Source organism: Streptomyces sp. NBC_00569 (assembly GCF_036345255.1).
GTDB lineage: Bacteria > Actinomycetota > Actinomycetes > Streptomycetales > Streptomycetaceae > Streptomyces.
Genome location: NZ_CP107783.1, coordinates 6,810,325 through 6,866,627, shown reverse-complemented (window position 1 = coordinate 6,866,627; position 56,303 = coordinate 6,810,325). Strand labels below are relative to the sequence as shown.

Below are 56,303 nucleotides of genomic sequence, written 5' to 3'. Positions count from 1 at the left end.
GATTTCGATGCAGGTGCGCAGCGCGGTGCCCGACCGCATCTGCTCGAGGGCTTCGTTGATCTCCCCGAGCTGCACGCGGTGCGTGATGAGGCTCTCCAGGTCGATGCGGCCGGCCCGCCACAGGGCGATGGCCCGCTCGTAGGACGTCAGGACGTCGCCGCCGCCGTACATGGACGGCAGGATCTTCTTCTCGTCGAAGAACAGCTCGAACATGTTGAGCTGGAGGAAGTCGTCGAGGGCGCCCGCGCCGACGATGCACAGGGTGCCGCCGCGCCGCGTCGTCTCGTAGGCGGTGCGGGCCGTGGCGGACTTGCCGACGACCTCGAAGACGTAGTCGAAGCCCTCGCCCGCGGTGATGCGCTGCTTGGCGTCGCCGAGGGCGTCGGGGGCGACGGCCTCGGTGGCGCCGAACCTGAGCGCGGCCTCGCGGCGTGAGGCGACGGGGTCGACGGCGACGATCTGCGCGGCGCCCTTGAGCCGGGCGCCCTGGATCGCGGAGATGCCGACGCCGCCGCAGCCGATGACTGCGACGGACGAACCGGCCGCCACGTCCGCGGTGTTGATGGCGGCGCCGAGCCCGGTGGTGACGCCGCAGCCGATGAGGGCCGCGATGTCGAAGGGCACGTCGTCGGGGATGGGCACGGCGCAGCCCGCGTCGACGACGACCTCCTCGGTGAAGGTGCCGGTACCGGCGAAGCCGAAGACGTCACCGCCGGGGCGCTTGAAGTTGGGGGTGCCGGCGTTCATGAACCCGGCGAGGCAGAGCTGGGTCTGGCCGCGTTTGCACGCCGGACAGGCGCCGCAGGCCGGGAGCCAGCAGACGAGGACGCGGTCGCCCGGCTTGACGTTCGTGACGCCGTCGCCGACGTCGAGGATCTCGCCGGCGCCCTCGTGGCCGGGGATGAAGGGGGCGGGCTGCGGCAGCACGCCGTTCATGGCGGACACGTCGGAGTGGCACAGTCCGGTGGCCCTGACCCGGATCTTCACCTTGCCGGGGCCGAAGCCCACCGCCTCGACGTCGTCGAGTACCTCGAGTTTGTCCTGGCCTATCTCGTGCAGTACGGCTGCGCGCATGGCGTGCGGCTCCTCTCCCGAAGGGTCCCGATGGGGTCAGGCGTGTTCGACGATGGTGTCGGCGAGTACGGGTGCCTCGTCCCGCTCGACGGCGGTGACGGTGACCTGGATCCGGCCCTCGGAGCGCCACATCCGGATCCGCAGCGTCTCGCCCGGGAAGACGACTCCGGTGAACCGCGTCGCGTAGGACCGCACGCGGGACACGTCGCCGTCGAGCAGCGTGTCGACGACCGCTTTGAGCGTCATGCCGTAGGAGCACAGGCCGTGCAGGATGGGCCTGTCGAAGCCGGCGAGCTTGGCGAACTCAGGGTCGGCGTGCAGGGGGTTCCAGTCGCCGGAGAGCCGGTACAGGAGTGCCTGGTCCTCGCGGACGGGGCGGTCGACGGTGCGGTCCGGTTCGCCGGTGGGTGCTTCGAGTCGGGTGGTGGGTCCGCGGTCGCCGCCGAAGCCGCCCTCGCCGCGGACGAAGATCTGCGCGTCGCTGGTCCACAGGGGGCCGTCCGCGTCGGCGACCTCGGTGCGCAGGACGAGGATGGCGGCCTTGCCCTTGTCGTGGACGGCGGCGACCCGCGAGGTGGAGGTCGCGCTGCCCTTGACCGGGATGGGCCGGTGCAGTTCGACGCTCTGCCCGCCGTGCAGGACGTGGGCGAGGTTGACGTCGATGCCGGGGGCGGAGAGGCCGCCGACGACGCCCATTCCGGCGCCGGCGACGGTGGCGAAGCTGGGCAGGACGTGCAGCCGGGACTCGAGGGTGTAGCGCAGCTCGTCGGGGTCGGTGGCGGGGGTGCCCGCGCCGAGGCCGAGGTGGTAGAGCTGGATGTCCTTGTGGTCCCAGGTGATCTCGGCGGACCGGGGTTCGGCGGCTACGGCCTTGGCGGCGTCGATCGGCATCAGACAGAGACTCCTTGTGCGGGAAAGACCTCGGTGCGGCCGTCCGCACCGTCGGTCGCACCGAGGTCGTTGCTGGGCCGGAGGAACTCTGGTGGAACGCCACGCGCCCGTTCTAGAACGCGTTCCAGTCCGGCGATCCCATGTATAGCCAAGACCACGGCAGTTGGGAAGACTCCTGACGCTATGTCAGATCCGGGGTGCGTGCGGCCGGGCGGGCGGCCGTGACATTTGTACTGCCCGGCTCCGTACAACCGGCATCTGCCGTGCCGGACTCCCGGCCCGTAGCGTCCCTGTCATGACGAAGACAGACGGGACACCGGTGGCCGTGTCCTTCACGGGGGCGGTCAAGACATTCGGCGCGGTGCGCGCCGTCGACGGGGTCGATCTGGAGATACGGCGCGGCGAGACCGTCGCCCTGCTCGGCCGCAACGGCGCGGGCAAGTCCTCCACGATCGCCCTCCTGCTCGGCCTGGACACCCCGGACGAGGGGACGGTCTCCCTCTTCGGAGGCACGCCGGAGCAGGCGGTGCGCGCCGGTCAGGTCGGCGCGATGCTCCAGGAGGGCCGAGCGGTCCCCCGGGTCACGGTCCGTGAGCTGGTCTCCTTCGTGGCGGGCCGCTATCCGGCGCCGATGCCCGTCGCCGACGCGCTCGCGCTGGCCGGCATCGAGGAGCTCGCGCAGCGGCGCGTCGACAAGCTGTCCGGCGGCCAGACCCAGCGGGTCCGGTTCGCCGTGGCCCTGGCCGGGAACCCGGCCCTGCTCGTGCTCGACGAGCCGACGGCCGCCCTCGACGTGGAGGCACGGCACGCCTTCTGGACGTCGATGCGGGCCTACGCGCGGCGCGGCCACACGGTGCTCTTCTCCACGCACTACCTGGAGGAGGCCGACGCCCACGCCGACCGGATCGTCGTCATCGACCACGGCAAGGTCGTCGCGGTGGGCTCCGGCGAGGAGCTGAAGCGGGCCGCGGGCGGCAGCCTCGTCTCGTTCGACCTGGCCGGGCGCGGCACGGAGGGCCTGTTGCTGCTGCCCGGCGTGACGGCCGTGGAGGTCCGGGGAGACCGGGCCAGGCTGCGTACGGACGACTCGGACGCGACGGTGATCGCGCTGGCCGCACTGGACGCGATCCGGGGCCTCGAGGTCGCGCCGGCCTCGCTCGACGACGCGTTCATGGCGCTGACCAGCGGTTCGGACGGCCGTCCCGGCAGCGGCTCCGACGACCGCACCGGCAGCGGTTCCGACACGGATCTGGAGACGGTTCGATGATCGACTACCTGAGGCTCGAAGTGCGCAGGACCCTGCGCGACACCATGTTCGTGATCTTCGGTGTCGGGATGCCGGTGATGATGTACGTGCTGTTCACCAACCTCGGCGAGAACGACCCCGAGTGGAAGACGATCTCCATGGTCGGCATGGCCGCGTACGGCGCGGTGGGCTCGGCCCTCAGCACCGGCGGCGGGGTCGCCGAGGACAAGACGATCGGGTGGCTGCGGCAGCTGCGGGTCACCCCGATGACGCCGCGCCAGGTGGTGGCGGGCCGGGCCCTGACGGGATCCGTGACGGTACTTCCGTCGATCGCGGCGGTGCTCGTCGCGGGCGGCCTGGTCAACGGGGTGCGGCTGGACGTATGGCAGTGGGCCGCCGTCGCGCTGCTGCTGTGGCTCGGCTCGATCCCCTTCACCCTGCTCGGTCTCGGCAACGGCTACCGGCTGACCGCGCAGACCACGGGGGTCGCGAACATGGTGTGCAACCTGGGGCTCTCCGTCCTCGGCGGCCTGTGGTTCCCGATCGCGCTCTTCCCCGGGTGGCTGCAGTCCGTGTCGTCGTACACACCGACGAACCGGTTCGCGCAGCTCGGTACGGCCGTGGCCGACGGGCACGCGCCGTCGGCCGCCGCGGTCACGGTGCTCGCCGCCTGGCTGCTGGCCTTCGGTTCGTACGCTGTGGTGTCGTACCGCAGGGCCGCGCGGACCATCTGAACGGGGAGCTGGGGAGCCATGTCCTGGAAGCACCGAGTCACCTGCCGGATCGTGGAGCTGCGGGACGCCCGCCAGGAGTGGAAGGCGGACCGGGACGTGTGGAAGGCGGAGTGGCGGGCCGGGGGCAAGGGCGCGAAGAACAGCGGGGCGGCTGACCAGGGCGGGCCCATGGGCCCGCCGCCGAACGGATTCGCGCTGCTGCCCTGGCTCCTGATGGGGCTCGGCGCCTTCTCGAACCTCCTCCAGGGCAAGACGGCCAACCCCTGGATCGGCGGCATCGGCCTGTTCGTCTTCAACAGCCTCTACATCTCGGTCGTGTTCCAGGCCTTCGACAAGAAGCGGCGCGAGGCCCGCTACACGCTCCTGGCGCTGATCGCGATGGGCCTGCTCACCTGCGGGCTGGCCATCGCCTACGGCGGCAGCTGGCTGATGTTCTTCCCGCTGCTCGGCCTCGCGGTGGGCGCGGTCGTGCGGGGCCGCCGCCTCGGCCAGGTCGCCCTCGGCCTGAGCGCGCTCGCCGGGACCATCGGCGGCCTCAAGGAGGGCTGGGACGCGCTCAACATCGCGTACGGCACGTTCCTGTCCACGATGGTGACCGCCGCGATCCTCTCCCTGGCCGAGGCGGTACGTGAACTGCGCGCCGCGCGAGAGGAGTTGGCGCACCGTGCGGTGGAGCAGGAGCGGCTGCGGTTCTCCCGCGACCTGCACGACCTGCTCGGGCACACGCTGTCCGTGATCGTGGTGAAGTCGGAGGCGGCCCGCCGGCTCGCCCGCCGCGACCTCGACGCGGCGCTCACGCAGGTGTCGGACATCGAGTCCGTCGGCCGGCAGGCGCTGACCGAGATCCGCGAGGCGGTCACCGGATACCGCGAGGGCAGTCTCACCACCGAGCTCGACCGCGCCCGCTCGGCGCTCACGGCGGCCGGGATCGAGCCTGTCGTACGCCAGTCGGGCCCGCCGCTCGCCGCGCAGACGGAGGCGCTGCTCGGCTGGGTGGTGCGGGAGGCCGTCACGAACGCGGTGCGCCACAGCGGGGCGGCGCGCTGCGAGATCTCCGTGGACGGCAACCCGGAGCGCGTACGGCTCAGGGTCCACGACAACGGGCGCGGCGCCGCGGCCGAGCCGCCCGAGCCGGGCGTCGGCGGTACCGGCCTGCGGGGCCTGACCGAGCGGCTCGGCGCGGCGGGCGGCTCCCTGGAGGCGGGGCCGGCCACGCGCGGCTTCACGGTGACGGCCGAACTCCCGGTCCTGCCGGGCGAAGTGGAGCCGGACGCGGTGCCGGTGCCGGAACGCGCGGGGTGACGGCGCGCGGGTCGCTCTACCCTGGGCCCGTGAACGAGATGCCCCGGGACCACCGGCCCGCGAAGTCCGTACGAGTGCTCCTCGCCGAGGACCAGGGCATGATGCGGGGCGCGCTCGCGCTGCTGCTCGGTCTGGAGGAGGACATCGAGGTCGTCGCTCAGGTCGGGAGGGGAGACGCGATCGTCGGGGCGGCGCTGGAGACACGGCCCGACGTGGCGCTGCTCGACATCGAACTGCCGGGCCGCAGCGGCCTGGAGGCGGCGGCCGACCTGCGTGAGCAGTGCCCGGACTGCCGGGTCCTGATCCTGACGACCTTCGGCAGGCCGGGCTATCTGCGCCGGGCGATGGAGGCGGGCGCGGCCGGATTCCTGGTCAAGGACGGGCCGGTGGAGGATCTCGCGGAGGCGGTCCGGCGGGTCCTGCGCGGCGAGACGGTCATCGACCCGGCGCTCGCGGCGGCCGCGCTCAGCGCGGGCCCGAACCCGCTGACGACCCGCGAGTGCGACGTCCTGAAGGCGTCCGTGGACGGGGCCACGGTCTCCGACATCGCGGGCAAGCTGCACCTGTCGGAGTCGACGGTGCGCAACTATCTGTCCTCGGCCATCGGCAAGACAGGGACCCGTAACCGCATGGAGGCGATGCGGGAGGCGCGCCAGCAGGGGTGGCTGTGACGGCCTCCCGGCCCCTCAACTCACCGTCTGCCGGCTTTCCTTCGCGCGCGGCATCCACGTCACCAGCAGGACCACCGCCACCAGGAGGATCCCCGCGCCCCAGCGGAACGCGGCCGCGTACCCGTCGGTGAGGTCCTGGGCGCCGGTTCCCCCGCCGGAGCGGCCGGCCGCCACGGTCGACAGGATCGCGAGCCCCAGCGAACCGCCCAGCGTCCGCGAGGTGTTGACGAGTCCGGACACCAGACCGGCGTCCCCGGGCGCGGCCCCCGATGTGGCGAGCGAGGCCAGCGGCGTCATCGCGAGCCCGGCGCCCGCCATCATCACCATGCCCGGCAGCATGATCGCGGTGACGTAACCGCCGTGCGAACTCATCGTCGACTGCCAGGTGAACCCGGCGGTCGTGACGAGCACGCCGGACACCGCGACGGCCCGGGCGCCCGCGCGGCGCATCAGGCGCGGGGCGATCTTGGATCCGGCGACGACGGCGAGCGAGCTGGGCACGAGGGCCAGGCCGGCCTCGATCGGGGTGTAGCCGAGGACGTTCTGCGCGTACAGGGTCATGAAGAACCACATCGCGAAGCTGCCCATGCCGCACACGAACATCGCCGCGTTGGCCGCCGCGACCGCGCGGACCCGGAACAGGCCGAGCGGCATCAGCGGCAGCCGCGTGCGCGCCTCGACGGCGAGGAACGTCACGATCAGCGCCAGGGCGACGCCGAGCGGTATCAGGGTCGCGGCGGCGCCCCAGCCCTCGGCCTCGGTCTGCACGACGCCGTAGGCGAGGGTCGCGGTGCCCGCCGTGACGAGGACGGCGCCCGGCAGGTCGAGGCGCCGCTCGCCGCCCGCCTTCGACTCCTGGATCCAGCGGGCGGCGGCCGTGAACACCAGAGCGCCCAGGGGGACGTTGATCAGCAGCACCCAGCGCCAGTCGAGGCCCTCGGTGAGCACGCCGCCGACGAGGCCGCCGGCCGCGCCGCCGCCCGCCCCGACGGCGGTCCAGGTCGCGATGGCCCGGGCGCGGGCGGCGCCCTCCGGGACGGCGGACGTCAGGATGGTGAGCGTCGACGGCGCGAGGACCGCGGCGCCGAGCCCTTGGACGGCGCGGGCGGCGAGGAGCTGCCAGCCCTCCTGCGCGAGGCCGCCCGCGAGGGAGGCGAGCGTGAAGAGCCCGAGCCCCACGAGGAACATCCGCTTGCGCCCGAAGAGGTCGCCGGCCCGCCCGCCGAGCAGCATGAACCCGGCGAACGCGATCGAGTAGGCGTTGACCACCCATTGCAGCCCGGTGGCGCTGAGCCCCAGGTCCGCTCGCATGGACGGCAGGGCGACGTTGACGACGGAGACGTCGAGGACGACGAGGAACTGTCCGGCGCAGGCGGCGGCCACGACGAGCCAGGTGGGCGGCGCGGCCTTGCGGGCGGTCGTGGTGTCGACAGGGGCTTCAAGCATGAGTGTCATGGTCGCAGGCCACTGTCGGTCCGTACATCAGGATTTCGGCGCACCCGGCGCTGGTCCGCGGGGACTAGGACCCGTCCCCATGGGCCTAGGACCTGCGCAGCATCGTCACGACGGCGGCGCCGCCCAGACCGATGTTGTGGGCGAGTCCGACGCGGGCGTCCCGGACCTGTCGCGCACCGGCCTCGCCCCTCAACTGCCAGGTGAGTTCCGCCGCTTGGGCGATGCCGGTGGCGCCGAGCGGGTGGCCCTTGGAGATGAGACCGCCCGACGGGTTCACGACCCAGCGTCCGCCGTACGTCGTCCCGCCCTCCTCGACGAGCTTGCCGGAGGCGCCCGGCGCGCACATGCCGAGCGCTTCGTAGGTGAGGAGTTCGTTGACGGAGAAGCAGTCGTGCAGCTCGATCACGTCGACGTCCTCGATGCCGAGCCCGGACGCCTCGTAGACGCGGGTGGCGGCGGCGCGTGACATGGGCTGTCCGACGACGTCGATGCAGGAGCCGGAGGCGAAGGACTCCCCCGTGTCGGTCGTCATGGCCTGGGCGGCGATCTCGACGGCCTTGTCGCCGAGGTCGTGGAGTTCGACGAACCGCTCCGACACGACGACGGCCGCCGCCGCGCCGTCGGAGGTGGGTGAGCACTGGAGCTTGGTGAGCGGCGCGTGGATGGTCTTCGCGGCGAGGATCTCGTCGACGGTGTACGGGTCCTGGAACTGGGCGTACGGGTTGTTCACGGAGTGCCGGTGGTTCTTGGCCCCCACGGCGGCGAGCTGGGCCTCGGTCGTGCCGTACTTCTCCATGTGCTCGCGGGCCGCGTCGCCGAAGATCTGGGCGGTGGGCGGGGACATCTCGAAGCCGTGCTTCGCGGCCATGACGCCGTAGTGCCGGGCGACCGGTGACGTCTTGAAGTCTCCCCCGTCGGCTCCCCCGCCGAGCGCGCCGCGCTGCATCTTCTCGAAGCCGAGCGCCAGTACGCAGTCGTTGATGCCGCCCTCGACGAACTGCCGGGCGAGCATCAGCGCGCTCGACCCCGTCGCGCAGTTGTTGTTGACGTTGTAGACGGGTACGCCGGTCAGGCCGAGTTCGTAGACCGCGCGCTGCCCGGCGGTCGAGGCCTGGAAGCAGTAGCCGACGGGGACCTGCTCCACGTCCTCGTAGGAGACGCCGGCGTCGTCGAGGGCCTTGGTCCCGGCCTCCTTCGCCATGTCCCAGTACTGCCAGTCGCGGCTCTCGGGCTTCTCGAACCTGGTCATTCCGACGCCGACTATGTACGCCTTGCCCATGGAAACGGCCTCCTGCCAGTATCTGACGAGTCGTCAGATACTGGCAGGAGCGGGCCGCCGAGGGAAGGGCTTCCCCGGGCTTGTGCGACAGGCTCAGCGGAAGGCGGCGTGACCCGTGAGCGCCTGACCGAGGGCGAGGGTGTGCATCTCGGTCGTGCCCTCGTACGTGAGCACGGACTCCAGGTTGTTGGCGTGGCGGATCACCGGGTACTCCAGCGAGATGCCGTTGGCGCCGAGGATCGTGCGGGCGGTGCGGCAGATCTCGATGGCCTCACGGACGTTGTTCAGCTTGCCGAAGCTGATCTGCGCCGGGTGGACACCGGCGGGCGAGTCCTTCAGATCGGCCAGGCGCAGCGCCGTCAGCGTCGCCTTGTGCAGTTCGAGCGCCATGTCGACCAGCTTCTGCTGGGTGAGCTGGAACGCGGCGATCGGCTTGCCGAACTGCTCGCGCTGGCCCGCGTAGTCGGCGGCCGCCTGCCAGGCCGAGCGCGCGGCGCCCGTGACGCCCCACACGATGCCGTAGCGCGCCTCGTTCAGGCAGGTCAGCGGCGCGCCCACGCCCCGCGCCTCGGGCAGCCGGGCGGACGCGGGCAGGCGTACGCCGTCGAGGACCAGCTCGCTGGTCACGCTCGCCCGCAGCGACATCTTGTGCTTGATCAGCGGCGCCGAGAAGCCGGGGGTGTCGGTGGGCACGACGAAGCCGCGCACGCCGTCCTCGGTCTGCGCCCACACGACGGCGACGGCCGCGACCGAGCCGTTCGTGATCCACATCTTGCGGCCGTCGAGGATCCAGTCGTCGCCGTCACGCCGCGCGCGCGTCGTCATGGACGCCGGGTCGGAGCCGTGGTCGGGCTCGGTCAGGCCGAAGCAGCCGATGGCCTCGCCCGCGGCCATGCGCGGCAGCCACTCCTGCTTCTGCTCCTCGGAGCCGAAGCGGTGGATCGCGAACATGGCCAGCGAACCCTGCACGGACACGAAGGAGCGCAGACCGGAGTCCGTCGCCTCCAGCTCGCGGCATGCGATGCCGTACGCGCGGGCCGACATGCCGGCGCACCCGTAGCCCTCCAGATGCATGCCGAGCAGGCCCATCTTGCCGAATTCGCGGGCGAGTTCGGGCAGTGCGGGCAGCTCCCCGCTCTCGAACCACTCGGCGATGTGCGGCTCGACCTTGTCGTCGAGGTACTGGCGGACCGTGTCGCGCACGGCCCGCTCCTCGTCGGTGAGGAGCGCTTCGAGGTTCAGCGGGTCGACGGGGTCGAGGGCGGCGAACGGCATGATCAGGCTCCTTGAGGGTGGTCGAGCAGGCGGTCGATGGCGGACTCGTCGTAGCCGAGTTCGGTGAGTATGTCCCGGCTGTGCAGGCCGAGGGTGGGCGGGGCGGTGCGCACCGCGGGGCGCTCGCCGCGGAAGGTGACGGGGAACGCGACCTGCTGGAGCGGGCCCACCTCCGGGTGGTCGACCTTCTGCACCATGCCGAGCGCCTCGGTCTGCGGGCAGTCGTAGACCTCGTCGAGGGTGCGGATCGGCGCGACCGGGACGCCACGCGGCTTCAGCAGGGCGCACCAGTTGGCCACGGTGTCGTCGACGAGGACGGATTCCAGCTTGGCGTTGAGAGCCGTGCGGTGCGTGACGCGCGCGCGGTTGGTGGCGAACCGCGGGTCGTCGGCCCACTCCGGGTGGCCGAGCGCCTCGCTCAGCTTGCGGAAGAGGCCGTCGCTGCCGACGGCGATCACGAAGTGCCCGTCGGACGCCGGGTAGGCCTGGTACGGGACGAGGCTCGGATGGCCGGAGCCGAGGCGGGTGGGGCGCTCCCCGGTGGCGAAGTAGCCGGTGGCCCAGTTGATGTGCAGGGCGAGCTGGGACTCGTACAGGGAGGTGGTGACGTACTGGCCGTGGCCCGTGCGCTCGCGTTCGACGAGGGCGGCGTTGACGCCGATGAGGCCGAAGAGGGCGGCGCCCAGGTCACCCATCGCGTAGCCGGCCTTCACGGGCGGCCCGTCGGGTTCGCCGGTCAGGGACATCAGGCCGGCCGACGCCTGGGCCACCATGTCGTAGCCGGGCTCGTCGCGCAGGGGGCCCGTGTCGCCGAACGCGGAGATGTGCAGGATGACCAGCCGCGGGTAGCGCTCGCTGAGTTCGCGGTAGTCGAAGGCGCGGGCGAGCGAGCTGCCGGGGCGGAAGTTCTCCACCATCACGTCCGCGTCGGCGAGCATGCGGTGGACGGCCTCCTGTCCCCCGGGGGACTTGAGGTCGAGGGTGACGGAGCGCTTGTTGCGGTTGGCGGCCAGGTAGTAGGTCGCGTCGGGGCCGTTGAAGGGAGGGCCCCAGGCGCGCGTCGGGTCGCCGCCGTCGGGGTGCTCGACCTTGATGACGTCGGCGCCGAGGTCGGCGAGCGACATGGTGACGTAGGGCCCGGCGAGGATCTTGGACAGGTCCACGACCTTCATACCGGCCAGCGGTGCGGCGGGGCGGGGCTGCTCAGGCATGTGCGGCGGGCTCCTTCACAGTGTTCTCCTTCGCCGGGATCTCCTGCGCCGGTGAGGGCGCCACCCGTCCACCCTCGGCCAGTTCGGCCAGGTGGTCCAGTGCGGCGCGGGGCGGGGTGTCCGGGTCGTCGAGGAGCGCGGTGCAGGTGCGGGCGACGAGGAGGGCGCGGCCGTTGCCGGTGGTCTCCGTCTCGTGCGCGGCCTGGTCGTACAGGAGGGTCTCCATGACGGCGCGCGTGAGCTCGTCGGCGTAGCGGCCGATCCTCATCTCCTGTTCGTCCGTGGGGAGTTCGAGGAGTGCGTCACCCTTCTTGCGCAGCAGCTCCCAGCGGCCCCGCGTCTCGGCGCGGTCGCCGTACGTGTCGGCGAGGGTGCGGTGGGCCCCCTGGCGGCGCATGCAGCGCAGCACGTCGAGCGCGATGACGTTCGAGGAGCCCTCCCAGATGGAGCCGAGGTGGGCGTCGCGCACGAGCCGGGGGTTGACCCAGTCCTCGATGTAGCCGTTGCCGCCCCGGATCTCCATCGCCTCGCCGGTGACGGAGCGGGCGCGCTTGCACAGGGTGTGCTTGGCGAGCGGGGTGAGGACGCGGACGAGCTCGCGGGCCGCCCCTCCTTCGCCGTCGGCGGCTCCTTCGTCCGCGGCCGTCAGGCGCGCGGCCGCCTCCAGGACGAGCGCGAGCGCGCCTTCCGTGTCGATGATCATCGGCAGGAGCGTGGCCCGCATCAGGGGCTGCTCGAAGAGCGGCCTGCCGAAGACGTGGCGTACGCGGGTGTGGTCGACGGACTCGCGGACGGCGCGGCGCATCAGGGCGGCGGCGCGCATGGCGTTGGACAGCCGGGAGACGTTGAGCATCTCGGCCATCTGCCGGAATCCGTGGGTGAGCCGGCCGACCGGGGTCGCGTACGCCTCTTCGAGGGTGACCTCGCCGCTCGCGATGGACTTCGAGCCGAGCTTGTCCTTGAGGCGGTCGATGCGGATCGCGTTACGGGTGCCGTCGGGGCGCAGGCGCGGGACGAGGAACATGCCGAGGCCGCGGGTGCCCTCGCCCTGGCCTGGCACGCGGGCGAGGGTGAGGATCACGTCGGCGCCCGGGTTGGACGCGAACCACTTCTTGCCGGTCAGCGTCCAGTGCGCACCCTGGTCGGTGGCGACGGTCTCCGTCAGGCCGACGTCGGTGCCGCCCTGCTTCTCCGTCATGAACATCGCGCCGGTGGCCCGCAGTCCGGGGTCGGTGGAGGAGAGCGCGGCGATCTCGGCCGCGTACCGCTCGGGGTCGAACAGGCGCAGGATCCGGGCGGCCGAGTCCGTCATCGACAGGGGGCAGGCCATGCCGAACTCGGACTGCACATAGAGGTAGGACAGGGCGTACTTGACGGTGTGCGGGACCTTGGACGGCCAGCCGTGGACGCCGGGGCGGTGCGACATCGCGGCGAGCCCGAACTCCTCGTAGGCGATGGCGGCGGCGCGGTCGTGGGCCGGGTGGTACTCGATCTCGTCGACGCGCTCGCCGCCGGGGGCGTACTGGACGAGGCGGGGCGGGTTGGCGTCGGCGAGTGCGGCCTGCCGGTCGAGGTCGCCGGCCGCGAGCGCGCCGAGTTCGGTCAGGAGCGGCTCGACGCGGGCGCGGTCGTCGGCGGACAGGACACGGTCGAGGAAGGGGCGCAGCGCGGGGTCGCGGTCGGCGTAGTTCATCGGGGGATCACTCCGGGTCAGGCGTGGGAGGCGGTGCGGGTGGTGACGGCGGCGGGCTCCTGCGCGGCGGCGGTACGGGCGAGCAGCGGCAGGACACCGACGAGGGTCACGAGGGTGTAGCCGAGGCCGAGCGCGACGACGGGCCAGATCGAGCCGGTGGCGTTGAGCAGGTACTGGGAGACGATCGGCGCGGTCCCGGCGAACAGCGTCGTGCAGAGCTGGTACGAGAGGGACATCCCCGTGTAGCGGACCTCGACGGGGAAGACCCGCGCGAGGATCCCGGCGAGCGCCGCGTAGTACATGGCGTGAGGGAAGGTGGCGAGGCCCATGCCGAGGACGGCCAGCCAGAAGTTCCCCGTCCCGACGAGGACGAACATCAGCGGCAGCACGACGAATTCGGGCAGCAGCATCCACAACACGGCTTTGCGTACGGGCCACTTGCTCGCGAGGACGGCGCCGAAGGGCTGCACGACGACCTGCACGACCAGCGCGAGCGAGATGACGGTCAGGAACGACGTGCGGTCGAAGCCGAGGTCGGAGGTGGCCCAGGACAGGGCGAACGTCGTCTTGACGTAGGTGATCGCGACACCGGCCGTACCGGCGAGCACTCCGAGCAGGACCAGCATCGGCGAGCGGGTCAGGACGTCCTTGATCGGCAGCTTGGACGTCTGCTTGCGCTCCAGGGCCGCGGCCATCTCGGGGGTCTCGGCGAGCCGCAGGCGGATGAACAGGCCGACGGCGACGAGCACGGCCGAGAAGAGGAACGGGACGCGCCAGCCCCAGGACTCGAAGGCGGCGTCCGGGAGCTGGGCGATGCCCAGGAAGGCGAGCGTGGCGAGGAGGTTGCCGACGGGCGAGCCCTGCTGGGCGAACGCCCCGTACAGGAGCTTGCGCTTGGGCGGGGCGTACTCGGTGGCGATGAGGACGGCGCCGCCCCACTCGCCGCCCATCGCGACGCCCTGGATCATGCGCAGCAGCACGAGGAGGACGGGCGCGGCGACGCCGATCTGGGCGTAGCCCGGGAGCAGCCCGACGCAGAAGGTGGCGGCGCCCATCATGGTGAGCGTGGTGACGAGGGCCTTCTTGCGGCCGTAGCGGTCGCCGAAGTGGCCGAAGATCAGGCCGCCGAGGGGGCGGGCCAGGAAGCCGACCCAGAAGGTGGCGAAGGCGGCGAGGGTACCTACGGCCGGCGAGGCCTCGGCGAAGAAGATCTTGCCGAGGACCAGAGCGGATGCGGAGCCGTAGATGTAGAAGTCGAACCACTCGATGGTGGTCCCGACGAAGGCGGTGACACCGGCGCGGCGGGCGTCACGGGCCTGGGTTGCGCTGACCCCGGGGACTGGGGCGTCGTGCTGCATGACGAGCGTCCTCTCGTAGCGGCATCCCGCTGGGGAGGGGACGGGCCGGAGGGGGCGGGGCCACCGAGCGGCCGGGGCCCGTCCACGCTCCGCGCCCGGCGCTCATCGCTCCGTCGCGAGACGTGGATCACTCTGCACCCGCTCATTAGGATGTGTCCAAGACCAATACCGGGCTCCAGTCAGACGTCATCCGTCAAGATGTGAGGCGTCACGCGGCGGCGTCGGGCGCGTCCGGGGGCGTCGGCAGGACTTCCTCCGCCACGCGCAGGACCGCCTGGAGCGGTGCCGAGCGGTTTCCGGTGCGCCAGCCGAGGGCGATGGGGAGCACCGGCACGTCGTCCCCGACCAGCGGGCGGAACACGACGTGTTCCAGATGGATGGCGCGCGCGGACGCCACGACGACGGCGAGCCCGACGCCCGCCCCGACGAGCGCGAGCATGTTGTACGAGTCCGGCGCCTCCTGCGCGATCCGCGGGGCGAACCCGGCGTCGTGGCAGGCCTGCACCATGGCCTCGCGCACCGCCGAGCCGCGGGCGACGGGGAACGTCACGAACGGCTCGTGCGCCAGCTCGGCGAAGTGGACCTCGTCCTGCCGGGCGAGCGGATGACTGTCGGGCAGCGCGAGGACGAGGCGCTCCATGCGCACGACGCGCGCGGTGATCCCGCGCCGCACCGGGAGCGCCACGAACCCCACGTCGAGGGACCCGTCCGCGATCCTCCCGAGCGCCTCACCGGTGTAGGTCTGCCCCTCCAACACCAGCTCGATACCGGGGAGTTCGGAGTTGACGGCGCGGGTGAGCAGAGGCAGCGCGGAGTAGCTGCTGGCTCCGGCGAACCCGACGGTGACCCGCCCCACCTCCCCGAGGTGCGCGGCCTGGACGGTCCTGCGCACCGCCGAGGCCTCGGCGAGCAGATGCCGGGCGGGCCCGAGCAGCGCGTGCCCGGCGGCGGTGAGCCGCACGGTCCGGGTGGTCCGGTCGAACAGCTTGACGCCCAGATCCCGCTCGAGCAGCCTGATCTGCTGGCTGAGCGGCGACTGCGCGATGTGCAGCCGCTCGGCGGCCCGCCCGAAGTGCAGTTCCTCGGCGACGGCGACGAATCCTGAGAGGTGTCTGAGCTCCACGCGGCGACGATACGGCCCAGGGGCGGCCCGGACGCCGGCGAGCCCGGACCCGCGCGAGCCCGGACCTCAGTCGCGAGGCAGCCCCAGGATCCGTTCCGCCACCACGTTCAGCTGCACCTGCGTCGTGCCGCCGGCGATCGTCAGGCACCGCGACATCAGGAACCCGTGGAGGGCACGCTCCCCCGCCCCCTCCCTCAGGGCGCCCTCGGGGCCGAGCAGCTCCAGCGCGAGTTCGGCGACCTTCTGCTGGTGCGGCGTCTGCACCAGTTTTCGTACGGACGCCCCGGGGCCGGGCTCCGCGCCGGCCACCTGTCGCATCGTCGTGCGCAGCCCGATGCAGGCCAGGGCGTGCGCCTCCGTGGCGAGCGCGCCGATCCGCGCCCGGTACGCGCCGTCGAGTGTTCCGGCGCGGGCGATCAGTGCCTCCAGGCCCGTGTCGAAGGTCAACTGGTCGGCCATGTGGACCCGTTCGTTGCCGAGCGTGTTCCGGGCGACGCGCCAGCCGTCGTCCACTTGCCCCACCACGGCGTCCTCGGGCAGGAGCACGTCGTCGAAGTACACCTCGTTGAAGAGCGAGTCCCCGGTGATCTCCTTCAGGGGCCGTACGTCGATGCCCTCGGTCCGCTTCATGTCGACGACGAAATAGGTGAGCCCCTTGTGCTTGGGCGCGTCCGGGTCGGTGCGGGCGAGCAGGATCCCGTGGTCGGCCCACTGGGCGGCGCTCGTCCACACCTTCTGCCCGTTGACGCGCCAGCGCCCGTCCTCGGTGCGCTCGGCCTTCGTCCGCAGCGAGGCCAGGTCGGAGCCGGCGCCGGGTTCGGAGAACAGCTGGCACCACAGGACGTCGCCGCGCAGGGTGGGCAGCAGGTAGCGGTCCCGCTGCTCCGGGGTGCCGTAGGCGAGGAGCGAGGGGACGACCCAGGTCCCGATGCCGAGGTCGCTGACGCGGACGCCCGCGGCGGCGAGCTCCTGCTGTACGGCGAGCTGCTGCACGGGGCCCGCGCCGAGGCCGTACGGCTCGGGCAGGTGAGGCGCCGCGTACCCGGTGGGCGCGAGGGCACGGCGGGCCGCGGCCGGGTCGAGACCATGCAGCCCCTCGACGGCCTCGCGGGCCCGCACCCGGAACGTCTCCGCCTCCGCCGGCAGTTCCAGGCGCAGCTCGCGCCGCGCCCCGCCCTCCGCGAGCCGCACCGCCCGCAGCCGGTGCGCGTCCCCCGCGCCGAGCAGCTGCCGCGCGACGACGGCCCGCCGCAGATACAGATGCGCGTCGTGCTCCCAGGTGAACCCGATCCCGCCGAGGACCTGCACACAGTCCTTGGCGCAGGAGTACGCGGCATCGAGCGCGGCCCCGACGGCGAGAGCCACGGCCAGCTCGCGCGCCGCGCCCCCGTCCGGCCCCTCGACGGAACCCGGCACCCCGGCGCCGGCCTCCCCTTCCTCCGTCTCCGCGCCGGTCCGGCCCTCGCCCGCCGCCCGTGCCGCGTCCCACACCAGCGCCCGCGCCTGCTCGACCCGGACGAGCATGTCCGCGCACAGGTGCTTGATGCCCTGGAACTGTCCGATCGGCCGGCCGAACTGCTCCCGGACCTTCGCGTACTCCGCCGCCGTGTGCAGCGCCCAGGCCGCGACGCCGCACGCGTCGGCCGCGAGGACGACGGAGGCCAGGTCACGGACGGTGGCTGTGTCGACGGCGAGGATCCGGGCGCCCGGCACCAGGGCTCCCCGGGCGGTGATCTCCGCGGTGGGGCGTGTGGGGTCGGCGCTCTCGTGGACGCGGCTACTGAGTCCGGCGGTGTCCGTGTCGACGGCGACCCACACGGTCCCGGTCGCGGACTCGGCGGCCAGGAGGAGCAGGTCGGCGTCGCCCCCGGACAGGACGGGCGGCGCCACCCCGTCGAGGACGAGCCCGTCGGACACGGTGACGGCGGTCAGCGTTCCCGTACCGAGGGCGACGGCGCCGATGCGGTCGCCGGACGCGAGGGACGCGGCGAGGCCGGCGGACCCTGCGTGGCGCAGCACCAGCGAGGCGGCGGCGTTGGCCGCGAAGGGGCCGGGCAGCGCGGCCCGGCCCGCCTCTTCGAGGACGACCGCGAGGTCGACGAGGTCGCCGCCGCCTCCGCCGTACTCCTCGGGGAGATGGAGGCCGAGCAGCCCCTGCCCGGCGAGTCCGTCCCAGTGGGCGGGGCGGCCCGCGGCGACCGCGGGGGCGTCGAGCAGTTTGCGCACTTCCTCGGGCGGGACGGCGCGTGCGAGCCAGCCGCGCACGGCGTCCGACAGCTCCTCTTGCTCCTGCGTGATCGCGATGCCCATGCGGCGCACGGTAGAACACGTTCCAATCTGACGGAAGGTCAGACAGTGGGCGAGACGTGTAATCAAAAGGTAAAGACCTTCAAGACTTCCCCTTGTACGACGCCCGTCGGAATAGTCGCCCCAGGTAACGGGTTCAGCTTGCACGTACCCGACGCGCGAAACCCGCTGCCCGCGCGACGCCTGAACTCTCTGCCCCCGGAGGCACTACGTAATGACGCAGACGACCCAACGGCCGACCGCGCAACGCGGAATACGCGGAGTCGTCCCCGTACTCGCCTTCGCCGGTATCACCGTCGCGGTGATGCAGACGCTTCTCGTACCGGTCATCAAGGACCTCCCGGTCCTGCTCGGCACCGCCCCCTCCAACGCGACCTGGGTCATGACCTCGACCCTCCTCGCGGGCGCCGTCTCCACGCCGATCATGGGCCGCCTCGGCGACCTCTACGGCAAGCGCCGGATGCTGCTCACCAGCCTCGCGGTCATGGTCGTCGGCTCGCTCGTCGCGGGCTTCACCAGCGATCTCCTCGTGATGATCGTGGGACGCGCCCTCCAGGGCTTCGCCATGGGCGCCATCCCCCTCGGCATCGGCCTGATGCGCGACGAGCTGCCGCGCGAGAAGCTCGGGTCCGCGATGGCCCTGATGAGCTCCTCCATCGGCGTCGGCGGCGGACTCGCGCTCCCGCTGGCGGCCCTCGTGGCCCAGCACGCCGACTGGCACGCCCTCTTCTTCGGCGCGGCGGGCCTCGGCGTCGTCGCGATCCTGCTCACCCTCCTCTTCGTCCCGGAGAGCTCCGTCAAGGCCGAGGGCAGCTTCGACGTCCTCGGCGCGCTCGGCCTGTCCGCCGGGCTCGTCCTCTTCCTGCTGCCGATCACCAAGGGCAGCGACTGGGGCTGGACCGACCCGACGACGCTCGGCCTGTTCGGCGCGGCCTTCGTCGTGCTCGTGCTGTGGGGCGTGATGGAGCTGAAGCTCAAGGCCCCGCTCGTGGACCTGCGCACCACGGCCCGGCGCGAGGTGCTCCTCACCAACCTCGCCTCGATCATGGTCGGTGTCGCCTTCTACGCGATCTCGCTCGTCCTCCCGCAGCTCCTCCAGCTCCCGAAGGCGACCGGCTACGGCCTCGGCCAGTCGATGGTCGTCGCGGGCCTGTGCGTGGCGCCGCTCGGCCTCACGATGATGTTCACGGCCCCCGTGTACGCGCGCCTCTCGGCGAAGTACGGCCCGAAGATCACCCTGATCCTCGGCATGCTGATCATCGCGATCGGCTACGGCGCCGGCCTCGGCCTGATGAGCGCCGCCTGGCAGACCATCGTCATCTCGGTGGTCGTGGGCGCCGGCATCGGACTCGCGTACTCCTCACTGCCCGCCCTGATCATCGGCGCCGTCGACGCGTCCGAGACGGGTGCGGCCAACGGCCTCAACACCCTGATGCGGTCCATCGGCACCTCGGTGTCGAGCGCCGTGATCGGCATGGTCCTCGCCAACACGGCGAACCACGTCGGCGGCGCGGCCGTACCCACCATGCACGGCTTCCACATCTCGTTCCTCATCGCCACCGGCGCGGTCGCCATGGGCGTCCTGCTCGCCGTCTTCCTGCCGAGGCAGCGGCAGGCGACCAAGCCGCAGCTGCGCGCCAGCAGCGAGGAGGACGCGGCACTGGAGCGCGCCGAGGCGGTCCTCGGGGGATTCCGCGGGCAGGTCCTCGACGCGGCGGGCCTGCCCGTCGCCCGGGCCAAGGTCACGCTGATCGACCGGCGCGGCCGCCAGGCGGGCGCCGCGCTCACCGACCACGAGGGCCGTTACGCCCTGGAGGTCCCGGCCGGCGGCTCGTACGTGCTGGCCGCCACCGCCGCCGGGCACGCGCCGCGGGCCTCCGCTGCGACGCACCACGGCGAGGACCGGCCGGTCGACGTCGACCTGGCCCTGGAACTCATCGCACAGGAGAGTCGAACCGCGGCTCACAGCTGAGCAGTTCGGAGACATCGGAGCCGACCGGCAGCTCCTTCGGGGACGCGTCGCGGGTGAAGAGGCGGGCAGCACGCTCGCCCTGAACCGCGGCGCGTTCTCCGTTCACCCGCAGCCAGGACCCCTCACGCAGGCCGAGCACCGGCACGTCGTTCTCCTCGAGGAACTCGGTGAGACGCTCCTCGCGGGTCTCGCCCTTGTGCGTGGAGGCCGGGTCCGGGTCCAGGTAGTGCGGGTTGATCTGGAAGGGGACGAGGCCGAGCGCCTCGAACGACGGGGGCTGCACGATCGGCATGTCGTTGCTCGTGCGCAGGCTGGGCGCCGCCATGTTCGTGCCGGCGCTCGCGCCCATGTAGGGCAGGCCGCCGCCGACCGCCTTGATCAGGGCGTCGCGCAGGCCGGTGCGGTAGAGCGCGCTCAGCAGCCGGAAGGAGTTGCCGCCTCCGATGAACACGGCGTCGGCGGCGGCGAGTTCGGCCACCGGGTCGTCGCCCTCGTGCACACCGCGCACGCCGATCCCGGCACCTTCGAGCGCGCCCCGCACCCGGTCCGTGTACGTGTCGTGGTCCGCGAGGGCGTACGGCACGAACGCGAGCCGGGCCTTCGGGGGCAGGAAGCCGCTGACGGTGTCCAGGGCGTGCGCGAGGTAACCGCGGCCGTACTGGGTGGAGTTGGAGAGCAGCAGCAGATTCAAGGGAGTAACTCCTCAGGGGTGGCTCGGCACTTCAGGGCCGGGGGCAGGGCTGGAGGGCTTCAGGACATGGGACTTCAGGACCTGGGGACTTCAGGACTTCAGGACTTCAGGACTGCGGGCCGCGCGGCTTGCGCGTGCGCTGCGGGGGATGGGTGAGCCGCTTCTCCAGCAGGCTCGCCGCCTTGCGCAGGGCGTCGAGCCGGCCCTCGATCCCGTCGGCGAAGCGCTCCTTGGCGCCGCCGAGGCTGAGGCTGCCGTAGGGCTCGCGGCCCAGGAAGACCGGCACGGCGACCGTCGCGATCCCGGCGTCGTACTCGCCGACCGTCCAGGCGTATCCCTGGGCGCGCACCTGCACCAGCTCCCGCTCCAGCTCGTCCGGGTCGGTGACCGTGCGGTCGGTGAAGCGGGCCATGGGGCGGCCGCGGAAGAGCCGGTGACGCTGCTCGTCGGGCAGGAACGCGTAGAACGACTTGCTGGTGGCTCCGGCGTGCGCCGGATACAGCTCGCCGACCAGCGGGTAGTAGCGCAGCGGCCCCGACACGCCCTCGACGGCCGCGACGCAGCGCATGTGGAAGCTGTCCGGCAGACAGAACAGGACGGTGTCGCCCGTCGCCCGTCCCAGCTCCTCGAGGACGGGCGCGGCGAGCAGTTCGAGTGAGCCCGAGCGCTCCCACATCCGGCCGAGCCGCAGCACGGCGGGGCCCATCCGGTAGCGGCGCGTCGCCGGGTCGGAGACCAGGAAGCCGCGTCCGGCGAGCGTGGACAGGAGCCGCTGCGCCACCGAGGTGTCCCAGCCGAACTCCGCCGCGATCTCGGTCACGCCCCAGTCCGGCCGCGTCCGCTCGAAGGCGAGCAGCACGAGCAGGGCCCGGTCGACCGTCTGCAGCGCGCCGGTGGGCGTCCTGCGGTCCAGCGGGATCTCACTCATCGCCACACCTCTCAAGATCTGCGCATCTCAGCATGCAGACCTTAATTGCAGATAACGGGAAACAGTTGCCGACAACGCTAACCGATCCCGAATCTGCTGTCAGCACCACCCGACCTGGAGTGAGTGTCGGGAGCGAGAGAGGCCGCCCAATGCTGAAGTACGTCCTTGACGTCGTCGAACTCCTCGACGACCCGAACGCCGACGGCAAACGTGCCGTGGAGTACCTCGACTCGGTCGCGGGCCCTCAGGGCTCCGGCGCCGCGGTCACCACCGTCACCGGCGAGCGCGGCTCGACCGACTTCGTACTGGTACGGATCCCGGGCAGCTCGGGACGTACGAGCGGCGGTTCGGCCCGCACGCTCGGCGTGGTCGGCCGCCTCGGCGGCGTAGGCGCCCGGCCCGAGATGACGGGTCTGGTCTCCGACGCGGACGGCGCCGCCGCCGCGCTCGCCACCGCGGCCAAGCTGCTCGACATGCGCCGCAAGGGCGACGTGCTGCCGGGTGACGTCATCGTCGCCACGCACATCTGCCCGGACGCGCCGACCGCGCCGCACGACCCGGTCCCGTTCATGGACTCCCCGGTCGACATCGCCACGATGAACCGGCACGAGGTCACCGGCGAGATGGAGGCCGTGCTCTCCATCGACACCACCAAGGGCAACCGGATCATCAACCACAAGGGCCTGGCCCTGTCCCCCACCGTCAAGGAGGGGTGGGTGCTGCGGGTCAGCGAGGCGCTCGGCGAGCTGCTCGCGGTCGTCACGGGTGAGCCCTTGGTCACATACCCGGTGACCACCCAGGACATCACGCCGTACGGTAACGGTGCACATCACATCAATTCGATCCTCCAGCCGGCCACGGCGACGCCCGCTCCGGTCGTCGGCCTCGCGGTCACCTCGGCCGCCGCGGTCCCCGGCTGCCAGACCGGCGCGAGCCATGAGACCGACATCGCCAGTGCCGCACGCTTCGCCGTCGAGACGGCCAAGGCGTACGGGGGCGGCCGCCTCGACTTCCACGACGAGGCGGAGTTCGACAACCTCGTGAGCCGCTACGGCTCCCTGTCCCACCTTCAGACGCTCGGCCGTGAGAGCCGTGAGCCCCGGGAGTCCTCATGACCGCCACCACAGCCGAGAAGCCGGGCAAGAACCTGGGCAGCGACGACTACTCGCTCTCCCGCGTCCCGCGCGACCAGCGCCTCGGCTTCTGGACGATGCTGCTCCAGTGGCTCGCCCAGTCGGGATCCATTTCGCAGTTCACGCTGGGCGCCACCATCGGCGTCGGCATGACCTTCGGGAACGCGTTCCTTGCCTTCACGCTCGGCGCGGTCATCCTCGAAGTGGTGATCTTCGCGATCGGCCTGGCCGGTATGCGCGAGGGCCTCGCGACCCCGATGCTGACCCGCTGGATCGGCTTCGGCCGCAACGGCTCCGCCCTGGTCAGCTTCGTCATCGCCGTCAGCCTCGTCGGCTGGTTCGGCGTGCAGAACACGATCTTCGGCAACAGCGTGTCCGCGCTCGTCGGCGGCCCGTCGTGGGTGTGGTGCGTGGCCGCGGGTCTCGCCATCACGGTCCTGGTCATCTTCGGCTTCCGCTACATGGCGCTCTTCGCGAAGATCGTCACGCCGCTGTTCTTCGCCCTGGTCGCCTGGTCGGTCACGAACGCCCTGATGGACCACTCCATCGGCGACCTGATCAGCTCGCCGGCGCCGGGGCAGACGATCCCGCTCGCCGTCGCGGCCACCGCCATCGCGGGCGGCTACATGACCGGCGCGATCGTCTCCCCCGAGATGACCCGCTACAACCGCAAGGGCTCGCACGTCTTCCTGCAGAGCGCCTCGTCGATGATCCTCTCCGAGTACATCGTCGGCCTCACGGGCGTGCTGCTCGGCCACCTGGTGAAGTCCAGCGAGGTGTCGCACATCGTGCTCTCCACCTCGGGCGCCTTCGGTGTGATCGTGGTCCTGATGTCCACCGCGAAGATCAACGACTGGAACCTGTACGGCTCCTCGCTCGGTGTCGTCAACTTCTTCCAGGTCGTCTTCGGCAAGCGCCTGCACCGCGGCGCCGTCACCGTCGCGCTCGGCCTCGCGGGCACCCTGCTCTCGGCCGTCGGCATCATGACCCACTTCACCGAGTTCCTGTCCGTGCTCGGCGTCGCCATCCCGCCCATCGGCGGCATCATCGTGGCCGAGTACTGGGTCGTCCGGCGCATGCGCAAGCCGCTCGACGAGACCCGCGAGGCGGGGACACTGCCCGCGTCGTCGCCGACCTGGGTGCCCCTGTCGATCGTGATCTGGGTCGCCGCGTTCTGCGTCGGCAAGTACGTGACCGTCGGCATCCCGGCGCTCAACTCGCTCGCCACCGCCTTCCTCCTGTACTCCGTCCTCGGCCTCCTCGGCCTCGTGCGGCCGTACGGCACCTCCACCCTGGACGACGAGGACACCGTCCCCGCCGCCCCCGAAGCGACCCCCGTGGGAGCGGCATGAACACCCCCGGCGCCCTGACCCCCGCATCCGAAGAGGCCCAGGCCGAGGTCGTCGGACTGTGCGCGGAGCTGATCCGCTTCGACACGTCCAACCCGACGAGCGACGAGCGCGCCTGCGCCGACTGGGTCGTGGCCCGTCTCGCCGAGGCCGGCATCGACTCGACCCTCGTCGAGAGCGCGCCGGGCCGGGCGAACGTCATCGCCCGTATCCCCGGCGCGGACAGCACCCGCGGCGCCCTCCTCGTGCACGGCCACCTCGACGTCGTGCCCGCCGACGCCGCCGAGTGGCAGGTGCCGCCCTTCTCCGGCGAGATCCGCGACGGCTACCTGTGGGGCCGCGGCGCGATCGACATGAAGGACACGGTGGCCGTGATGCTGGCCACCGCCCGCCATTTCGCCCGCACCGGCACCCGCCCCTCGCGGGAGATCGTCCTCGCGTTCCTCGCCGACGAGGAGGCGGGCGGCACGTTCGGCGCGCACTGGCTCGTCGAGCACCACCCGGAGCTCTTCGCGGGCGTCACCGAGGCGATCGGCGAGGGCGGCGGATTCTCGTACGCGCTCGACGACACACAGCGCATCTACCCGATCGAGAACGCCCAGCGCGGCATGGCCTGGATGGAGCTCACGGCGACGGGCCGGGCCGGCCACGGCTCCTCCCCCAACGACGAGAACGCGGTCACGGACCTCTCCGAGTCCCTCACCCGCATCGGCCGCCACACGTTCCCGATCCGCCTCATCGAGCCCGTACGGGCGCTGCTGGCGGAGGCCGCCGAACTCAAGGGCGTGAAGATCGACTTCGAGGCCGACGACCTCGACGCCGAGCTCGCCAAGCTGGGACCGGTCGCCGACTTCATGCAGGTGGTGCTCCGCAACTCCGCGAACCCCACCATGTTCACCGCCGGCTACCAGACGAACGTCATCCCCGGTAAGGCCACCGCCCGCGTCGACGGCCGCTTCCTGCCCGGCCACGAGCAGGAACTCGTCGACACCATCGACGAGTTGCTCCTGCCGTCCGTGCGGCGCGAGTGGGTCAACCACGACATCGCCATGGAGACGACGTTCGACGGCCCGCTCGTCGACGCCATGTGTGAGGCCGTGCGCGCCGAGGACCCCGACGGCCACCCGGTCCCGTACTGCAACCCGGGCGGCACCGACGCCAAGGCCTTCACCAAGCTGGACATCCGCTGCTTCGGCTTCAAGGGCCTCAAGCTGCCGCACGACCTGGACTACGGCCGCCTCTTCCACGGCGTGGACGAGCGCGTCCCGCTGGAGGGTCTGCGGTTCGGCGTCCGCGTCATGACCCGTCTCTGGCAGAGCTGCTGACCCGCGGCTCCCCCGATCGCCCCTGACCCGGGCTCACCCCCCGTACGCCCCCGCCGCACCCAGCGACGGGGGCGTACGGCAGCATGGGCGGCCTTGTACACATGCCTAGGACAGGGGAACCCATGAGCGCGGCGCCCAAGCCGGAGATCCTCGCCGCCTTCGAGGCCGCCAAGGGGTTCATGCCTCTCGGCGAAGGGCTGGCGCTCTACGCGGCCGCCGCCGAGGCCGCCACGCTCGGGCTCCCGCTCCTGGAGGTCGGCACGTACTGCGGGCGCTCCACGATCCTGCTCGCCGACGCGGCCCGCCAGGCCGGGGTGAGCGCGCTCACCGTGGACCACCACCGCGGCAGCGAGGAGCAGCAGCCGGGCTGGGACTACCACGACCCGGAGACCGTCGACCCGGTCGTCGGCCGCATGGACACCCTCCCCACGTTCCGGCGCACGCTGCACGCGGCCGGCCTGGAGGACCACGTCATCGCCCTGGTGGGCCGCTCCCCGCAGGTCGCCGCCGTCTGGGGCGGCCCGCTCGGCCTCGTCTTCATCGACGGCGGCCACACCGACGAGCACGCCACGGCCGACTACGAGGGCTGGGCACCGCACGTCGCCGAGGGCGGCCTCCTCCTCATCCACGACGTGTTCCCGGTCAAGATCGACGAGTGGACGGGCCAGGCCCCGTACCGCGTCTACCTCAGAGCTCTGGAATCCGGCGCGTTCACCGAGGTCTCGGCCACGGACTCCCTCCGCGTCCTGCGCCGGACAGGCCCCGGGATCTGACGGGAGCCGGTGTCCGAGCCCCGGTCACCGGCTCCGACCGTTAGGCTCACCCACGTGTCATACGTAGGTCCGGACAGCGACGGTTTCATCGACGGCGACGGGGACGGCCCCCGGCGGCCGCGCCGGTTCAGCGGCGGTCCGCTGACCGTGACGCTCGCCGCGCTCGTTCCGACGGCTCTCGCCGGGTGGCTGATCTGGCAGGTGGCGGGCGGCCCGGGCGAGAACGAGCCCGCGAAGACGCTGCCCGCCGCGAGCCAGTCGTCGACGGCGGGGGCGGACACGACGTCCCCCTCCCCGTCGAAGTCCGACGACGGCAAGAAGGGCGACGGGTCGCCGAGCGCCACCCCCTCGAAGTCGAAGGCGCCCGCCTCCTCCTCGAAGCCCGCCGGATCCGGCCCCCTCAAGGGCAAGGTCGTCGTCATCGACCCGGGTCACAATCCGGGCAACTTCCGGCACACCACGGAGATCAACCGGCTCGTCGACATCGGGACGAACCGCAAGGAGTGCGATACGACGGGCACGTCGACCAACGCCGGTTACACCGAGGCCCAGTTCACCCTCGACGTCTCGCGCCGGCTGCGCACCCTGCTCCAACAGCAGGGCGCCACCGTCGAGTTGACCCAGAACGGCGACCGCTCCTGGGGCCCGTGCGTGGACGAGCGCGCCCGGATCGGCAACAAGGCCCACGCGGACGCGGTGATCTCCGTGCACGCCGACGGCTCCGCGGCGGGCAACCGCGGCTTCCATGTGATCCTTCCCGCATCCGTGAAGTCCGGTTCCGCCGACACCACGGCGATCGCCGGCCCCTCGCGCGACCTCGGCGAGCGCGTCGCGGGCAACTTCCTGCGCGCCACGGGCTCGGCCCCCTCGAACTACATCGGCGGGGGCACCGGCCTCGACGTGCGCAAGGACCTGGGAGGCCTCAACCTCTCCACCCGGCCGAAGGTGTTCATCGAGTGCGGCAACATGCGCGACGCGAAGGACGCGGCCCTGCTGACGAGCGGCGCGTGGCGGCAGAAGGCGGCGCAGGGGATGTCTGACGGAATCGTGAGTTTCCTGCGCGGATAGTTCTCACCCTGCGGATCGCGGCAGACACCCCCGCCGCGCGGACGATAGTGTCTCCCTACGATGGGGCCACCCCCGCGCTTCGCACGGCACAGCAGCGACAGCGACGCCTCCGCCGACGACCGGACGACTGACGAAGGACCGACCTGAAGTGAATATCCGCTCGCTCACTCGAGGCGACGGCGTGGTGATCGGAGCAGCGGTGTTGCTGTTCATCGCCTCGTTCCTCGACATCTATTCGCTCGACGGGATCTCCAGCAGCGCAGACCTCCCGAACGCGTGGGGAAGCGCACCACTCCTGTTCAGCGTCTTCCTCGCGGGCATCATCGCCGCGGTGCTGATCGTCGTCGCCCGGGGGCTGCCCACCGTGCCGAAGGTCGCCGGTCTCGACCTCGGCCAGTTCGGCATCGCGCTCGCCGTCTTCTCCGCGTGGAGCGCGCTCGGGAACATCTTCGACCCGGCCGGTGGCTTCAACAACACCGGCGGCACCTCGGACGGCGGAATCGACGCCGGCACCGGCGCCATCCTCGGCCTGATCGCCGCTCTCGTGCTCGCGGGTGCCGCCGTCGCCACGCCGCTCGTGCCCGCGCTGAAGGGTGCCCTCATCGGCGCCCCTCGTCCGCAGGCCCCGCAGCCGTACGGCGCGCAGCCCGCCGGCGGCTACGGCTACCCGGGCGCCCAGCAGCCGGGCCAGCCCTACGGCGCGCAGCCCGGCCAGCCTTACGGTGCCACCGCCCAGCCGCAGCAGCAGGCGGCGCCCGCGCCGCAGGCCGCGCAGGCCCCGGCCGGTGACTTCTCGCCGTTCTGGTTCGCGGTGCCGGTGCCGCGTCCGCTGTACGCCGAGGACGGCTCCCCGACGCCGATCGCCGAGCTGGCGCCCGGTACGTGGTACCTGGCCGTCGAGCAGCGCGGCCCCGGCCTGGTCGCCCAGACGCAGGACGGCCGTCGCGGCGTCCTCCAGGACACGACGGGGATCCAGCGCGGCTGACGTCGCCCGGCCTTTCCGTCACGGCCCCTCACCCGTCTTCCGGGTGGGGGGCCGTTGTCGTACAGTCGCCCCCCGAACCACGAACTGACACGACGTCAGAAATGGGAGCGGTCATGCGACTCGGACTCGCGCTCGGCTACTGGGGCCGCGGTCCCGATCCGCGCCACCTCGAACTCGCCCAGGAGGCCGAGCGGTTGGGCTACGACTCGGTGTGGACCGCCGAGTCCTGGGGCAGCGACGCGTTCACGCCCCTGACGTGGATCGCGGCGCACACCTCGCGCATCCGCCTGGGTACGGCGATCGCACAGATGGCGGCCCGCTCCCCCACGACGACGGCGATGCACGCGCTCACCCTCGACCATCTGTCCGGCGGCCGCATGATGCTGGGGCTCGGCCTGTCGGGGCCGCAGGTGGTGGAGGGCTGGTACGGGCGGCCGTTCCCGAGGTCGCCGCTCACGGCGACCCGCGAGTACGTGGACGTGGTGCGGCAGGTCCTGCGGCGCGAGGGCCCGGTCGAGGTGGCCGGCCGCTTCCACGCGCACCCGTACCGCGGCGAGGACGCCACCGGCCTCGGCAAGCCGCTGAAGCCGATCACGCACCCCCTGCGCGCCGACCTGCCGATCCTGCTCGGCGCCGAGGGCCCGAAGAACATCGCGCAGACGACTCGCATCGCGGACGGCTGGCTCCCGCTGTACTGGTCTCCGACGCGCACGGACGCGTACGAGGCCTCCCTCACCGACCTCCCCGAGGACTTCGTGATCGCACCCATGGCCCGGGTCACGCTCTGCGACGACGTAGCCGAGGGGCTGCTGCCGGTGAAGGCGATGCTGGGCTTCTACATCGGCGGCATGGGCCACGCGAAGCGCAACTTCCACGCGGACCTGATGGCGCGCATGGGGTACGCGGACGAGGCCCGCCGGGTCCAGGAACTCTTCCTCGCGGGACGGCGCGAGGAGGCCGTGCTGGCCGTGCCGGACGCCTTCGCCGACGAGATCTCGCTGGTCGGCCCGCGCGGACGCATCGCCGAACGGCTGGAGCTGTGGCGCAAGGGCCCGGTCACCGACCTGCTCGTCCTGGCCCCGGACCCGCACACACTGCGGGTCCTGGCCGAGCTCAACTCGTAGCCCGAGGAGCCGGGTTGGAGGGCGGACGCTAGGAGCCCGAGGACAGTTCCTTGGCCGACGGCACCTTGTCCTTGACCTCGGCGCCCGCGCTCTTGCCCGCGTCCTTCACCGAGTTGATGACATCGTCGAAGGAGTTGACGGCGGCGCCGTCGCCCTTGCGCAGCTTGGACGGCAGGTCCTTCAGCTTGTCGATGCCCGCCGTGAGCGGCGCGACGGCCTTGGAGAGGAGCGGGTCGCCCTTCGCGTTCTTCACGGCCGCCTTCAGCCTGTTGTACGCGAACGCGCCCGCGACACCCGCCTTGACGAGGGCGAGCTTCCGCCCGTGGGCGCCCTTCTTGAACTTGCCCTTGCGGTACGGCTTGATGATCCACTGGTAGGTCGCGCCGGCCGCGAGCCCCGCGTTGGCGACGAAGCGCGTCTTGGCGAACTTCTGCTTCTCGGCGGAGGTGGTGGGGGTCGGTTCCGCCACATCCGCGGCCACGGTCGCCGACTTCTTGGGCTTCGTCGTGTCGTTGCCGCTGCACGCCGTCCCGCCCACGAGGAGCGCGGCGCTGACGGTGAGCGCCACGACAGCGCGGCGTATGGGCAGGGTGGAACCGGTCACGACAAACCTCCAGGGCACGGTGCTTCTGCTCCCTGGCAGCGTCCCCCGGCCCCTACCGCTGCGCGACCCGGGCGAGCCCGTACGGGTTTCACCCGCCGTGGAGCGGTAACCAGTGCTTCATGTCTCCCAGCCAAGCAACGCGAGGCACCAACCAAGCCGCGACGATCGTCATGGTCGTCGCAGACATCCTGGCCGCCATCCTCGGCCTGTGGATCCTGATGTACCTGCTGGAAGCCAACCGCGGCAACGATCTCGTGCAGTTCATCCACGACGCCGCCCTGTGGCTCGCCGGCTGGTCGCACGACCTGTTCACGTTCGACGACGAATGGGCGCGGGTGGTCGCCGGCTACGGCCTGGCGGCGCTGGTGTACCTGTTCGTCGGGCACTTCGTCGCCGGCCGGCTGCGCCGCTACTGAGCGGGGCTCTCCTCGCAGCAGTCCGGTTCGAACCCCGCCGGGAGGCGGCCGCCGAACACCGAGCAGGTGGCCTCGTCGCCGCCGAGCGCGGCGACGGCGAGCAGCACCGACCCGGCCGTCCACGCGGTCAGTTCCCTCGGCCAGACGGCCCGGTCGTCGAAGACGTAGCCGGTCCAGTACAGGCCCGACTCCGGGTCGCGCAGGTGCTGGATCGACTGGAGGATCTCCAGAGCGCGGTCGGACTCGCCCACCGCCCACAGGGCGAGGGCGAGTTCGGCGCTCTCGCCGCCGGTGACCCACGGGTTGGGGACGACGCAGCGCACGCCGAGTCCGGGGACGACGAAACGGTCCCAGGACGCCTGGATGCGCTCCTCGGCCTCCGAGCCGGTGAGGGCGCCGCCGAGGACGGGGTAGTACCAGTCCATCGAGTAGCGGTCCTTGTCGAGGAACCGCTCGGGGTGGCGGCGGATCGCGTGCCGCAGGCTGCCGGCCGCCAACTCCCAGTCGGGCTGGGGCTCTTCGCGCTGTTCGGCGATCGCGAGGGCGCAGCGCAGCGCGTGGTGCACGGACGAACTGCCGGTCAGGAGCGCCTCGTCGACGGGCGTCCCGTCCGGCTCGCGCTTCCAGCCGATCTGTCCGCCCGGCTGCTGGAGCCGCAGCACGAACTCCATGGCCGCGTACACGGTGGGCCACATCCGGTCGAGGAAGGCGTCGTCGCCCGTGGAGAGGTAGTGGTGCCAGGCGCCCACGGCGACGTAGGCGACGAAATTGCTCTCGCGGCCGTGGTCGGTGACGTCACCGGCGTCCCCGTCGGCGTAGGCCGCGTACCAGGAGCCGTCCTCGTTCTGATGGCGGGCGAGCCAGGTGTAGGCGCGTTCGGCGGCGTCGTGCTCGCCGGCCACGTCGAGGGCCATCGCGGCCTCCGTGTGGTCCCACGGGTCGAGGTGATGGCCACGGAACCAGGGTATGGCGCCGTCCTCGCGCTGCACGGCGAGGAGTCCGCGGACGGTCGCGGCGGCCTGCTCGGCGGTCAGTACACCGGGCAGGACGAGGTGTTCGGTCTTCTCCGGGCTCGTCACGCCTCGGCCTTGGGCAGGTGCGGCTTGGTGGCGTAGGCGACGAAGCTCTTGCCGACGACCGGGTTGAGCAGCTGCTCGGTGACGCGGGTGAGCGCCGGCTTCTTCATGATGTCCCAGACCAGGAGCTTGTGGTACGCCCGCACGGGCAGCGCCTTGTCGTTGTCGACGCCGAAGGCGCACTTGAGCCACCAGTACGGCGAGTGCAGGGCGTGCGCGTGATGGGTGCCGTACGGCTTGAGGCCCGCCTCGCGCATCTTGGCGAGGAGTTCGTCCGCCTTGTAGATGCGGATGTGGCCACCCTCGACCTCGTGGTAGGCGTCGCTGAGGGTCCAGCAGACCTTCTCGGGGCCGTAGCGGGGCACGGTCACGGCGATGCGGCCGCCCGGCTTGAGGACACGGACCATCTCGGCGAGCACGCCCTTGTCGTCGGGGATGTGCTCCATCACCTCGGAGATGATCACGACGTCGAACGAGGCGTCCGGGAAGGGGAGGTTGAGGGCGTCGCCCTCCATGGCGGTGGCCGTGGCGCCCGCGGGGGCCTCACCGGCCTCCTTCATCGCGGCGAACCACTTGGCGACCTCGCGGATCTCCTCGCCGTTCTGGTCGAGGGCGACCACCTGGGCCCCGCGCCGGTAGCACTCGAACGCGTGCCGCCCGGCTCCGCAGCCGAGGTCGAGTACGCGGTCGCCTGCGGCGAGCGGGAAGCGGGTGAAGTCGACGGTCAGCACGTGGCCCTGCTTTCGCGGTCGGATCCTGCACGTTCGAGGGGGGTGGTGGCCGCGGCGCCGATGGTCCGGGCCGCCGGGCGGGCGATGGACTCGCGGTAGAGCTCGGCGGTGCCGAGCGCCGCGCGGGCCCAGGTGAAGTTCCCGAGGACGCGTTCGCGTCCGGCGGCGCCGAGCCGCGCCCGCAGCTGCGGGTCGTCCAGGAGTCTGCCGAGCGCGGTGGCCAGCGCGCCCGCGTCGCCGGTGGGCACCGCGAGGCAGGTCTCACCGTCGGGCCCGGCGACCTCGGGGATCGCTCCGCCGGTGGTGGCGACCAGGGGGGTGCCGGTGGCCATGGCCTCCGCCGCGGGCAGCGAGAAGCCCTCGTACAGGGAGGGCACGCAGGCGACCTCCGCCGACCGTACGAGGTCGACGAGTTCGGCGTCGGTGATGCCCTTGACGAAGGAGACGGCGCCCTCGAGACCGTACTTCTCTATGGTCGCGGCGACGGGCCCGTCCTCGGCGCGCTTGCCGACGACGACGAGGTGGGCGGCCGGGTTCTCGGTGCGGACCTTGGCGAGGGCCTCGACGAGGAAGACGAGCCCCTTGAGGGGGACGTCGGCGCTGGATGTCGTCACGATGCGGCCGGGCACCTCGGCGACCGAGGGGTCCGGCGAGAAGAGGTCGGTGTCCGCGCCGATGTGCACGACGCGGATCCGGTCCTGGCGTACGCCGAGGTGGTCGACGATCTCCTGGCGCGAGGTCCCGGAGACGGTGAGCACGGACGGCAGGCGGCGGGCGACACGCTTCTGCATCCGCGTGAACGCGTACCAGCGGCGTACGGAGGCGCGCCGCTTCCAGTCGGGCGCCGCGTCGATCTCCAGCTGCCGGTCGACGGTGATGGGGTGGTGGATCGTGGTGACGAGGGGGGCGCCGAGCGCGGCGGGCCCGCCCAACAGGCCGTAGCCCAGCGTCTGGTTGTCGTGCACGACGTCGAACTCGCCGCGCCGCGCCCTCAGATGGCGCCGGGCGCGCAGCGAGAACGTGAGGGGTTCGGGGAAGCCGCCGGTCCACATGGTGCCGACCTCGAGCGCGTCCACCCAGTCGCGGTACTCGTCGCGCTTGGGGGTGCGGAACGGGTCGGGGCTGCGGTACAGGTCGAGGCTGGGCAGCTCGGTGAGCCTGAGCCCCTCCAGGTCCTCGCCCTCGTCGAGGACGGGGTAGGGCTGCGAGCCGATGACCTCGACGTGGTGCCCGAGCCGGGCGAGTTCGCGGGACAGATGGCGTACGTAGACGCCCTGTCCGCCGCAGAACGGGTTCCCCTTGTACGTAAGGAGAGCGATGCGCAACGGACGGTCACCGTCGGCGGAGGAACCGGCCCGGGGGCCCGCCTCCATGGCCTCAGCGGTCACTCGTGGCCCCCTTCTCGCGGCACGTTCACGCGAGACTACGCGTGGGCGGTAATCTAGAACAAGTTTCAGAGTTGCCGGCCCCTTGATCCTTCAAGGAGCACAGAATCTACCGGCAGGTAGCCTCGCCGCAACGCTCGGATCAGGTGATTCGCGCCACGACGGAGCCCCGGCTCCCCTGCCATGATGAGCCTCTCGAAAGCACCGGATTACGGCTTGACAGCCACGGAACGGGACACATGACAGCGGAAGCGAAGACAGCACATCCGGCGTCGCCGCCCCTCACCGAGCGCCAGGAGGCGCGCCGCCGCCGCATCCTGCACGCGAGCGCCCAGCTGGCCAGCCGCGGCGGCTTCGACGCCGTGCAGATGCGCGAGGTCGCCGAGTCCTCACAGGTCGCTCTCGGCACGCTGTACCGGTACTTCCCGTCCAAGGTGCATCTCCTCGTGGCCACGATGCAGGACCAGCTCCAGCACATGCACGCGACGGTCCGCAAGCGCCCGCCCTCGTCCGACCTGCCCTCGGAGCGGGTCGCGGAGACCCTGATGCGGGCCTTCCGCGCGCTCCAGCGCGAGCCGCACCTCGCCGACGCGATGGTGCGCGCCCTCACCTTCGCCGACCGCAGCGTGAGCCCCGAGGTCGACCAGGTCTCCCGGCAGACGACGGCGATCATCCTGGACGCGATGAAGCTGGACGACCCGACGCCGCAGCAGCTCTCCGCGGTCCGCGTCATCGAGCACACCTGGCACTCGGCGCTCATCACCTGGCTGTCGGGGCGCGCGTCGATCGCGCAGGTGAAGATAGACATCGAGACGGTGTGCCGGCTGATCGACCTCACCACGCCGGACGCCCGGAAGTAGGCGGCCCCGCGAAGTACCGTGCCCCGGGGCGGCGAGCGGCGCCGGGGCACAGGAGCGGGCACAGAAAAGACCTACGAGACGGGTTCCCTGCGCCGGCATGATCCGGATCAGGTGGTGGAGGTCGCCTTCCGGCTCTGCTACTGCCTTCCGGCCTCTCAGCCCTACCGTCGACGTCGGCCACGGCGGATGCGTTTGCGTCACGCCACAGTCGGCTACTCCGGTTGGACTCCCTCACTCGCCTCATAGGCCAATACCAGAATAGACCGCCTGTGTCGTGATGCAACCCTTCAAAGGGGACTTTTCTTCAGTCTTCCGGAGGAAAGACCGGCTCCCCGCTGCCCAGCAGCGTGATCATGACGGCTTCCACCGGGCAGCCCTCCGCCGCCGCCAGGACCTTCTCGTTGGCGTCGGCCTCCGCCTCGAGGGGCCGGGACTGCCTGCCGGAGTCGAGACGGAAGGCGTCCGGGGCGTGGTGAACGCATTGCGCCGAGCCGATGCAGACACCCCGGTCGACCTCGACGTGCCAGCGGTCCCCCATCACGCCTCCCAGCCGGCCGGCAGATGGATCATCTTGTGCTCCAGGAAGGCGCTGTACCCTTCGGGCCCGAACTCCCGGCCGAGACCGGAGTTCTTGTAGCCGCCGAACGGGCCGAGCATGTCGAGGCTGAAGGTGTTCACGCTGTACGTGCCGGTGCGCACCTGCCGCGCGACGTCGATACCGTGCGCGACGTCGGCCGTCCACACGCTGCCGCTGAGCCCGTAGTCGGAATCGTTGGCGATCTTCAGCGCCTCGGCCTCGTCGCCGTACGGGAGCAGGCAGATGACCGGGCCGAAGATCTCCTCGCGGGCGACGCGCATCGAGTTGTCGACGTCGCCGAAGAGGGTCGGCTCCACGTAACAGCCGCGGTCGAGCCCGGCGGGACGGCCGCCGCCGGTGAGGATCTTGGCGCCTTCCTCCTGGCCGATGCGGATGTAGTCGAGGGAGCGGCGCTGCTGGCGCTCGGCGACCAGCGGGCCGACCTGGGTCGCCGGGTCGAGCGGGTCGCCGACGACGAGTGCGGCCGCCGCCTCCGTGAGGGCTCCGGCGAACTCGTCGTAGCGCGAGCGGGGCAGGAGGATGCGGGTCTGGGCCACGCAGGCCTGGCCGTTGTTCATCCAGGCGGACTGGACGAGGCCGGGGACGGTCGTCGCGAGGTCCGCGTCAGGCAGGACGACGGCCGCCGACTTGCCGCCGAGTTCGAGGGTGACGTGGGTGAGGTTGCGCGAGGCGACCTCCATGACACGCCGGCCCGCGGCCACGGATCCGGTGAAGGAGACCTTGTCGACGCCGGGGTGCCCGACCAGGTACTCGCTGACCTCGCGGTCCGCGGGAAGGATGGACAGGACCCCGTCCGGCAGCCCCGCCTCCTTCGCGATCTCGCCGAGCAGATACGCGTCGAGCGGCGATTCCGGCGACGGCTTGAGGACGACGGTGCAGCCGGCGAGCAGCGCGGGCGCGAGCTTGGCCGCGGCCACGAACTGCGGGACGTTCCAGGGGACCACGGCCGCCACGACGCCGACCGGCTCGCGCCGCACGAGGATCTTCCCGAGCGCGCCGTCGCGCGTCTCCTCGTACGTGAAGTTCTTCGCGACGGTGATCGCGGAGTCCCACACCATCATCGCGCCGAGGGCCTGCGCGAGGACGCTCCACGAGTACGGGGAGCCGTTCTCCGAGGAGATGAGGCGGGCGATCTCCTCGTGCCGTACGGCGATCGCGTCCTTGATCCGGGTGACGACCGCGATCCGCTCGTCGAGCGGGAGCCGCGGCCAGGGGCCCTCGTCGAAGGCCCTGCGGGCGGCGGCGACCGCGCGGTCGACATCGGCGGGCGCGGCGTGCGGCACGCGCCCGAAGACCTCGCCGGTGTGCGGGGAGATCACCTCGATGACGTCCGTGCCGGACGGCTGCGTCAACTCCCCGCCGATGTAGAGCTGTCCGTGCTCCACGAACTCGTGCTCAAGCCGTTCCCCATGCCCGGTCATGACCGACCGCCTCTCGCGGGACGTTTTCTGACACTGCATCAGAACCTACGGAAACTGATACCAGTTCCAGTTCCAGGAGTCCACGGATCGGCGGGGCGACCGTCGCTCAACAAGTCGACCCGGGCGACCATTGGAACAAGTTCTATTACAGTGGCGGGAGTTCGAGGTCGTCGTACGAGAGGTGGGGCCCGATGACGCAGGTGACCGACCATGGTGGAGGCGTCCGGTCCCTTCGGGTGCCCATCCCCGACAATCCGCTCGGCTTCACCCTGGTCCACCTCCTCGACACCGACCGCGGGCCCGTCCTCATCGACACGGGCTGGGACGACCCCGAGTCGTGGGGCGCGCTCACCGAGGGCCTCACCGCCTGCGGCACGAGCGTCGGCGAGGTGACGGGGGTGCTGATCACCCATCACCACCCCGACCACCACGGCCTGTCGGCCAAGGTGCGCGAGGCGTCCGGCGCCTGGATCGCCATGCACGAGGCGGACGTCTCCGTCGTGCGCCGCACCCGCGAGAACCCGCCGGAGCGCTGGTACGCGTTCATGGCCGCCAAGCTCGCCGCGGCCGGCGCCCCCGAGGAGCACATGGCGCCGCTGATCGCCGCCCGCGACTCGGGCAGGGCCCGCAGCCTCCCGGGCCTCGCCCCCGCGCTCCCCGACCGCACCATCACCCCCGGCGACCTGCTCGACCTGCCGGGCCGCCGCCTGCGCGCGATCTGGACGCCCGGCCACACCCCGGGCCATGTCTGCCTGCACCTGGAGGAGGACCACCCCGCCGGGCTCGCGGGCAACGGCCGCCTCTTCTCCGGCGACCACCTGCTCCCCGGGATCACCCCGCACATCGGCCTCTACGAGGACCCGGACGACGCCACGGTCACGGATCCGCTCGGCGACTACCTGGACTCACTGGAGCGCGTCGGCCGTCTGGCCCCCGCCGAGGTGCTCCCGGCCCACCAGCACACGTTCACCGACGCCCCCGCCCGCGTACGGGAGCTGCTCGACCACCACGAGGAGCGCCTCACCGGCCTGCTCACCCTGCTCGCCACCCCGCTCACCCCCTGGCAGCTCGCCGAGCGGATGGAGTGGAACCGGCCCTGGGAACAGATCCCCTACGGCTCGCGCACCATCGCGGTCTCGGAGGCCGAGGCGCACTTGCGCCGGCTGGTGAAACTGGGCCGCGCGGAGGCCGTCCCCGGGAGCGACCCGGTGACTTATGCGCCGGTCTGACCTACGCACTTGACCCGCGCTTTACCGGCGTTGCGCGATCTTTACCGGGCGTACGAAACAGCCTGCCCGGCGGGCCTTCCGCCGCATGGTCCGAGCGTGGCAACAGGCGTAATGTCTGGCATCTCAGAACTGGACCGACGAGGGGGCGGCCACCGATGGCGCCGGACGAGGCCGTGGTCGGCTGTACGGGGAAGCTGGTCATCGCCACGCGCGGAGCCGAGGGCCCGGGCGAGGTACTGGTGCGGGTGCGGGGCGGCAGCGAGACGTTTCTCGCGTGGTCCGACGAACCCCTGGAACGCGGGGCGACGGTCCTGGTGATCGAGTCCCGCGGCACCCGCCAGGTCGTCGTCATGGCCTGGAGCGATCCGTCGCTCGACGAATGAGCCGACGGCTCCGGCGACACGGGGGACGCCCGCTAAGGAGACTGAAGGATGTTCGGATATCGCGTTCCCGCTCCCGACGAGGCGATGCTGATCTCGGGTGGCAGGCGGGGACTTGGGGGAGCGCCGTTCCGGGTCGTGACGGGCCACGGAAAATTCGTCCTGCCTATCTTCCGCAAGACCCGCTTTCTGTCCTTGGCCATGTCCGAGGCCGAGGTCGTCGAGAAGTGCGTGACCCGGCAGGGCATCGCCCTGACCGTGCGCGCCGTCATCGCGTTCAAGGTCGGCAACGACACGGAGTCCATCGTCAACGCCGGCCAGCGGTTCCTGTCCGACCAGGATCAGATGTCGGTCCTGACCGGCCGGATCTTCGCCGGTCACCTGCGCTCCATCATCGGCTCGATGACGGTCGAGGAGATCGTCACCGAGCGGCAGAAGCTCGCCGCCGAGGTGCTCGACACCTCGAAGGCCGAGATGGCGAAGATCGGGCTGATCGTGGACTCGCTCCAGATCCAGTCCATCGACGACGGCAACACCGGCTACATCGACGCGATGTCCGCCCCGCACAAGGCGGCCATCCAGCGGCAGGCCCAGATCGCGCAGGCGCAGGCCACCCAGGCCTCGACCCAGGCGCAGCAGGAGGCCCAGCGCAACCAGGCCGAGTACGCGCGGCAGACCGCCGTCGTCCAGGCCGAGTACAAGGCCGAGGTGGACCGCGCGCAGGCGGCGGCCGCCCAGGCCGGGCCGCTGGCCCAGGCGCACGCCGAGCAGGAGGTCCTCGCGGCGCGCACCGAACTGGCCGAGCGGGCCGCCGAACTGCGCCAGCAGCAGTTGGTGGCCGAGGTCGTGAAGCCCGCGGAGGCGGACGCCGAGCGGATCCGCGTGATGGCCATCGCCGAGGCCGAGCGGATGAAGATCCAGGCCGCGGCGGCGGCGTCGTACGACCGGGTCGCGCTCGACCGGATGCTGATCGACCAGCTGCCGCAGATCGTGAAGGAGGCGGCCGGCGGCCTCAAGGGCGCCAACGTGAACGTGCTCAACGGCGCGGACGGCCTCGGTGAGATCGCGGCCGGACTCGTCGGCCAGGGTCTGACCATCCTGGACTCGGTCCGTCGCAACCTGGGCGGACCGGACGGCGACGCCAAGAAGAGCGGCGGCGAGATGGAGATCCAGCGGTACCTGGGGGCGGCGTCGAGCCCGGTGGACGGCCGCGACGGCGACGACGGGCCGGTCGACATCCGCTGAACCCTGTCGCCGCCGGCAGGCGCACTCGTCCCGGAGGGCCGGGGCAGGCTTCGGCCCGCCCCGGCCCTCCGGGCGCCCCGGGGGAGGCCGGCTACGGGCCGGTACAGTGGGCGGGTCGTCATCATGCGCGCTCGGGGGGAAGCCGGTGCGAATCCGGCGCTGACCCCGCAACCGTGAACCACGCAGGTGGTGAGCCGGACTGCCCCGTGCGGCGCGTGACCGGCTCGTGTCATCGGCCCCCGCCGGTGGCCGGCACCGTCGAGGCATACGGAGCCGGAGCCGCCCGGTGCCCGCGTGTGCCGTGCCGCCCGGCTCCCCGCAGGGAGAGGCACCCGCCCCACCATGAACATTCGCCGCAGCGCCGCGCTCGTGGCGGCCACCGCCGTCATCGGCATGGCCACCGCCCCGGCCGCCCTCGCGGACGACTCCGCGCCCTCCGCGTCCCCTTCGGTGGCGATCCCCTCCGGGCTCTACGGGAAGGCCGACCCGACGTACGACGGTGTCTGGCGGCAGTCGCTCTCGCTGCTCGCCCAGCACACGACCGGTGTGAAGCCCGCGGCGAAGGCCGTGGACTGGCTGACCGGGCAGCAGTGCGCGAACGGCGGGTTCGCCGCGTTCCGCGCCGACACGGGCAAGGCGTGCGACGCCAAGACGCCTGTCGACTCCAACAGCACGGGCGCCGCGGTGCAGGCGCTCGCCGCGCTCGGCGGGCACGACGCCGAGGTCGGCAAGGCCGTGAAGTGGCTGGAGTCGGTGCGGGGCGACGACGGCGGCTGGGGCTACAACCCGGGCGGCGCGAGTGACGCGAACTCCACGTCCGTGGTGATCGGCGCGCTCGCCGCGGCGGGCGAGAAGGTGACGTCGGCGCAGGCCGCGCTCGTCAAGCTGTCCATCGCGTGCGGCAAGGACGGCGGGGGCGCGTTCGCGTACCAGCCGGACAAGAAGGGGAAGCTCGCGGCCAATGCGGACGCGACTGCGGCCGGTGTGCTCGGCGGGCTCGGCAAGGGCCTCGCCGCGGACGGCACGAAGCAGGCCGGGGCCCCGTCCTGCAAGGGCTCGGGCACCCCCGACGCGGCGCAGGCCGCGCAGAACGGCTCCGCCTACCTGACCGAGGCGCTGGCCAAGGACCACCACCTCATGTCGTCGATGCCGGGCGCCAAGGACCAGCCGGACTACGGCAACACGGCCGACGCGGTCACAGCGCTCTCGGCCGCGGGCCACGGCGACCAGGCCGCCCCCGCGCTGAGCTGGCTGGAGAAGAACGCCACGCAGTGGGCCTCCCAGAGCGGTCCCGCCGCCTACGCCCAGCTCGTCCTCGCCTCGCACGCGGCCGGCGCCGATCCCCGTGACTTCGGCGGCACCGACCTCGTGAAGGCCCTGAACGCGACCGGTCCCGCGCCCTCCTCCACGAAGGCCGCGGCCGAAGGGAAGAAGGACGAGAAGAAGGACGACGGCGGCATCAGCGTCTGGTACGTCGTCGCCGTCGCGGCCGTCGCCGGCATCGGCATCGGCTTCCTGTTCAGCGGCCGCAAGAAGCAGCAGCTGTGACCAGGTGCCGCCGCCGCGGTCCGGCCGTCACCGTCCTCGGACTGCTGGGCGTGCTGTGCGCGCTCCTCGCGGGGGCGGGCCAGGCGCAGGCCACCGGCTATCGCTACTGGTCGTTCTGGGACCGCGACGGCTCCGCGTGGGCGTACGCCTCGCAGGGCCCGTCGACGGCCCGCCCGTCGGACGGCGACGTCCAGGGGTTCCGGTTCTCCGTGAGCGAGGACTCGCAGGACTCGGCGAAGCCGCGCGGTGCCGCGTCCTTCGACTCCATCTGCGCGGCCACTCCGGCACGGGACGGCGAGAAGCGGGTCGCGCTCGTCATCGACTTCGGCACGGCGCAGGACGCGCCGTCCGGTGAGACGCCGCCGAAGCCGCGGACGGCGTGTGCGCGCGTCGCGGACGACGCGACCAGCGCGGAGGCGCTCGCCGCCGTCGCCAAGCCGCTGCGCTACAACAACCAGGCTCTGCTGTGCTCCATCGCCGGCTACCCGAAGACGGGCTGCGGCGAGCAGGTGTCCTCTTCCAAGGACACGGAGTCCAAGGGCACGGAGTCCCAGGACACCGGGAAGGACAGCGCGGCGGCGTCCGACGGCGGGGGTGGCCCCTCCGTCGGCCTGATCGCGGGCGGCGCCGTCGTCGTCGTGCTCGGCGCGGCCGCGGTCTGGCAGGCCCGCCGCCGGCGCGGCTGACGGACGCGGACACGACGACACGATGAGCAGCACCGGCGCAGGTACACCGCACCCCGCCCCGCGTCCGCGCCTCGCGCGCGACCCGGGGACGGGGCCGTCCGCGCGCCGTCGTCCCCTCGCCGCGCCCCGGGCCCACCGCTCGAACGCGCTGCATCCCGGCGCCTGGTGGCTCTGGGCTCTGGGGCTCGGCACGGCGGCGTCGCGGACGACGAATCCTCTGCTGCTCGCGCTGCTCATAGGGGTGGCCGGGTACGTGGTGGCCGCGCGCCGCACCTCGGCGCCGTGGGCGCGCTCGTACGGGGCGTTCGTGAAGCTGGGGCTCTCGGTGATCGGGATCCGGCTGCTGTTCGCGGTGTTCCTCGGGTCGCCGATCCCGGGCACGCACCTGCTCGTCACCCTGCCCGAGGTGCCGCTGCCCGAATGGGCGCAGGGGGTGCGGATCGGGGGCCGGGTCACGGTCGAGGGCCTGGTGTTCGCGCTGTACGACGGCCTGAAGCTGGCCGCGCTGCTGATCTGTGTGGGCGCGGCGAACGCCCTCGCGAGCCCGGCCCGCCTCCTCAAGTCCCTGCCGGGCGCGCTGTACGAGGCCGGGGTCGCCGTCGTCGTCGCGATGACGTTCGCGCCGAACCTGATCGCCGACGTCCGGCGGCTGCGGGCCGCGCGCCGGCTGCGCGGCCGGCCCGACAAGGGGCTGCGGGGCCTGGCTCAGGTCGGTCTGCCGGTCCTTGAGGGCGCCCTTGAGCGGTCGGTGGCGCTGGCCGCCGCGATGGACGCGCGCGGGTACGGGCGTACGGCCGAGGTCCCGGCCGCCGTGCGCAGGGTCACCGCGGTGCTCACGCTGGGCGGCCTGGTCGGGGTGTGCGCGGGTACGTACGGGCTGCTGACCGCGGACGGCGCGCGGTACGGGCTGCCCGTGCTGCTCGCCGGGGTGGCGGCCGCGCTCGGCGGGCTCTGGCTCGGCGGGCGCCGCTCGGTCCGCACCCGGTACCGGCCCGACGTGTGGGGCGTGCGGGCGTGGCTCGTCGCCGCGTCGGGGGCGGCCGTCGCCGCCGTGATGATCCGGGCCGGTTCCTACGATCCCTCGGCTCTGGCGCCCGGCGTCGTGCCGCTGGCCGCGCCGACGCTGCCGCTGTGGCCCGCGGCCGGGGTGCTGCTCGGGCTGCTCCCCGCGTTCGTGGCGCCCGCGCCACCGCTCGCCGAAACACCCTCGAAGGAGGCTTCATGATCCGGTTCGAGGACGTCTCGGTGACGTACGACGGGGCCGCGACACCCACGGTCCGCAACATCGAACTCGACGTGCCCGAGGGCGAGTTGGTACTGCTCGTGGGGCCGTCCGGCGTCGGCAAGTCGACGCTGCTCGGCGCGGTGAGCGGCCTCGTGCCGCACTTCACCGGGGGGACGCTGAGCGGGCGCGTCACGGTCGCGGGACGCGACACCCGTACGCACAAGCCGCGCGAACTCGCCGACGTGGTGGGCACGGTGGGGCAGGACCCGCTCTCCCACTTCGTCACCGACACGGTCGAGGACGAGCTCGCGTACGGCATGGAGTCGCTCGGACTCGCGCCCGACGTGATGCGGCGCCGGGTCGAGGAGACCCTCGACCTGCTGGGCCTCGCCGACCTGCGTGAGCGTCCCATCGCGACGCTGTCCGGCGGGCAGCAGCAGCGCGTCGCCATCGGCTCCGTACTCACCCCGCACCCGCGGGTCCTGGTCCTGGACGAGCCGACGTCCGCACTCGACCCGGCCGCCGCGGAGGAGGTCCTCGCGGTGCTGCAGCGTCTCGTGCACGACCTCGGCACCACGGTCCTGATGGCCGAGCACCGGCTTGAGCGGGTCGTGCAGTACGCGGACCAGGTCGCGCTCCTCGCAGGGCCGGGCGAGCCCCTGCTGCTCGGCGCCCCCGCCGAGATCATGGCCGTGTCGCCGGTGTTCCCGCCGGTCGTGGACCTGGGCCGCCTCGCGGGCTGGTCACCGCTGCCGCTGACGGTGCGGGACGCGCGGCGCGGGTCCGGGGAGTTGCGTGAGCGCCTGGCGGGATGCGAGCCCCATGAGCCGCCGCAGGCCGCCGTCTCCCCCGCCTCCCGCCGGTCGCTGCTGCGTTCCGGCAGGCAGCCGGTGGTGCCCGCCGTGGCCGAGGTCGCGGGGCTCGCGGTGCGACGGGGGCGCGTCGAGGCGCTGCGCCACGTCGACCTCTCGGTCGGGCCCGGTGAGATCGTCGCCCTGATGGGCCGTAACGGCGCCGGGAAGTCCACCCTCCTGTCCACCCTGGTCGGCCTGGTCCGTCCGTCGTCCGGCACGGCCCTGGTGGGCGGCGCGGTCCCGCACCGCACGGGCCCGCGCGAGCTGATCCGCCGCGTCGGCCTGGTCCCGCAGGAACCGCGGGACCTCCTGTACGCGGACACGGTGGCCGCCGAGTGCGCGGCCGCCGACCACGACGCGGGCGCGGATCCGGGCACCTGCCGCGATCTGGTCTCGCGGCTCCTGCCCGGCATCGTGGACGACACCCATCCCCGTGACCTCTCGGAGGGCCAGCGCCTCACCCTCGCCCTGGCGATCGTGCTGACGGCGCGCCCCCCGCTGCTCCTGCTCGACGAGCCGACGCGCGGCCTCGACTACGCGGCGAAGGCCCGCCTGGTCACGATCCTGCGCGGCCTCGCGGCCGACGGGCACGCCGTCGTCCTGGCCACGCACGACGTGGAACTGGCCGCCGAGCTGTCCCACCGCGTCGCCGTCCTCGCCGACGGCGAGATCGTGGCGAACGGGCCCACCCCCGAGGTGGTCGTGGCCTCCCCCGCCTTCTCCCCCCAGGTCGCCAAGGTGCTGACCCCGGGCAAGTGGCTCACCGTGGCGCAGGTCCGCGAGGCCCTCGGACCCGCGGGTCCGACGGAGGACGGGGCATGAAGACCGCACCCGAGACCGGGCGCCCCGACCGCCAGGCCCGCGCCGTGCGCCTCGGCCCCCGCTCCGTGGTGGCCCTGCTCCTCGTCAGCGCCATAGGGGTGGCCGCCTTCGGGTGGCCGCTGCTCGCGGGCCCTTCGTCGCAGGTCAGCGCGCATGCGCAGGACGCGCCCTGGCTGTTCGCGGGGCTGCTCGTCCTGCTGGTGGGCGTGGTGGCGGCCGCCGTGTCCGAGGGCGGGGTCGGACCCAAGGCGGTGGCGATGCTCGGGGTCCTCGCCGCGACGGGCGCGGCGCTGCGGCCGATCGGGGCGGGGACCGCCGGGATCGAGCCGATGTTCTTCCTGATGGTGCTGAGCGGGCGCGTCCTCGGGCCCGGCTTCGGGTTCGTGCTGGGGTCCGTGACCATGTTCGCGTCCGCGCTGCTCACGGGCGGGGTCGGTCCGTGGATGCCGTTCCAGATGCTGTCGATGGGCTGGTTCACGATGGGCGCGGGCCTGCTCCCCGGCGCGATGGGGGTCCCCCCTGCTCGAGCGAAGCCGAGAGCTCGGGGGAGGCTGCGCGGCCGCGCCGAGGTGCTGATGCTGGCGGCCTACGGGTTCCTGGCCGCGTTCGCGTACGGCACCGTCATGAACCTGGCCGGCTGGCCGTTCCTGGACTCGCTGTCGTCGAGCGTCGCCTTCCAGGCGGGTGCCCCGCTGCACGAGAACCTGGTCCGCTTCCTCGCGTACTGCCTGGCCACGTCGCTGGGCTGGGACCTGGGCCGGGCGGCCCTCACCGTCGTCCTCACCGTCACCGTCGGCCCGGCGCTCCTGAGGGCGCTGCGGCGGGCCACGCGCCGGGCCGCGTTCGAGGCTCCCGTCACATTCGAGGGCACCGAGCCGTAGGGCTTCACGCGCGCCGCGTCACCGAAGCGTGCCCGCGCGGTGAAGCACCCCACATGACCCAGGTCACCTACGAGGCGCGGCCGTAGACGCGATCGCTTGACGCGTCCCCACCAAAACACGCTCTGACCTGGCCGGTGAGAGCCAGGTCACGTAGGGGGCATTTCGACCACATGCGACCTCAACTAGCAAAAGGGGCGATTGCCGCGGGAGTCCGAGCCTGTTCCCCTGGAGGAGTCGCAAGGCGCCGACGGCCCCCGCCAGGGCCCCGGCGCCTCTGTACGCCGCAGGGCGTGCGAAGCGCCCCTGCCCCCCACGGAAGGTTCACGCTTTGTCCGTCACCATCCTCCGCCGCATCGCCGCCCCGAAGAAGGCCCTCGCCGGTGTCGCCCTGGCCGCCGCCACCGCCGGCATGGTCATGGCCGCCGCCCCGGCGTCGAACGCCGCCGCCACCTCTTCGCCGAAGACGATCGCCCAGCAGAAGATGAGCGCCGCACAGTTCGCGTGCTTCGACAAGATCGTGTCCCACGAGAGCGGCTGGAACCCCCACGCGAAGAACGCGTCGTCCGGCGCCTACGGACTGGTCCAGGCCCTGCCCGCCAACAAGATGGCCGCGGCCGGCGGCGACTGGAAGACGAACCCCGAGACCCAGATCAAGTGGGGCCTCAACTACATGAACGAGCGCTACGGCAGCCCCTGTGGCGCCTGGACCCACTGGCAGTCCGCCGGCTCGTACTGAGCCCGGCCGGCCCACGGCCGACCTGAGAAGGCGGCACCCTCCCCCCGTGGGAGGGTGCCGCCTTCGTCGTGCGTTCCGGCCGCCCCGGCGCGGGCCCTCGCTACAGCCGCTGGATGATCGTGCCCGTCGCCACCGCGCCGCCCGCGCACATCGTGATGAGCGCGAACTCCTTGTCCTGGCGCTCCAGTTCGTGCAGGGCGGTGGTGATGAGCCGGGCGCCGGTGGCGCCGACGGGGTGGCCGAGGGCGATAGCCCCGCCGTTCACGTTGACCTTCTCGAGGTCCTGCTCGAAGACCTGCGCCCAGCTGAGCACGACGGACGCGAACGCCTCGTTGATCTCGACGAGGTCGATGTCCTTGAGCGACATGCCCGCCTTGCCGAGCACGGCGCGCGTGGCGTCGACCGGCCCGTCCAGATGGAAGTGCGGGTCGGCGCCGACGAGCGCCTGGGCGACGATCCGGGCGCGCGGCTTGAGCTTCAGGGCGCGTGCCATCCGCTTGGACGCCCACATGATCGCCGAGGCTCCGTCGGATATCTGCGAGGAGTTCCCCGCGGTGTGCACGGCGGTCGGCATGACCGGCTTGAGCCCGCCGAGCCCCTCCATGGTCGTGTCGCGCAGGCCCTCGTCCCGGTCCACGAGCCGCCACATCCCCTGCCCGGCGGCCTGCTCGTCCTCGTTCGTGGGCACCTGCACGGCGAACGTCTCGCGCTTGAAGCGCTCCTCGGCCCAGGCGGTCGCGGCTCGCTCCTGCGAGATGAGGCCGAGCGAGTCGACGTTCTCGCGGGTCAGTCCGCGGTGGCGCGCGATGCGCTCGGCGGCCTCGAACTGGTTGGGCAGGTCGACGTTCCACTCCTCGGGGAACGGCTTGCCGGGCCCGTGCTTGGAGCCGGAGCCGAGCGGCACCCGCGACATCGCCTCGACCCCGCAGCTGATGCCGATGTCGATGACACCGGCGGCGATCATGTTGGCGGTCATGTGCGCGGCCTGCTGCGAGGAGCCGCACTGGCAGTCGACGGTCGTCGCCGCCGTCTCGTAGGGCAGGCCCATGGTGAGCCAGGCCGTGCGCGCCGGATTCATGGACTGTTCGCCCGCGTGGGTCACCGTGCCGCCCACGATCTGCTCGACGCAGTCGGCGTGGATGCCGGTCCTGCCGAGCAGTTCCCGGTACGTCTCGCCGAGGAGATACGCGGGATGAAGATTGGCGAGCGCGCCTCCGCGCTTGCCGATGGGCGTACGTACGGCTTCGACGATGACGGGTTCCGCGGCCATGAGCTCGTCCTCTCCACACATTCCCGGACCGAACCAGAAGACGTAAGAACTAGAACGCGTACCAGTTCTCCGTGCAGTCTCGACGGTGCTACTCCCGGTACGCAAGGGTCGTGCACGTACCACGCGCGCAATCGGGCGCACCACGGGTCTTGCCACTTGTAGAACCCGTTACTACGGTGCCGACAAGCTGACGCCCCGTCAGACCGTCACCGGGAGTTGCCCATGCCGTGCCCAGCGCTGCCCGAAGGGTTCGACTTCACCGACCCCGACCTTCTCCAGCACCGCGTCCCCTTCCCCGAGTTCGCTCAGCTCCGGCAGACGGAACCGGTCCGGTGGATCGCCCAGCCCACCGGCATCTCCGGCTTCGGGGACTCGGGCTACTGGGCCGTGACCCGGCACGCGGACGTCAAGTACGTCTCCACGCGCCCGGAGCTCTTCTCCTCGAACCTCAACACCGCCGTCATCCGCTTCAACGAGTCGATCAGCCGCGACCAGATCGACGTCCAGAAGCTGATCATGCTCAACATGGACCCGCCGGAGCACACCCGGGTCCGGCAGATCGTCCAGCGCGGCTTCACGCCCCGCGCCATCCGCTCGCTCGAGGACGCCCTGCGCACCCGTGCGAGCTCCATCGTCGAGACGGCGCTCGCGAACGCCGCGCCCGACGGCTCCTTCGACTTCGTCACCAACGTCGCCGTCGAACTCCCGCTCCAGGCCATCGCCGAGCTGATCGGCGTCCCCCAGGAGGACCGCGCCAAGATCTTCGACTGGTCCAACAAGATGGCCGCGTACGACGACCCGGAGTACGCGATCACCGAGGAGGTCGGCGCCGAGGCTGCCATGGAGATCGTCAGCTACGCGATGAACCTGGCCGCCGCCCGCAAGGAGTGCCCGGCCAAGGACATCGTGAGCCAGCTGGTGGCGGCCGAGGACGAGGGGAACCTCTCCTCGGACGAGTTCGGCTTCTTCGTGATCCTGCTCGCCGTGGCCGGCAACGAGACGACGCGCAACGCCATCACCCACGGCATGCACGCCTTCCTGACCAACCCCGACCAGTGGGAGCTGTTCAAGCGGGAGCGCCCGGAGACGACGGCTGAGGAGATCGTCCGCTGGGCGACCCCCGTGGTCTCCTTCCAGCGCACCGCGACCCAGGACACCGAGCTCGGCGGCGCGCAGATCAAGAAGGGCGACCGGGTCGGCATCTTCTACTCGTCGGCCAACCACGACCCCGACGTCTTCGACCGCCCCGACGAGTTCGACATCACCCGCGACCCGAACCCGCACCTCGGATTCGGCGGCGGAGGCCCCCACTTCTGCCTCGGCAAGTCGCTGGCCACACTCGAGATCAACCTCATCTTCAACGCCGTGGCCGACGCCATGCCCGACCTCCGCCTGACCGGTGACCCGCGCAGGCTCCGCTCGGCCTGGCTCAACGGCATCAAGGAACTCCAGGTCAGCACCGGCTGACCCCGGGCGGCCGCACGCCGGCCCAGGGAGGCAGGGGCCATCTCCCCACGCCACGCCCCTGCCTCCCTGCGCATCCGCACACCCGGAAGGGGGTCGGATCGGGCCCTCCCCGGAGTTCACCCGGCTGCTCGACGGCCCCCCAACGCGGCCGTCCGGCTCGGCGTCGAGCAGAGCCTCTCCGCCTTCGTGAACCGGGTGGCGCCGAGCCGACCGCCCTCGGCCCGCGAACGCCGTGCCGAAGACTCGGGCGGTTCGAGGTGTGAGCGGGCCTCCGCCTCGACTCCCCGCACGGCGCGTACCGCATCAGCGTCCGCATCGCGTGACGGCATACCGAGCGCGCGACCGCCGGCACAACCTCCCCCACCCTGATCTTCGCCACGGCGGCGGCGCTACGGGTCCGGCATCTTCAGGGCCACCGGCACCAGTCGGAAGACGCCTGAGCCGCGCTCAGGACCGGTTGTGTCCGGCCGGCAGCCTGGCGTGATCGGGCCCGTCCTTCGGCTGCCGGGGAACGGTCGCGCCGGTGAGGCGGGCGCGCGGGCCGCTCAGCAGGTAGGTGAGCCCGAAGCCCGCACCGACGACCGTCGCGCCACCCACGGCGTCGAGCACCCAGTGGTTACCGGTCGCGATGATCGCGGAGATGGTGAACAGGGGATGCAGCAGCGCGATCGCCTTCATCCACCACTTCGGGGCGAGAATCGCGATGACGAGCCCGCACCACAGGGACCAGCCGAAGTGCAGCGAGGGCATGGCCGCGTACTGGTTGGTGAGCGCGGTCAGGGTGCCGTAGTCCGGCTTGGAGAAGTCCTGGACGCCGTGCAGTGTGTCGATGAAGCCGAGCGAGGGCATCAGCCGGGGCGGCGCCAGCGGGTAGAACCAGAAGCCGATCAGGGCGAGCACCGTGGCGAAGCCGAGCGCCGAGCGGGCCCAGCGGTACTGGGCGGGCCTGCGGACGTAGAGGATGGCGAGGACGCTCAGCGGCACGATGAAGTGGAACGACTCGTAGTAGAAGTTGAAGAACGACTTGAGCCACGGGATCTGCGCCACCGCGTGATTGACCCAGTGCTCGATGTCGATGTGGAGGAACTTCTCCAGGGAGTGGACCTGCGTGCCGTGCGCCTCGGCGGTGGCCCGGCCCCCGGTGTTCGTGCCGCCCGTCGCGGCGAGCCTGACCTGCTGGTACGCGTAGTAGCCGACGCGGATCAGAAGCATTTCGAGCAGCAGGTTCGGGCGGGTCAGGACCCGGCGCCAGAACGGCAGGAGCGGGACCCGCGACCAGCGCGCCGGGACGGGCTTCGCGTACTCGGTGGGAACGGGCGCCCGGTACTCGGGCGCGGTGCGGGACAGGAACGGGACGAGCGTGGCCGCGGCGACCGCGGCGATCAGCACAACGTTGTCGCGCAGCGGATCCGCGAGCGCCGTGCCCGGCAGCAGCATCCTCGCGGGGAGCGTCATCACGAGGATGACCGCGACCGGCCACACGTACCGGTCGGAGGCCTTCCTTCCGACGCGGCCGACCACGGCGAGCAGCACCCACAGGAGCTGGTGCTGCCAGGTCGTCGGCGAGACGGCGACGGCGACGCAGCCGGTGAGGGCGACGGCGAGAAGGAGCTGCCCGTCCTGCGCGTAGCGCACCGCGCGCCGCAGTCCGAGCACCGCGACGGCGGAGCCCAGGACGAGGAAGAGCCCGATCTCGAGAGGGCCCTGTAGGCCGAAGCGCAGGAGCGCGCCGTGCAGCGACTGGTTGGCGAGCCCGTCGGGGCTGGAGCCGAGTCCCGCCCCCGCGACGTGGTGCACCCAGTACGTCCACGAGTCGCGCGGCATCACGGCCCACGCGAGGAGCGTGCACGCCGCGAACGTGACGCCCGAGGACACGGCGGCGCGACGCCGCCCGGTGAACCACAGGAGCGGCGCGAAGAGGAGGACGGTCGGCTGGAGGGCGGCGCCGACGCCGATGAGCAGTCCCGAGCTGTTCTCGCCGCGGGCGGCGAAGCAGCCGAGCAGGACGAGCAGGACCGGGATGATGCTGGTCTGGCCGAGATGGAGGGTGTTGCGCACCGGCAGCGACAGCATCAGGAGGCTGACCGCGACAGGGGCGGCGAGCAGCGAGGTGCGCCGGGTGACGGGCTTGGGCAGGGCGCGGGCGGCGACCAGACCGAGGACGACGACGAGGCCGAGCGTGCCGAAGGTCCAGGCCCAGCCGAGCGCCTGCTCGGCGCCCCGGGCCAGAGGCTTCAGCACCAGTCCCCCGAACGGGGTACCGGTGAAGCGGTCGGCGTCGTAGAGGGAGCCCGTCACGTGGAGGACACCTTCAGGACCGGTCCAGGTCTCCAGGTCCGTGAGCCGCTCACCGCTCGGGGTGCTCAGGACGACCACGACCTGCCGCACCGCGAGCACCGCGGCGATCAACCAGAGGCCCGCCCGGACCATACCCAACCGCGCTGTCGCGGCCCCCGCCACCAAGGCTTTGCCCGGTCCATGCTCCACGTTCGCCACGCGCCGTCGGCCCTCCCGCCATACGTACTGTCCCAAGAGGCTCGCACCACCCCCGGGGTGAGACGCAGGCAACCCCTGCTTCACCTGCCTGTCGACCGGCATTTGACCGGATGACGATGATGCGGGGTCCGCGTGGTTGCGGTCGAGGGCCGCGACATAGCTCACAGATTTGTCCGTTTGCGCCGCGCCGGGACCGGGGCGTCGTGCCTGGCCGGACCCACTTTTCTCACGCTGTGCAACGAAGTGCAGACTACCCGTAATGATCACGGATGCCCCTATGGTCGATTTCTGGCCGCCCCGCCGTGGGCGGCCTCGTCCGTCCCCACGCGGACGTGTCCCTGTCCCCGTCGAAAGCAGGCGAGCAGTCCCTTGTCGAGTGTTCTAACCGTCGCATCCAGGACCACCGCCTCCGCGAAGGGCGCCTCCCCCGACGTCACCGTCACCGACCCGGCGCTGGTCAAGCGCGCGGTGAAGGCGGCGGCGCTCGGCAATGCGATGGAGTGGTTCGACTTCGGTGTCTACAGCTACATCGCCGTCACCCTCGGCAAGGTCTTCTTCCCCTCGGGCAACCCCACCGCCCAGCTCCTGTCGACGTTCGGCGCCTTCGCCGCGGCGTTCCTCGTCCGTCCGATCGGCGGCATGGTCTTCGGACCGCTCGGCGACCGCGTCGGCCGGCAGAAGGTCCTCGCCGTCACCATGATCATGATGGCGGCGGGCACGTTCGCGATCGGCCTGATCCCGTCGTACGCGACGATCGGCGTCTGGGCGCCGATCCTGCTGCTCCTGGCCCGTCTGGTGCAGGGCTTCTCGACCGGCGGTGAGTACGGCGGCGCGTCCACCTTCATCGCCGAGTACGCGCCCGACAAGAAGCGCGGCTTCTTCGGCAGCTGGCTGGAGTTCGGCACCCTCGCCGGATACATCGGCGGCGCGGGCCTCGTCACCCTGATGACGGCGCTGCTCTCCTCGGACGACCTGCTCTCCTGGGGCTGGCGCATCCCGTTCCTGATCGCGGGCCCGATGGGCATCATCGGCCTCTATCTGCGGATGCGGCTCGAAGAGACCCCGGCGTTCGCGGCCGAGCTGAAGAACGCGCACGAGTCGGAGAAGGCCCGGCCCAAGGTGAAGGTGCGCGACATGATCGCCGGCCAGTGGAAGGCGCTGCTCCTGTGCGTCGGCCTGGTCCTCGTCTTCAACGTCACCGACTACATGCTGCTGTCGTACATGCCGAGCTACCTCACCAGTGAGCTCCACTACGACGAGACGCACGGCCTCCTCGTGGTCCTCGGCGTGATGGCGCTGATGATGATCGTCCAGCCGTTCGCGGGCGCGCTCTCCGACCGTGTCGGCCGCCGCCCGGTGATCGCCGCGGGCTGCGTCGGCTTCCTCGCGCTGTCCGTCCCGGCCCTGCTCCTCATCCGTGACGGCTCCCTGTGGGCGATCGCCCTCGGCATGGGCGCGCTCGGCCTGCTCCTGGTCTGCTTCACCTCGGCGATGCCGTCCGCGCTGCCCGCGCTCTTCCCGACCCGGGTGCGCTACGGCTCCCTGTCGATCGGCTTCAACATCTCCGTCTCGCTCTTCGGCGGCACGACCCCGCTGGTCGTCACCGCCCTCATCGGGGCGACCGGGAACATGATGATGCCCGCGTACTACATGATGGCCGCGGCCGTCATCGGCGGTATCGCGGTGTGGTTCATGACCGAGTCGGCGCGCCGCCCGCTGCCGGGCTCGCTGCCCGCTGTCGAGCCCGGCGACCTGCCGCGACCCGTGACGGCAACAGCCGCGTAACACCAGGAACCGCGCTTCCCCTCGCCTCGTCTGCTCCTTCGCCGTACACGGCACGGACAGACAGGGCGCGACATCGGGGGCCGGCATGAGAACCGCACAACCACTGACCATGAGGGCCAGGGCGCTGCTGACCGCCCTGGCCCTCATGGCGTTCCAGATCGCCGCGCTCGCCTCACCGGCGTACGCGTGCGGATGCGGGGCGATGGTGCCGCCCGCGGGCACGGACCTCACCGTGTACGACGAGACGTCCGCGGTGCGCTGGGACGGGCGCAGCGAGCAGATCGTGATGAGCCTGTCGGTGAGCGGCGACGTGCGCGACGCCGCCTGGATCATGCCCGTACCGCACCGCGCGTCCGTCGAGCTCGGCGACCCGGGGCTCTTCTCGCGGCTGAGCGAGGTGACGGCGCCCGTCGAGCGGACCCGGCACCACTTCTGGCCCGGCGCCGGCGACTGGCCCTTCGACGGCGGGAACGGCGACGGCGCCTCGGCCGGTGCCCCCGCGCCCGGCGGCCCGGTCGGTGTGCTGGGCCGCGAGCACCTCGGACCGTTCGACGTCGCCCGCCTCACCGCGACCGACCCCGACGCACTCGCCGACTGGCTCGACGAGAACGGCTTCCAGCTCCCCGGCCGCCTCGACACCGCGCTGCGCCCGTACGTCGACAGAGGCTGGGAGTACGTGGCGATCCGCCTCGCGCCCGCCGACGGCGACAGCGTGCTCGGCGGCGCCCTCGACCCGCTCCACCTCACCTTCGCCAGCGACCGCCTCGTCTACCCGATGCGGCTGTCGAAGCTCGCCCGCACCGAACAGCATCTGCGCCTGTACGTGCTCGCTGCCCACCGCATGGAGCCGCGCTCCACGATCGGCGGCGACACACCGGAGGTCACGTACGCGGGCCGCATCCCGGCGAAGCCCGGCGGGCCGCTGCCCGAATTCGCGGGCGGCGAGCGGTACTTGACCGCGCTCACCCAGGATTTCCCGCAGCCGTCGCGCATCTACGACGACCACGAACTGCGGCGCACCGCGAGCGACGCCACGCACCGCACCGTGGTGTGGGACGACGAACTCCTCGCCGCCGGGGATGTCCCGGTGTGGCTGCTCACCGTTCCGCTGCCCCTGGCCCTGCTCCTGACGGCGGCCGCCGTCCTGCGGTTCCGCCGGCACTCCCGCCGGCCGGTGGCGCCCCCGCCGCCCGTGCACGCCCCGCCACCGTTGGGCTGAATCCCACCCGGGCCGCCACCGCGCGAGCCCATGATGGGGCCATGGCTGAACACGCATCCGAAGACCGGTGGACCGCCGTCGACGACTACCTGAACGACCTCCTCGCCCCCGGCGACGAGGCCCTGACCGCGGCCCTCGCGGACAGCGAGGCGGCGGGCCTCCCGCACATCGCCGTCGCCCCGAACCAGGGCAAGTTCCTCCACCTGATCGCGCGGGTCCAGGGCGCCCGCCGCGTCCTGGAGATCGGCACGCTGGGCGGGTACAGCACGATCTGGCTGGCCCGCGCCCTGCCCGCCGACGGCGTCCTCGTCACCCTCGAGTACGACCCCCGGCACGCCGAGGTGGCCCGCGGCAACCTCGCCCGCGCCGGCCTCGACAAGATCGCCGAGGTGCGGGTCGGCCCCGCCCTCGACTCGCTGCCCGGCGTCGCGGCCGACCACCCCGACCCCTTCGACCTCGTCTTCATCGACGCCGACAAGGCCAACAACCCGCACTACGTCGAGTGGGCGCTGCGTCTGACCCGCCCCGGCAGCGTGATCATCGTCGACAACGTGGTGCGCGGCGGCCGCGTGACGGACGACTCCGGCGCGGCCCCCGACATCCGCGGCATCCGCGCCGCGCTCCAGATGATCGCCGACCATCCGAAGCTGGACGGGACGGCGCTCCAGACGGTGGGCGCCAAGGGCCACGACGGCTTCGCGCTGGCCCGCGTACTCCCGTAGCGCCGGTTCCCGGTGGTGCCTGACGGACCGTGTGACGGACCGTGTGACGGACCGCCTCATGGGCTGCCTACCGGAGGCCGCCCGACGGATCGTCACAACTCGTGATAGAAGCCCACGTTCACGCTGCGGGGCTCGTTGCGGTCCAGGACCACGACCTCGCCGGACGCGCCCGGCGCGAGAGCCGCAGCACCTCCGTACACAAGGGGCTGCGGCTCCCCGCCGGTCAGCGTGAGACGCACCTCGGACGAGGGCTCGTCGTGCGAGCCGCGCAGCCAGAGGACGGACCAGGCGCCGTCCTGTCCGCACCGGAATTCGAGATGGACGCGCGAGACGAACAGCCAGTCGTCGGGCGTCGCCAGCCGGCACACGTTCCGGTCGCGCCCCACCCGCAGCACGGCTCCCGGCTCACTGGGCGCGTCGGCCATCAGCATTCCCGCCGTCGCACCCGAGTCCGCCCCCGCGACGGAGGCCATGGTCAGCTCCAGCACCCGCACAGCTCCTTCGGTCTTTGACGGCCCTTCTGCACCGGGTCCGCCGACGCCGCATCCTAAGTTGTCCCCTCCCTGTGCGGGATGCCCTCTGGGACAATGGCCTCATGACCGAACGCAAGCCACCCGACGTCAGCTTCGAGTCATGGGTCGACAAGCAGATCCGCGACGCGGAGCGCGCAGGAGACTTCTCCCACCTCGCCGGGGCCGGCAAGCCGCTGCCGAGCACGGCCGACACGACGTACGACGAGAACTGGTGGATCAAGCAGAAGATGGCCCGTGAGGGCTTCTCCGTGCTGCCCCCGTCACTCGCCCTGCGCAAGGAGGCCGAGGACGCGCTCGCCGAGGCGGCGCAGGCCCCTTCCGAACGGATCGTCCGCAAAATCGTCACCGACATCAACGTCAAGATCCGCGACATGATGTTCAAACCCCCGCCGGGCCCGCCCCTCGGCCTGAAGCCGTACGACGTCGAGGAGATCGTCCGCGACTGGCACGAGCGACGCGGGACGCAGGGGGCCTGACGCCGATCTCACGCGGTGGTGAGCGAGGATGGGCGCCATGAGCATCGTGAAGATCAACGTCCTGACCGTCCCGGCCGAACAGCGCGAGGTCCTGGAGAAGCGCTTCGCCTCACGCGCGGGCGCGGTGGAGAACTCGGACGGCTTCGAGTGGTTCGAGCTGCTGCGCCCGATCGAGGGCACGGACGACTACCTGGTGTACACGCGGTGGCGTGACGAGGCGTCGTTCACCGCGTGGATGGAGGGCTCCATGAAGGAGGCCCACCAGGGCGGCGCCGACCGCCCGAAGCCCGCGGCCAGCGGGTCCTCGGTGTGGTCGTTCGAGGTCGTGCAGCAGGCTTCGCCCAAGTCGTAGTGGACTAGGGCCGATCCGCCCCGCCGTCCTCGGTGAGCACCAACCAGCGCCGCCCGTCGATGAGTTCGCGGGCGGCGTCCAGGTGTCCGGCGTGGCAGGCGGTCTCCGTGATGACGTGCAGCAGGACGTCCCGGTGGCTGTGCAGGTGCGGCGGCCCGAAGAGGTGGTGCGGCCACCAGGCCAGGGGCGCGTGCGCGGGCGTGGCGGTGATGATCCCGTCCGCGCGGTCGGTCTCGCGGCGGTACCGCTCCAGGACCTCGGCCGCCGGCACCTCCGGGTCGACCCGCCAGGCGTCCTCCATGGTGTCGAGGCTGCCGAT

At 72.0% G+C, this 56,303-nt stretch carries 51 protein-coding genes and 1 riboswitch (2 of these 52 only partly in view); of the genes, 29 read left to right on the top strand and 22 right to left on the bottom strand.

Going from position 1 to position 56,303, the window contains the following annotated elements:
- Both OHO83_RS30845 and OHO83_RS30840 read right to left on the bottom strand, forming a co-directional pair.
- Positions 1 to 1,074, bottom strand: partial view of a Zn-dependent alcohol dehydrogenase gene (locus OHO83_RS30845; protein ID WP_266670005.1) — the 5' portion only. It extends 3 nt beyond the left edge of the window; only the first 1,074 of its 1,077 coding nucleotides appear in the window; its start codon is at positions 1,072 to 1,074; the stop codon falls past the left edge of the window.
- 36 nt (positions 1,075 to 1,110) lie between these two features.
- Positions 1,111 to 1,965, bottom strand: a complete 855-nt coding sequence (locus OHO83_RS30840) for a MaoC/PaaZ C-terminal domain-containing protein (RefSeq protein ID WP_329435463.1) — start codon at positions 1,963 to 1,965, stop codon at positions 1,111 to 1,113.
- A 295-nt stretch (positions 1,966 to 2,260) separates the two neighbouring features.
- Between OHO83_RS30840 and OHO83_RS30835 the strand changes: the two genes are divergently transcribed.
- From OHO83_RS30835 to OHO83_RS30820, 4 genes are read left to right on the top strand one after another with little or no spacing between them, the layout of a single operon-like run.
- Positions 2,261 to 3,232, top strand: coding sequence for an ABC transporter ATP-binding protein (locus OHO83_RS30835; protein WP_330280040.1), 972 nt, complete (start codon positions 2,261 to 2,263; stop codon positions 3,230 to 3,232).
- Positions 3,229 to 3,945 (top strand): ABC transporter permease, encoded by a 717-nt coding sequence (locus tag OHO83_RS30830; RefSeq protein ID WP_266670011.1) that lies wholly within the window; start codon positions 3,229 to 3,231, stop codon positions 3,943 to 3,945. Before OHO83_RS30835 ends, OHO83_RS30830 begins: the two co-directional genes overlap by 4 nt.
- An 18-nt stretch (positions 3,946 to 3,963) precedes the next feature.
- Positions 3,964 to 5,247 carry a sensor histidine kinase gene (locus OHO83_RS30825; RefSeq protein WP_266670013.1) on the top strand — a complete coding sequence of 428 codons (1,284 nt, stop codon included), beginning with the start codon at positions 3,964 to 3,966 and terminating at the stop codon, positions 5,245 to 5,247.
- 38 nt (positions 5,248 to 5,285) lie between these two features.
- Positions 5,286 to 5,918, top strand: coding sequence for a response regulator transcription factor (locus OHO83_RS30820; protein WP_266676307.1), 633 nt, complete (start codon positions 5,286 to 5,288; stop codon positions 5,916 to 5,918).
- 15 nt (positions 5,919 to 5,933) lie between these two features.
- Here the strand turns inward: OHO83_RS30820 and OHO83_RS30815 are convergent, their stop codons facing one another.
- The 8 genes from OHO83_RS30815 to OHO83_RS30780 form a co-directional block, all read right to left on the bottom strand.
- Positions 5,934 to 7,373, bottom strand: a complete 1,440-nt coding sequence (locus OHO83_RS30815) for a DHA2 family efflux MFS transporter permease subunit (protein ID WP_266670015.1) — start codon at positions 7,371 to 7,373, stop codon at positions 5,934 to 5,936.
- An 85-nt stretch (positions 7,374 to 7,458) separates the two neighbouring features.
- The gene (locus tag OHO83_RS30810) at positions 7,459 to 8,652 is read right to left on the bottom strand and encodes a lipid-transfer protein (RefSeq protein ID WP_330280039.1); all 1,194 of its coding nucleotides are present in this window, start codon (positions 8,650 to 8,652) and stop codon (positions 7,459 to 7,461) included.
- A 93-nt stretch (positions 8,653 to 8,745) separates the two neighbouring features.
- Positions 8,746 to 9,927 (bottom strand): acyl-CoA dehydrogenase family protein, encoded by a 1,182-nt coding sequence (locus OHO83_RS30805; RefSeq protein WP_266670019.1) that lies wholly within the window; start codon positions 9,925 to 9,927, stop codon positions 8,746 to 8,748.
- Between the two features lie 2 nt (positions 9,928 to 9,929).
- A complete protein-coding gene (locus OHO83_RS30800) occupies positions 9,930 to 11,138 on the bottom strand; it encodes a CaiB/BaiF CoA transferase family protein (protein ID WP_330280038.1) in 1,209 nt (402 codons plus the stop codon).
- Entirely contained in the window at positions 11,131 to 12,831 is a 1,701-nt protein-coding gene (locus OHO83_RS30795) for an acyl-CoA dehydrogenase family protein (RefSeq protein WP_330280037.1), read from the bottom strand. Before OHO83_RS30795 ends, OHO83_RS30800 begins: the two co-directional genes overlap by 8 nt.
- Before the next feature lie 17 nt (positions 12,832 to 12,848).
- A complete protein-coding gene (locus tag OHO83_RS30790; RefSeq protein WP_266670025.1) occupies positions 12,849 to 14,189 on the bottom strand; it encodes an MFS transporter in 1,341 nt (446 codons plus the stop codon).
- 208 nt (positions 14,190 to 14,397) lie between these two features.
- Complete coding sequence (locus OHO83_RS30785; protein ID WP_329435455.1) at positions 14,398 to 15,312, bottom strand: LysR family transcriptional regulator; 915 nt, start codon at positions 15,310 to 15,312, stop codon at positions 14,398 to 14,400.
- Positions 15,313 to 15,378: 66 nt separating this feature from the next.
- Positions 15,379 to 17,622 carry an acyl-CoA dehydrogenase gene (locus tag OHO83_RS30780; RefSeq protein WP_266670029.1) on the bottom strand — a complete coding sequence of 748 codons (2,244 nt, stop codon included), beginning with the start codon at positions 17,620 to 17,622 and terminating at the stop codon, positions 15,379 to 15,381.
- 211 nt (positions 17,623 to 17,833) lie between these two features.
- On the opposite strand from OHO83_RS30780, the gene OHO83_RS30775 reads away from it, so the two are divergent.
- Positions 17,834 to 19,591, top strand: coding sequence for an MFS transporter (locus tag OHO83_RS30775; RefSeq protein ID WP_266670031.1), 1,758 nt, complete (start codon positions 17,834 to 17,836; stop codon positions 19,589 to 19,591).
- On the opposite strand, the gene pepE is transcribed toward OHO83_RS30775, so the two are convergent.
- Both pepE and OHO83_RS30765 read right to left on the bottom strand, forming a co-directional pair.
- A complete protein-coding gene (gene pepE / locus OHO83_RS30770) occupies positions 19,554 to 20,282 on the bottom strand; it encodes a dipeptidase PepE (RefSeq protein ID WP_266670032.1) in 729 nt (242 codons plus the stop codon). The two genes, OHO83_RS30775 and pepE, sit on opposite strands and share 38 nt — an antisense overlap.
- Before the next feature lie 106 nt (positions 20,283 to 20,388).
- Positions 20,389 to 21,210 (bottom strand): IclR family transcriptional regulator, encoded by an 822-nt coding sequence (locus tag OHO83_RS30765; protein ID WP_266670033.1) that lies wholly within the window; start codon positions 21,208 to 21,210, stop codon positions 20,389 to 20,391.
- A gap of 149 nt (positions 21,211 to 21,359) precedes the next feature.
- On the opposite strand from OHO83_RS30765, the gene OHO83_RS30760 reads away from it, so the two are divergent.
- The 7 genes from OHO83_RS30760 (at position 21,360) to OHO83_RS30730 (ending at position 28,967) form a co-directional block, all read left to right on the top strand.
- The gene (locus OHO83_RS30760) at positions 21,360 to 22,325 is read left to right on the top strand and encodes a DUF1177 domain-containing protein (protein WP_266670034.1); all 966 of its coding nucleotides are present in this window, start codon (positions 21,360 to 21,362) and stop codon (positions 22,323 to 22,325) included.
- Positions 22,322 to 23,695: a cytosine permease gene (locus tag OHO83_RS30755; protein ID WP_266670035.1), complete on the top strand. Its 1,374-nt coding sequence runs from the start codon at positions 22,322 to 22,324 to the stop codon at positions 23,693 to 23,695. Before OHO83_RS30760 ends, OHO83_RS30755 begins: the two co-directional genes overlap by 4 nt.
- On the top strand, positions 23,692 to 25,017 hold the full coding sequence (locus OHO83_RS30750) for a M20/M25/M40 family metallo-hydrolase (RefSeq protein ID WP_329435450.1): 1,326 nt from the start codon (positions 23,692 to 23,694) through the stop codon (positions 25,015 to 25,017). Before OHO83_RS30755 ends, OHO83_RS30750 begins: the two co-directional genes overlap by 4 nt.
- Positions 25,018 to 25,139: 122 nt before the next feature.
- Positions 25,140 to 25,790 (top strand): class I SAM-dependent methyltransferase, encoded by a 651-nt coding sequence (locus tag OHO83_RS30745; protein WP_116502337.1) that lies wholly within the window; start codon positions 25,140 to 25,142, stop codon positions 25,788 to 25,790.
- A gap of 54 nt (positions 25,791 to 25,844) precedes the next feature.
- Positions 25,845 to 26,858, top strand: coding sequence for an N-acetylmuramoyl-L-alanine amidase (locus tag OHO83_RS30740; protein ID WP_266670037.1), 1,014 nt, complete (start codon positions 25,845 to 25,847; stop codon positions 26,856 to 26,858).
- 148 nt (positions 26,859 to 27,006) lie between these two features.
- Positions 27,007 to 27,843 (top strand): hypothetical protein, encoded by an 837-nt coding sequence (locus OHO83_RS30735; RefSeq protein ID WP_266670038.1) that lies wholly within the window; start codon positions 27,007 to 27,009, stop codon positions 27,841 to 27,843.
- A gap of 113 nt (positions 27,844 to 27,956) precedes the next feature.
- Complete coding sequence (locus OHO83_RS30730; protein WP_330280036.1) at positions 27,957 to 28,967, top strand: LLM class F420-dependent oxidoreductase; 1,011 nt, start codon at positions 27,957 to 27,959, stop codon at positions 28,965 to 28,967.
- A 28-nt stretch (positions 28,968 to 28,995) separates the two neighbouring features.
- On the opposite strand, the gene OHO83_RS30725 is transcribed toward OHO83_RS30730, so the two are convergent.
- Positions 28,996 to 29,571: a hypothetical protein gene (locus OHO83_RS30725; protein WP_266670040.1), complete on the bottom strand. Its 576-nt coding sequence runs from the start codon at positions 29,569 to 29,571 to the stop codon at positions 28,996 to 28,998.
- 119 nt (positions 29,572 to 29,690) lie between these two features.
- Between OHO83_RS30725 and OHO83_RS30720 the strand changes: the two genes are divergently transcribed.
- Entirely contained in the window at positions 29,691 to 29,987 is a 297-nt protein-coding gene (locus OHO83_RS30720) for a hypothetical protein (protein ID WP_266564765.1), read from the top strand.
- Here the strand turns inward: OHO83_RS30720 and OHO83_RS30715 are convergent.
- Genes OHO83_RS30715 through OHO83_RS30705 form a run of 3 tightly spaced genes read right to left on the bottom strand, consistent with a single transcriptional unit; the run spans position 29,981 to position 33,182 of the window.
- Positions 29,981 to 31,066, bottom strand: a complete 1,086-nt coding sequence (locus OHO83_RS30715) for a prenyltransferase/squalene oxidase repeat-containing protein (protein ID WP_266670041.1) — start codon at positions 31,064 to 31,066, stop codon at positions 29,981 to 29,983. The two genes, OHO83_RS30720 and OHO83_RS30715, sit on opposite strands and share 7 nt — an antisense overlap.
- Complete coding sequence (locus OHO83_RS30710) at positions 31,063 to 31,794, bottom strand: class I SAM-dependent methyltransferase (RefSeq protein ID WP_266564762.1); 732 nt, start codon at positions 31,792 to 31,794, stop codon at positions 31,063 to 31,065. The genes OHO83_RS30715 and OHO83_RS30710 overlap by 4 nt, the downstream gene beginning before the upstream one ends.
- The gene (locus OHO83_RS30705) at positions 31,788 to 33,182 is read right to left on the bottom strand and encodes a glycosyltransferase family 4 protein (RefSeq protein WP_266670043.1); all 1,395 of its coding nucleotides are present in this window, start codon (positions 33,180 to 33,182) and stop codon (positions 31,788 to 31,790) included. Before OHO83_RS30705 ends, OHO83_RS30710 begins: the two co-directional genes overlap by 7 nt.
- Positions 33,183 to 33,418: 236 nt before the next feature.
- Here OHO83_RS30705 and OHO83_RS30700 point away from each other — a divergent pair, with 236 nt between their 5' ends.
- Positions 33,419 to 34,039, top strand: coding sequence for a TetR family transcriptional regulator (locus tag OHO83_RS30700; protein ID WP_266670045.1), 621 nt, complete (start codon positions 33,419 to 33,421; stop codon positions 34,037 to 34,039).
- Between the two features lie 304 nt (positions 34,040 to 34,343).
- Here OHO83_RS30700 and OHO83_RS30695 read toward each other — a convergent pair whose 3' ends face one another.
- Both OHO83_RS30695 and OHO83_RS30690 read right to left on the bottom strand, forming a co-directional pair.
- Complete coding sequence (locus tag OHO83_RS30695) at positions 34,344 to 34,577, bottom strand: ferredoxin (RefSeq protein ID WP_266670047.1); 234 nt, start codon at positions 34,575 to 34,577, stop codon at positions 34,344 to 34,346.
- Positions 34,577 to 36,058, bottom strand: a complete 1,482-nt coding sequence (locus OHO83_RS30690; protein ID WP_330280035.1) for an aldehyde dehydrogenase — start codon at positions 36,056 to 36,058, stop codon at positions 34,577 to 34,579. The genes OHO83_RS30695 and OHO83_RS30690 overlap by 1 nt, the downstream gene beginning before the upstream one ends.
- 191 nt (positions 36,059 to 36,249) lie before the next feature.
- On the opposite strand from OHO83_RS30690, the gene OHO83_RS30685 reads away from it, so the two are divergent.
- The 9 genes from OHO83_RS30685 (at position 36,250) to OHO83_RS30645 (ending at position 45,664) form a co-directional block, all read left to right on the top strand.
- Entirely contained in the window at positions 36,250 to 37,287 is a 1,038-nt protein-coding gene (locus OHO83_RS30685; protein WP_329435440.1) for an MBL fold metallo-hydrolase, read from the top strand.
- Between the two features lie 155 nt (positions 37,288 to 37,442).
- The gene (locus OHO83_RS30680; protein WP_266740325.1) at positions 37,443 to 37,670 is read left to right on the top strand and encodes a hypothetical protein; all 228 of its coding nucleotides are present in this window, start codon (positions 37,443 to 37,445) and stop codon (positions 37,668 to 37,670) included.
- A 48-nt stretch (positions 37,671 to 37,718) separates the two neighbouring features.
- Positions 37,719 to 38,912 (top strand): SPFH domain-containing protein, encoded by a 1,194-nt coding sequence (locus tag OHO83_RS30675; protein WP_330280034.1) that lies wholly within the window; start codon positions 37,719 to 37,721, stop codon positions 38,910 to 38,912.
- 137 nt (positions 38,913 to 39,049) lie between these two features.
- A riboswitch (cobalamin riboswitch) is annotated at positions 39,050 to 39,108 on the top strand.
- Between the two features lie 146 nt (positions 39,109 to 39,254).
- Complete coding sequence (locus tag OHO83_RS30670) at positions 39,255 to 40,460, top strand: prenyltransferase/squalene oxidase repeat-containing protein (RefSeq protein ID WP_330280033.1); 1,206 nt, start codon at positions 39,255 to 39,257, stop codon at positions 40,458 to 40,460.
- Positions 40,457 to 41,146 (top strand): SCO2322 family protein, encoded by a 690-nt coding sequence (locus OHO83_RS30665; protein ID WP_389567536.1) that lies wholly within the window; start codon positions 40,457 to 40,459, stop codon positions 41,144 to 41,146. The genes OHO83_RS30670 and OHO83_RS30665 overlap by 4 nt, the downstream gene beginning before the upstream one ends.
- Positions 41,147 to 41,168: 22 nt before the next feature.
- On the top strand, positions 41,169 to 42,371 hold the full coding sequence (locus OHO83_RS30660; protein WP_329435437.1) for an energy-coupling factor transporter transmembrane component T: 1,203 nt from the start codon (positions 41,169 to 41,171) through the stop codon (positions 42,369 to 42,371).
- Positions 42,368 to 44,047: an ABC transporter ATP-binding protein gene (locus OHO83_RS30655; protein ID WP_330280032.1), complete on the top strand. Its 1,680-nt coding sequence runs from the start codon at positions 42,368 to 42,370 to the stop codon at positions 44,045 to 44,047. Before OHO83_RS30660 ends, OHO83_RS30655 begins: the two co-directional genes overlap by 4 nt.
- Positions 44,044 to 44,928: an ECF transporter S component gene (locus OHO83_RS30650; RefSeq protein WP_330280031.1), complete on the top strand. Its 885-nt coding sequence runs from the start codon at positions 44,044 to 44,046 to the stop codon at positions 44,926 to 44,928. Before OHO83_RS30655 ends, OHO83_RS30650 begins: the two co-directional genes overlap by 4 nt.
- Before the next feature lie 328 nt (positions 44,929 to 45,256).
- Positions 45,257 to 45,664: a transglycosylase SLT domain-containing protein gene (locus tag OHO83_RS30645; RefSeq protein WP_266670064.1), complete on the top strand. Its 408-nt coding sequence runs from the start codon at positions 45,257 to 45,259 to the stop codon at positions 45,662 to 45,664.
- Positions 45,665 to 45,764: 100 nt separating this feature from the next.
- Here the strand turns inward: OHO83_RS30645 and OHO83_RS30640 are convergent, their stop codons facing one another.
- Positions 45,765 to 46,934 carry a steroid 3-ketoacyl-CoA thiolase gene (locus OHO83_RS30640; RefSeq protein WP_266670066.1) on the bottom strand — a complete coding sequence of 390 codons (1,170 nt, stop codon included), beginning with the start codon at positions 46,932 to 46,934 and terminating at the stop codon, positions 45,765 to 45,767.
- 222 nt (positions 46,935 to 47,156) lie between these two features.
- Between OHO83_RS30640 and OHO83_RS30635 the strand changes: the two genes are divergently transcribed.
- On the top strand, positions 47,157 to 48,401 hold the full coding sequence (locus OHO83_RS30635; RefSeq protein WP_330280030.1) for a cytochrome P450: 1,245 nt from the start codon (positions 47,157 to 47,159) through the stop codon (positions 48,399 to 48,401).
- Positions 48,402 to 48,848: 447 nt separating this feature from the next.
- Here the strand turns inward: OHO83_RS30635 and OHO83_RS30630 are convergent, their stop codons facing one another.
- Positions 48,849 to 50,897 (bottom strand): bifunctional glycosyltransferase 87/phosphatase PAP2 family protein, encoded by a 2,049-nt coding sequence (locus OHO83_RS30630; protein ID WP_389567523.1) that lies wholly within the window; start codon positions 50,895 to 50,897, stop codon positions 48,849 to 48,851.
- Positions 50,898 to 51,266: 369 nt separating this feature from the next.
- Here OHO83_RS30630 and proP point away from each other — a divergent pair, with 369 nt between their 5' ends.
- The 3 genes from proP to OHO83_RS30615 all read left to right on the top strand — a co-directional run bounded on the left by proP (position 51,267) and on the right by OHO83_RS30615 (position 54,623).
- Entirely contained in the window at positions 51,267 to 52,682 is a 1,416-nt protein-coding gene (gene proP, locus OHO83_RS30625; RefSeq protein WP_266670070.1) for a glycine betaine/L-proline transporter ProP, read from the top strand.
- Between the two features lie 85 nt (positions 52,683 to 52,767).
- Positions 52,768 to 53,901 (top strand): DUF2330 domain-containing protein, encoded by a 1,134-nt coding sequence (locus OHO83_RS30620; protein ID WP_330280028.1) that lies wholly within the window; start codon positions 52,768 to 52,770, stop codon positions 53,899 to 53,901.
- A gap of 41 nt (positions 53,902 to 53,942) precedes the next feature.
- Complete coding sequence (locus OHO83_RS30615; RefSeq protein ID WP_266670074.1) at positions 53,943 to 54,623, top strand: O-methyltransferase; 681 nt, start codon at positions 53,943 to 53,945, stop codon at positions 54,621 to 54,623.
- Positions 54,624 to 54,715: 92 nt separating this feature from the next.
- Here OHO83_RS30615 and OHO83_RS30610 read toward each other — a convergent pair whose 3' ends face one another.
- Positions 54,716 to 55,111, bottom strand: coding sequence for a hypothetical protein (locus OHO83_RS30610; protein WP_266670076.1), 396 nt, complete (start codon positions 55,109 to 55,111; stop codon positions 54,716 to 54,718).
- Positions 55,112 to 55,218: 107 nt separating this feature from the next.
- Here OHO83_RS30610 and OHO83_RS30605 point away from each other — a divergent pair, with 107 nt between their 5' ends.
- Positions 55,219 to 55,632, top strand: coding sequence for a J-domain-containing protein (locus tag OHO83_RS30605; RefSeq protein ID WP_266670078.1), 414 nt, complete (start codon positions 55,219 to 55,221; stop codon positions 55,630 to 55,632).
- Between the two features lie 37 nt (positions 55,633 to 55,669).
- The gene (locus OHO83_RS30600; RefSeq protein ID WP_266670080.1) at positions 55,670 to 55,984 is read left to right on the top strand and encodes an antibiotic biosynthesis monooxygenase family protein; all 315 of its coding nucleotides are present in this window, start codon (positions 55,670 to 55,672) and stop codon (positions 55,982 to 55,984) included.
- Positions 55,985 to 55,988: 4 nt separating this feature from the next.
- On the opposite strand, the gene OHO83_RS30595 is transcribed toward OHO83_RS30600, so the two are convergent.
- A protein-coding gene (locus OHO83_RS30595) for a DinB family protein (RefSeq protein ID WP_405601336.1) crosses the window boundary here: on the bottom strand, positions 55,989 to 56,303 show its 3' portion. It continues 270 nt past the right edge of the window; 315 of the gene's 585 nt are visible here — the last part of the coding sequence; the start codon falls outside the window, past its right edge; the stop codon is at positions 55,989 to 55,991.

Bases quoted from the DNA above. Each gene is read 5' to 3' on its own strand.
- OHO83_RS30840 (WP_329435463.1), bottom strand. From the start codon at position 1,965: ATGCCGATCGACGCCGCCAAGGCCGTAGCCGCCGAACCCCGGTCCGCC.
- OHO83_RS30835 (WP_330280040.1), top strand. From the start codon at position 2,261: ATGACGAAGACAGACGGGACACCGGTGGCCGTGTCCTTCACGGGGGCG.
- OHO83_RS30830 (WP_266670011.1), top strand. From the start codon at position 3,229: ATGATCGACTACCTGAGGCTCGAAGTGCGCAGGACCCTGCGCGACACC.
- OHO83_RS30825 (WP_266670013.1), top strand. From the start codon at position 3,964: ATGTCCTGGAAGCACCGAGTCACCTGCCGGATCGTGGAGCTGCGGGAC.
- OHO83_RS30820 (WP_266676307.1), top strand. From the start codon at position 5,286: ATGCCCCGGGACCACCGGCCCGCGAAGTCCGTACGAGTGCTCCTCGCC.
- OHO83_RS30815 (WP_266670015.1), bottom strand. From the start codon at position 7,373: ATGACACTCATGCTTGAAGCCCCTGTCGACACCACGACCGCCCGCAAG.
- OHO83_RS30810 (WP_330280039.1), bottom strand. From the start codon at position 8,652: ATGGGCAAGGCGTACATAGTCGGCGTCGGAATGACCAGGTTCGAGAAG.
- OHO83_RS30805 (WP_266670019.1), bottom strand. From the start codon at position 9,927: ATGCCGTTCGCCGCCCTCGACCCCGTCGACCCGCTGAACCTCGAAGCG.
- OHO83_RS30800 (WP_330280038.1), bottom strand. From the start codon at position 11,138: ATGCCTGAGCAGCCCCGCCCCGCCGCACCGCTGGCCGGTATGAAGGTC.
- OHO83_RS30795 (WP_330280037.1), bottom strand. From the start codon at position 12,831: ATGAACTACGCCGACCGCGACCCCGCGCTGCGCCCCTTCCTCGACCGT.
- OHO83_RS30790 (WP_266670025.1), bottom strand. From the start codon at position 14,189: ATGCAGCACGACGCCCCAGTCCCCGGGGTCAGCGCAACCCAGGCCCGT.
- OHO83_RS30780 (WP_266670029.1), bottom strand. From the start codon at position 17,622: ATGGGCATCGCGATCACGCAGGAGCAAGAGGAGCTGTCGGACGCCGTG.
- OHO83_RS30775 (WP_266670031.1), top strand. From the start codon at position 17,834: ATGACGCAGACGACCCAACGGCCGACCGCGCAACGCGGAATACGCGGA.
- OHO83_RS30765 (WP_266670033.1), bottom strand. From the start codon at position 21,210: ATGAGTGAGATCCCGCTGGACCGCAGGACGCCCACCGGCGCGCTGCAG.
- OHO83_RS30760 (WP_266670034.1), top strand. From the start codon at position 21,360: ATGCTGAAGTACGTCCTTGACGTCGTCGAACTCCTCGACGACCCGAAC.
- OHO83_RS30755 (WP_266670035.1), top strand. From the start codon at position 22,322: ATGACCGCCACCACAGCCGAGAAGCCGGGCAAGAACCTGGGCAGCGAC.
- OHO83_RS30750 (WP_329435450.1), top strand. From the start codon at position 23,692: ATGAACACCCCCGGCGCCCTGACCCCCGCATCCGAAGAGGCCCAGGCC.
- OHO83_RS30745 (WP_116502337.1), top strand. From the start codon at position 25,140: ATGAGCGCGGCGCCCAAGCCGGAGATCCTCGCCGCCTTCGAGGCCGCC.
- OHO83_RS30730 (WP_330280036.1), top strand. From the start codon at position 27,957: ATGCGACTCGGACTCGCGCTCGGCTACTGGGGCCGCGGTCCCGATCCG.
- OHO83_RS30720 (WP_266564765.1), top strand. From the start codon at position 29,691: ATGTCTCCCAGCCAAGCAACGCGAGGCACCAACCAAGCCGCGACGATC.
- OHO83_RS30700 (WP_266670045.1), top strand. From the start codon at position 33,419: ATGACAGCGGAAGCGAAGACAGCACATCCGGCGTCGCCGCCCCTCACC.
- OHO83_RS30695 (WP_266670047.1), bottom strand. From the start codon at position 34,577: ATGGGGGACCGCTGGCACGTCGAGGTCGACCGGGGTGTCTGCATCGGC.
- OHO83_RS30690 (WP_330280035.1), bottom strand. From the start codon at position 36,058: ATGACCGGGCATGGGGAACGGCTTGAGCACGAGTTCGTGGAGCACGGA.
- OHO83_RS30685 (WP_329435440.1), top strand. From the start codon at position 36,250: ATGACGCAGGTGACCGACCATGGTGGAGGCGTCCGGTCCCTTCGGGTG.
- OHO83_RS30680 (WP_266740325.1), top strand. From the start codon at position 37,443: ATGGCGCCGGACGAGGCCGTGGTCGGCTGTACGGGGAAGCTGGTCATC.
- OHO83_RS30675 (WP_330280034.1), top strand. From the start codon at position 37,719: ATGTTCGGATATCGCGTTCCCGCTCCCGACGAGGCGATGCTGATCTCG.
- OHO83_RS30670 (WP_330280033.1), top strand. From the start codon at position 39,255: ATGAACATTCGCCGCAGCGCCGCGCTCGTGGCGGCCACCGCCGTCATC.
- OHO83_RS30660 (WP_329435437.1), top strand. From the start codon at position 41,169: ATGAGCAGCACCGGCGCAGGTACACCGCACCCCGCCCCGCGTCCGCGC.
- OHO83_RS30655 (WP_330280032.1), top strand. From the start codon at position 42,368: ATGATCCGGTTCGAGGACGTCTCGGTGACGTACGACGGGGCCGCGACA.
- OHO83_RS30650 (WP_330280031.1), top strand. From the start codon at position 44,044: ATGAAGACCGCACCCGAGACCGGGCGCCCCGACCGCCAGGCCCGCGCC.
- OHO83_RS30640 (WP_266670066.1), bottom strand. From the start codon at position 46,934: ATGGCCGCGGAACCCGTCATCGTCGAAGCCGTACGTACGCCCATCGGC.
- OHO83_RS30635 (WP_330280030.1), top strand. From the start codon at position 47,157: ATGCCGTGCCCAGCGCTGCCCGAAGGGTTCGACTTCACCGACCCCGAC.
- OHO83_RS30620 (WP_330280028.1), top strand. From the start codon at position 52,768: ATGAGAACCGCACAACCACTGACCATGAGGGCCAGGGCGCTGCTGACC.
- OHO83_RS30615 (WP_266670074.1), top strand. From the start codon at position 53,943: ATGGCTGAACACGCATCCGAAGACCGGTGGACCGCCGTCGACGACTAC.
- OHO83_RS30605 (WP_266670078.1), top strand. From the start codon at position 55,219: ATGACCGAACGCAAGCCACCCGACGTCAGCTTCGAGTCATGGGTCGAC.
- OHO83_RS30600 (WP_266670080.1), top strand. From the start codon at position 55,670: ATGAGCATCGTGAAGATCAACGTCCTGACCGTCCCGGCCGAACAGCGC.